Origin of the sequence: Bradyrhizobium sp. HKCCYLS2038, assembly GCF_051167655.1 — a bacterium.
GTDB lineage: Bacteria > Pseudomonadota > Alphaproteobacteria > Rhizobiales > Xanthobacteraceae > Bradyrhizobium.
Genome location: NZ_JBNPTM010000007.1, coordinates 111961 through 169033, shown reverse-complemented (window position 1 = coordinate 169033; position 57073 = coordinate 111961). Strand labels below are relative to the sequence as shown.

Sequence of the window (57073 nt, the reverse complement as noted above, 5' to 3'; positions counted from 1 at the left end):
CGAAGCGCTGCTCGATCTGGAAGTGGCCGGGTGAGGCGGGATCGTTGCCCTGGATCTCCTCGGCGGCCGCACCGAATGGTGCGAGCAGAAAAGCGGCACTGGCGGCCGCATAGCCCCATCGTGTTGCCCGGCGTGCCTGCGTATGATCGGTCGACAGCATCGTCCCCGCTCTCCCCTCCCATGATGAGCTAACGAGTCGACGCGGCGAAAACATGCGACGGGACCGGCTGAAAGGTGACGCAATCGGGAAACACGTAGTTACGTTTTGCCTCATTCGCGGCTCGGCGTGCGATGCGGCGGCAATAGGGATGTTTTGGCAAGCCGAACGGGAGATTTTGACCGAGAAGAATATGGCAACGAAGGCGCGAGTGAATCTCATCACGACGATGAATGTGGCGCGTTGCAAACACATTGAGGCCACGGAGCGATGAAAGACATCGACCACACCATGCGTTCTCGATTACCGGGCTCTCCGGAGATCGGAGGCCAATTGACCTACACGGAAGAGCACCGACGTCGCGCGAGCACCGGCTCAGCAAGGCCGCTGGTGATGATCGCCGTCGTGATGTCCGCTTCGTTGCTGTTTGCCGGACCCACCTTCGCGCGGGACAGGCTGCTACGCGAGGATCTGGAAGCCTGGTGGAGCCAGTTGCAGGCCAAAATGAGCCCGGCCAAGAAGCCTTGTATCGGTGCAACGGGGAGTGGATGCAGCCGCCGCGAAATGGTCCGGACTCGCAAAAGCGACGACGAGGCGATGGCCGGACGTGCGACGTTGTATCGCAGGGGGATGCGCCAGGTCCATATCAGCAAGCAGGGGCGTGCTGCTGTCACCGCGCGGGCCGAAGCGCGCGAAAGCGTCGACTCCGATGCCGATAGGGCCTCCCGTCACGACCGTCCAGGGAAATACTTCCTGCATGGACCCAGGTTCTGATCCCGAAAACCGGGTCGGTAATTTCCCGCTCACGTGCTTCTTGCACTTGCGAAAATGCGGAACGTCGCTTAGTTCCACGGAACACATGCCCGCGTCGCTGGCGAAACCGGCGGCGTCCGCAGACGTTTTTACCGCACCCTTCATCGCCGCCCCATCGGACGGCGGAGACAAAGGATCAATTCGATGAATTGGAAACTGATGATGACGGCAGCCGCCGTCGGAATGGCTGCGATCGTCGGCACGTCGACGATGGCCGCGAGTGCGCCGGCCGGCTCGAAGCTGCTGACTTCGATCGATCCCGACAAGGACGGCACCGCCGACATGAACGAAATTCGCACTGCGGCCGCTGCGCTGTTCGACAAGCTCGACCGCGACCGCGACGGCACGCTCGACGCCAAGGAGCTGCGCGGCCGGGTCTCGGCCAAGGATCTCAAGGCCGCCGATCCGGACAATGACGGCACGCTGACCAAGGTCGAGTACCTCGCCCTCGTGGCCGGCCGCTTCAAGGCGGCTGATCCGGACAATGACGGCACGCTCGATTCGAAAGAGCTGAAGTCGGTCGCCAAGCTGCTGAAGTAAGGCACGGTCCGGATCGGACCGCTGCGCGAGACGATGAGGGCCTGCGACGGGACACCGCCGCAGGCCCTCTTTCTGTCTGCGGCTCGGCTGGGCTTTTTGGCGTCCCGGGCCCAGGCTGTGCCTCACAACCCCGGACGCGACATCTCCACCGCCAGGCGCACCAGGTCCGGCAGGCTGCGTGCCCCGAGTTTCTGCCGCAGCCGGTAAGTCAGATTGATCACGGTCTTGTAGCTGATCCCGAGCTGATCGGCGATCGCCTGATAGGATTTCGCCTCGGCGAGCAATGCGAGCGCCTGCCGTTCGCGCGGCGTCAGCGAGGTCGATCCGCTTCCGTCGGGGTCGTTGCGCAGCATCGCGATACGCGTCGCGAGCTGTGGATCGAGATAGGTGCCGCCCGACCGCACCTGCTCCAGCGCTATCGGTAGTTCGTCTGGCGGAGCATCTTTCAGCAGGTAGCCGCTCGCGCCGGCTTCGATCGCGGAGCGCACCACGCGCGGGTCCGCGAGCATGCTGAACACCAGGATGCGGGCGCGGGGATCATGCGAGCGCATTCGCCCGATCAGCGCAATGCCACCGAAATCATCGCCCTGCAGACGAAGGTCGACGATTGCCGCATCGGGACGTTCACGGACATAGACGTCGTAGGCGCTCTCGGCGTCGTGCGCCTCCGACAGCCGGGCGATCCCCGCCGTGTTGAGGAGCCAGCGGCAGGCCGTGATCACGACCGGGTGGTCATCCACGAGCAGAACGCGATACATCCGATCCAGGTCTCGCTCTCTCGAGCCAATGCTGCACTGGCGACCACGATGCGGACGGCTGCTATGTGCGCCAAGGTGCTTCGTGTTCCCACCGCTGCTGTTCTGTTGCAAACCAGGACCGAGTGCAACAATGTGACTGCAACGGGAATGAAAATTGGCCAAATGATCGCCAATTTCCGGATTCGGGAAAATTGTCCCTAGATCGCGAAGAATATTCCCCATTGCGACAGTATTGGCCGCTGTTTACGAATGTTACCGTTCGTAAGTCGTGTGAATTGACCGGTTTTGGCGGGGTGGGCTCAGGGGCGTGGGCTCGTGCCGGAAGCGGTCGACAAGAAACTGGGGGACGTCTTGACCAGACTCCGGGCGCTGAAGAGCGCGCTTCTCGCAACGTGCGCGTTGCTACCTACGGCTGCATTTGCGCAGCAGACTTTGCAGACCATCGAAGTGGTCGGCGTCTCGCCCGTGCAGGGCAGCGAGATGGCGAAGGACAAGATTCCTTCCAATGTCGAGACCATCGGCGCGCGCGAGCTCGATCACTCCCGGGCACCGACGCTGCTCGACGGAATCCTGCAGTCGGTGCCGGGTGTCTCCCTCGGCGACCAGACCGGCAACGCGTTCCAGCGCGACGTCAACTATCGCGGCCAGACCGCCTCGCCGGTGCTCGGCACGCCGCAGGGCATCGCCGTCTACCAGAACGGCACCCGCATCAACGAGGCGTTCGGTGACGTCGTCAACTGGGACCTGATCCCGGAGATGGCGATCGCGCGCATGACCCTGATGCCGAACAATCCGCTGTTCGGCCTCAATGCCACCGGCGGCGCGCTGTCGATCGAGATGAAGAACGGCTTCACCTATCAGGGCGGCGAGGCGCAGTTCATGGGCGGCTCGTTCGGCCGCCTGCAGTCCGGCGCGCAGTATGGCTGGAATAACGGCACGTACTCGGCCTATGTCGCGGCGGAAGGCGCCTATGACCGCGGCTGGCGCGACTTCTCGGGCTCCTCGCAGGTCCGGCGCATGTATGCCGATTTCGGCGCGCGCGGCGACACCGCCGAATTCCATCTGTCCTTCACCGGCGCGGACAACAAGCTCGGCTCGGTGGCGGCGACGCCGATCGAGATGCTGAACAACCGCTGGTCCAGCGTCTTCACTTGGCCGCAGTCGCTGCATCTGCAGATGCAGATGGTGCAGGCGAGCCTGAAGTGGACGCCGAGCGACGCCTGGACCGTGCAGGCCAACAGCTACTATCGCAACTACCGAACGTCACGAATCGACGGCAATAACACCGAAGTTCAGGACAATGGCGGCGTGTTCGGCCTCGACGACGGCACGGGCACCGTGTGGGACATCAACCGTGCCGGGCCGGTCGCCAACACACTGGCCCCGGATACCGTGCTCGGCGAGATCGACCGCAACCAGGTCAAGAGCCAGAGCTACGGCGGCTCGCTGCAGGCGACCTCGACGACGCAGCTGTTCGGCCACGACAATCACTTCGTTGTTGGCGCCAGCCTCGATCACGGCAACACCAATTTCTCGGCGACGTCGGAGCTCGGCACCGTCGACCAGAACCTGTTCGTCACCGGCCTCGGCGTCTTCATCGACCAGCCCCAGGCGGACATCTCGCCGGTTAACCTGAATGCCAAGAACACCTATCTCGGCATCTATGCGACCAACACATTCGACATCACCTCGCAGCTGGCGTTGACGGCTGGCGGCCGCTTCAACTGGGCGCAGATCAACCTGCGCGACCAGAGCGGTTTTGCGCCGCTGCTGAACAGCGACAACAACTTCCAGCGCTTCAATCCCGTCGTCGGCCTGACCTACAAGATCACGCCGAACATGACGGCGTATGCCGGCTACTCCGAAGCCAACCGCGCGCCGACCCCGCTCGAGCTCGGCTGCTCCGATCCCAACAACCCCTGCCTGATCGACAACTTCCTGATCGCCGATCCGCCGCTGAAGCAGGTGGTGTCGCGCACCGTCGAGGGCGGCCTGCGCGGCGAGCTGTCCGGCGGACGCTCGGCCTTGGCCGCCGACCTGCCGGCCTATCGCAAGGCGCCGGTCAAGGCTCCCATCATGGACGATGGGTGGCGGCTGCGCTGGGGCATCAGCCTGTTCCGCACCGAGAATTCGGACGACATCATCCAGGTCGTCGATCCGATCAACCCGGTGCGCGGCTACTTCACGAACGCCGGCACCACCCTGCGCCAGGGCGTCGAGGCCAAGCTCGATCTCACCTGGAACCGGTGGACCGCCTATGCCAACTACACTTTCATCGACGCCACCTTCCGCAGCGCGTTCACCGTCAACGATCCGGTCAATGGTCCCGTGGGCGTGGTCTCCGGCAACCACATTCCGGGCATCCCGGCGCACCGCCTGAAGCTCGGCGCCGAATATGCCGTGACCGACGCATGGAGGGTTGGGGCTAGCGTGAACTATGTCGGCAGTCAGTATCTGCTGCACGACGAGACCAATGTCTATCCGAAGGTCCCAGCGTACTGGGTCGTCAACCTGAATACGTCCTATCAGGTGACCAAGAACGTCGAGGTGTTCGGCCTGATCCAAAACCTGTTCAACCAGCGCTACTACTCGGCTGGTACCGTGTTCGACCCCGCCGGCTTCAACACCGCGGGCGGAGGAACGGCGTTCGCGTTGAACGACCCGCGCAGCATGGTGCCGGGCATGCCGCTCGCCGCCTATGCAGGCATCCGCGCGAAGTTCTGAGCTTCGCACGGACCGCGGCAAGCCATAGGCGCGTCAGCGCCGCGCCACGGCAGCCCCCCACCGTGGCAAGAAGGCCGGGAGAGATCCCGGCCTTTTCGTTTGTCCTGTGGCCTGTCACGCCAGTCGTGTCGCCCGGGGGGCGGTCTGCGCGCGCGTCCGCCGCTGTGCTCTCGCGCAAAGTTTGGCTGGTTGCATCAGATACGCAAGCGTATTGTTAGTAGTAGTTAGTTGGGAGCGTCAGGACTAATTCTGTTGTTAGTTGGAATTTGTCCCTGATGGCTTGAGAAACGTTCGCCTTGCTGGTTCCGGTCAATATTTCGATACAATTCGCACCAACGATAAAGCACGTGTAGTGCGTATTTTGGGGCGTCAGGTGAAATCAAATAGCAGAATGCGCAGCGAGGCCGCTGCCGCGAGTTTTGTGTTGCTGTCGACGTGGATGGTCGCCGGCGAGGCAAGAGCCGAATGTACGATCCCCGGGGTGACGGTCACCTGCAGTGGAAGCATCACCTCCGCCGTCACTGTGTATGACGCGGCCGCGGCATTTGCGCCGACGAATGGCAGCAATGCCTACACGCCGGCCAGCTACAATCCGAAGCCGCCGACCACCGTCATCACGCTCGATTCCACGGCCGTCCGCAATCTCACCACCAACACCCAGTCCGATCTGGCCGACCGCGGCATGATCGCGGCCAATTTCTCCAACGCCGAGGATCCGGCGGTCAACAACGTCGTCATCAACAATGCCGGCTGGCTCAGCCTCACCACCAGCCAGCTCAGCGCCAATCGGATGCACGTCATCGTTGCGGACAGCCAAGTCAACAGATTTACGGTCAACAACACCGGCACCCTTGCGGTGACGCAGAACTTCTTCGGAACGTTCGATTCGACCAAGCTGAGCCTCTCGAGCAGTGCGACGCCGGCGAGCCGCTACAACGGCACCAATCTCGTGATCATCTCGGCGCTGTATTCCGACGACAACACCAACAGCTTCGTGGTGAACAACCGCGCCGGCGGCACGATCTCGGCGACGGGGAATTTTGCGGCGGCCTATTACGGCCGCGCCGACACCACGATCACCAACTCCGGCACCATCGGCAACACCAGCTGGACGTCGGCAAGCCGCTTCTATGACGGCCACTGGGCGATCGCGGCGTTCGCCGGGGCCGAGTTCGACACCATCCCCGGCAGCAATCCGGATTCGCCGCTCTACAAGTTCGATTCCAATGGCAATGTGACGGTGACCGAGACCAAGGCGCTGACGCTGACCAACAATGCCAGCGGCGTCATCAAGGGCGACATCCTAGCGCTCGACACCAATCCGCTGACGACAGCCGCGGGCCTCGCCAGCGGCGCGACTTTTCCGCTGACGGGCAGCGGCTCGAACTCCGGTCCCCGCGACAGCATCATCGCCAATGCCGGCCTGATCCAGGGCAACCTCTATCTCGGCTCCGGCGAGCACGACATCAGCAACAGCGGCACGATCTCGGGCTCGATCTCGGTCGACCAGAGCGCCTCGCGCGGCTCGTTCGCCAAGGCAACGGCCGGCACCCTGCCGGGAACGTATAGCAGCTCAGGTACGGGCACCGATGCCAACGGTGCAGCCTGTCCGACCGCCGGCACCAACACCACCGACCCGCTGTGCGCCGCGAGCACCAACCAGGCCGCGACGTTCTTCGGGGCACGCACCTTCAATCTCGCCAACACCGGCACGCTCGGCGGCGACATCACCATCAACGACCAGGACGGCGCCACCAACACCATCCTGCTCAAGGGTACCGGCTTCAGCGGCAATGTCGTCGCGCTGAACGGGCTCGGTGCCAACGCGTTGACGCTCGATGGCGTGACCAATCTCGCCAGCATCGTCAATTTCGGCACGCTCGATTTGATGAAGTCGCAGGTCACCGTCGGCGCTGGCGGCGTTCAACTGGTCGACGGCGCGGTGCTGCGGACGACGATCTTCGGCCCGGGCGGCACCGCGGCGGCGCCGTCGAGCAACATCGGCAACATCACGGGCAACGTGACCTTTGCGGGTGCCGGATCCGTTGCGCCGACGCTGCAGGGCATCGTCCGCAATGGCGACGTCTACCGGGTGGCGACCTCGGTGTCGGCCACGCCGCTCACGGTCGATTTCTCCAGCGCACTGGTCGGCTTCACGGCGGATACCTCGACCAGATCGCTCTTGCTGAATTCGTCCGTGCGGTCGCCGACGACGATCGCAGGCATCTCGCCGAGCGCGCTCGCGACGCTGAACGGCCTGCTCGGCTACACCGGCAGCAACGCGCAGGTGCAGGCCCTGGGCGGCGCCGTGCAGAGCCTCGGCACCGACGGGGAGGTGCGCAACGCCGGCGACCAATTGCGCCCGTTCGTGAACGGTGCGCAGGTCCAGGTGCCGCTCAGCACCGCCTCGTTGTTCCAGGCTCAGATCGACAACCGCCTGACGGCCGCGGCTGCGGGACCGTCTGCCAATTCCCGCGTCGCCTCGGCCTTCGCCTCGGAGAGCGATCCGCTGTCCTCGATGCTGATGGCCTATGGGGCCACCAAGGCGCGTCCGACGGTGAAGGCGCCCGCGATCGCGCCGGAGCCGGAGCGGACGGTCTGGGGTAGCCTGATCGGCACCAACGTGTCGCAGCACGACGTCGCAGGCGTCGCCGGCTATTCGGGCAACACCGGTGGCCTGGTCGCCGGCATCGATCAGCGCATCGACAGCGCATTCCGTGTTGGCGCCGCGTTCGGTTACGCCACCAGCAGCATGGACGATCGCACCGCCGCAGGCGATGCGGTCGGCATGCAGCACTATCAGGGCACGGTGTACGGCGCCTATGTCCAGCCGTCCTGGTACGTCAACGGCTCGGCCGGCATGGCGCTGGTCGACTACACCACCACCCGCCGGGTCAACTTCGCCGGCTTCACCGACACCGTCTCCGGCAGCCACAAGGGCTGGCTGACGCTGGTGCGCGGCGAGTTCGGTGCTCCGGTGAAGCTCGGCGAGGCCGTGCTGACGCCGTTTGCCGGCGTGACCTACGGCCGTCTCGATCAGCAGGCCTACAACGAGACCAGCGCCGCCGGCGCCGCGCTCGCGATCGCCAAGCAGACCACCAACTCGGTGCGCTCGAACCTCGGCTTCCGCTCGACCCTGCCGCTGCTGGTCACCTCGACCTACGGCTTCGGCCTGGAAACGCTGGCTGCGTGGCGACACGAGTTCGGCAACACGGCGCAGAACGTCACGGCAAGCTTCGCCGGAGGCGGCGCGCAGTTCTTCGCCGCCGGACCATCGCCCGAGCGCAACCTTGCCGAACTGGGTGCCGCGTTGAAGCTGGTGGCGTTCGGCGAGCGCCAGTCGATCTCGCTTGGCTACAACGCCGTCGTGGGCAGCCAGTATCTCGAGCAGTCGGCCGTACTGAAGGTGCGCGCGGAGTTTTGACGGGCTGCGTCGATTCGCTCCGTTTCGCACGAGGCACGAAGGCCGGGAGAGATCCCGGCTTTCTCATTGATCGCTCGGTCGCCGTCGATGTCGTCTGTTGCGACGTGTGGGCAAACGTCCCGTTGCCGTCGTGACCAAGGTCGTTGGTCAAATCAGGATTCTTCGGCGCGGTGCATTCCGGCGTCGCGAACTACGAACTTCCGCCACAGAACCCGCCGAGCTATGCGCATCTCTCGCATCGAGCAACGAGGTGTGGACATGCGCGGAAGATCGCCAATATCTCTGCTGATCATTTCATTGTCGAGCATCGGTCGTGCACCGATCCTCAGGCACCGGACGGCTGCGACGATCTCTATCGCAGCCCTCGCCGGCAGCCTCTGGATGCAAGGCCTGGCAGTGCCCAACGCCGTCGCGCGCGATCTCGATGGACGCTACGCAACCTCTCCGCTCAAGGGCTGGTTCGAGAAGCTGCGCTCGGGCAAGGGGCCGTGCTGCTCGGACGCGGATGGCACGGCGCTGTCGGACATCGATTGGGAGATGAAGGATGGCCGCTACCGCGTGCGCATCGAGGGCCTCTGGTGGGCCGTGCCGGAGGACGCCGTGGTGACCGAGCCGAATCGCGCCGGCCGGACCATGGTGTGGCCGGTGTACTATCGCGAGCTCAACACCGGCTTGCGCATCGATATCCGCTGCTTCATGCCGGGAAGCATGACGTAGATGGTGACGACGGGGAGTGTAGGGTGGGCAAAGGCGCGCCTGCGACACTCTTGCGGCAGATCGCGGATTCTGGCGCGCCGTGCCCACCATTCCCACCGCTTTCGCAGATGCATGGTGGGCACGCAACCGCCCTGGCGGGCGGCTGCTTTGCCCACCCTACGTTTTCTTGACTACTCCGCCGCCTGTGCGGGCTTCAGCGTCGGATAGTCGGTGTAGCCCTTGGCACCGCCGCCATAGAGCGTGGCGCGATCGAGCTCGTTGAGCGGGGCATTCGTCTTAAGCCGCTCGACCAGATCGGGGTTGGCGATGAACGGGCGGCCGAAGGCGATCAGGTCGGCGGCGCCGGCATCGAGCTGCTTGGTGGCGAGCGCAAGGTCGTAGCCGTTGTTGGCGATGTAGGCGCCCTTGAAGCGCTTGCGCAGCGAGGCGTAGTCGAACGGCGCGACGTCGCGCGGGCCGCCGGTGGCGCCCTCGATGACGTGGATGTAGGCGAGGTTCAGCGCATTGAGCTGGTCGACGATGTAGTCGAACAGCGGCTGCGGGTTGGAATCGCTGATGTCGTTGGCCGGCGTCACCGGCGACAGCCGGATGCCGGTCCTGTCGGCGCCGATCGCATCGGAGACCGCTTTTGCGACCTCGAGCATCAGCCGGGCGCGGTTCTCGATTCCGCCGCCATAGGCGTCGGTGCGCTTGTTGGCGCCGTCCTTGGCGAACTGGTCGAGCAGGTAGCCGTTGGCGCCGTGGATCTCGACGCCGTCAAAGCCGGCTTCGACCGCATTCAGCGTCGCCTGCCTGAATGCCGCGACGATCCCCGGGAGCTCTGAAAGCTCCAGCGCGCGGGGCGCGGACACGTCGGTGAAGGCGCCGCCGACGAAGGTCTTGGTCTTGGCGGCGATTGCCGAGGGCGCCACCGGCGCACCGCCATCGGGCTGCAGCGACACGTGGGAGATGCGGCCGACATGCCAGAGCTGGATGAAGATGCGGCCGCCCTTGGCGTGAACAGCGTCGGTTACCTTGCGCCAGCCGGCGATCTGCGCCTTGGAATAGATGCCGGGCGTGTCCTGGTAGCCCTGGCCCTGTTGCGACACCTGGCTGGCCTCCGAGATCAGGAGGCCCGCGCTGGCGCGCTGGGCATAGTACTCGGCCGTCAACGGCCCCGCGGCCAGGCCCTCGACGGCGCGGTTGCGCGTCAACGGCGCCATGACGACGCGGTTGGCCAGGGTGATCGGACCGAGCTGAGAGGGCTCGAACAGCTTGGAGGTGCTCATCGGCGCTTTCCAGTGAGAGGACAGGTGACATCCAATTGTGCATTGCCGCAGATGGCACAATGGCCCGAGCCATTCGAAAAACGCGGGCGTGTCAGGCGCAAACCCTGCGCGGTTGACCGACCACGTGGGGCTGACGAAAGTCTGCGCATGGCGCCTGCCAGCTTGTCGAATGAAGGCCGTGACGATATCGTGAGGTGCGCCACTCAGACGCTTGAAAAAATCGCGGACCGCAATGACGGCCGCAGGGGAGGGTGATCTATGAAGTCCGGCATCGGGATTGCGGCCGTTTGCGCCGTCGTCAGCACCACCATCATCAGCGGGTCGGCCCATGCCGATACCAGCGGCAAGAAGATCGCATTTTCGAACAACTATGCCGGCAATTCCTGGCGCCAGGCGATGCTCAAGAGCTACGAGATCGTCACCAAGAAGGCGGTCGCCGACAAGGCCGTCGCCGCGGCCGACATCTTCACCACCGCCGACAAGGAAGTGCCGACCCAGGCGGCGCAGATCCAGAACCTGATCCTGCAGGGCTATGACGCGATCGTCATCAACGCCTCGTCGCCGGACGCCTTGAACGGCGCCGTCAAGCAGGCCTGCGATGCCGGCATCATCGTGGTGTCGTTCGACGGCATCGTCACCGAGCCCTGCGCCTACCGCGTCGTCGTCGACTTCAAGGCGATGGGCAAGCAGGAAGTCGAGGAGATGGCCAAGTTCCAGCCGAAGGGCGGCAATCTGCTCGAGATCCGCGGCCTCGCCGGCACCTCGATCGACGATGCCATTCATGCCGGCATTCTGGAAGGCGTGAAGGCGCATCCGGAATTCAAGATCGTCGGCTCGGTCACCGGCGACTGGGACCAGACCACGGCGCAGAAGGCGGTCGCCACCGTGCTGCCGTCGCTGCCCGACATCGTCGGCGTGGTCGATCAAGGCGGTGACGGCTATGGCGCGGCGCAGGCGTTCGCCGCCGCCGGCAAGCCGCGTCCGACCATCATCATGGGCAACCGCCAGGACGAGCTGCAATGGTGGAAGGAGCAGAAGGCGAAGGACGGCTACAAGACGTGGTCCGCTTCGATCGCCCCTGGTGTCTCGACGCTGGCGTTCTGGGTCGCGCAGCAGGTGCTGGACGGCAACAAGTCGATTCCGCACGACCTGCTGGTGCCCTATCTCGCGTTCACGCAGGACAATTTCGAAGCCGAGCTGCCGAACATCCCGAAGGGCAGCGTGGCGAGCCACGAATACACCCAGGCCGAAGCGATCGCGGCGATCAAGGCCAACATGAAGTGACGGCTGATTGGGAGTGCGGTTCGAAGGCGCAGAGGCCGAATGACCGTCACGCGGCCTGAACTGATCAAGCTGAGCGGCGTCGAAAAATATTTCGGCGCCGTTCGGGCTCTTGGCGGCGTCGACCTCACGCTCGGGCAGGGTGAATGCCTCGGGCTCGTCGGCCACAACGGCGCGGGCAAGTCGACCTTGATGCACATCCTCGCCGGCACGGCCACGGCCGACCGCGGCCAGCTCGCGATCGCAGGCGCCGTGCCGGGGAGCTATTCGCCGGGGGCGGCCAAGCAACTGGGCGTTCGCTGCGTCTTCCAGGAGCTCTCGCTCTGTCCCAATTTGACGGTGGCCGAGAACACCCGCGTCTTTCATCCATCGCTCACCGGCTTGTCATGGCGGCGGAAGGCCGGCCGGCTGATCCTCGACAAACTCGACGCGATCTTTCCGGGACATGGCATCGCGGCGTCCGACCTGGTGCAGGACCTGCCGATCGGCCGCCGCCAGATGGTGGAGGTCGCGCGCGCCTTCACGGTGACCGACGAGCCGGTCCGCCTCGTGATCCTCGATGAGCCGACCTCCTCGCTCGACGCCCACACCGCCGGCCAGTTGCTCGGCTTCGTCCGCCGCGCGATCGGCGAGGGCATCAGCTGCATCTTCATCTCGCATTTGCTTGGCGAGGTGCTCGCGAACTGCGACCGCATCGTGGTGATGCGCGACGGCACGACCGTCGCCGATGCGCCTGCGACGGCGTTCGACCGCGATGGGCTGGTTGCGGCGATGGGCGACGTCGAGGTCCACGCCCGCGACGCCAGGGACGGCGAGGGACGCCGCCGTGGCCAATCGCCCCTGCGCGTGCGGGCCCGGCCCGCGCGCCAGAGCCGGACCGGTGAGCTGGTTGCGCATGAGGGCGAGATCATCGGCCTCGCCGGCCTCGCCGGGCATGGCCAGACCGCGCTGCTGCTGGCGATCTTCTCCGCTGCGACACGCGCGGCGGCCGGCATTGAGGTGACGGAGAGCGTCGCCCTCGTCGCCGGTGACCGTCAGGCCGACGGGATCTTTCCGCTGTGGTCGATCGCCGAGAACATCGGCGTAAGGTCGCTGCGGAGCCTGCGACGGGGCCTGCTGATCTCGGCGCGGCGCGAGCATGAGCTGGCCGCGCACTGGCGCGACAAGATCCGCATCCGCACGCCCGACATCCACAACAACATCCTCTCGCTGTCGGGCGGCAATCAGCAGAAGGCGTTGTTCGCCCGCGCGCTCGGCTCGGATGCGCGCATCGTGCTGATGGACGATCCGATGCGCGGCGTCGACGTCGGGACCAAGCTCGAAGTCTATGAGCTGATCCGCGCCGAGGCCGACAGCGGCCGCACGTTCCTGTGGTACACCACGGAATTCGACGAGTTGAAGCAATGCGACCACGTCTATGTCTTCCGCAACGATGCCATCGTTGCCGACCTCACCCGCGACGACCTGACCGAGCAGAAGGTCATCCAGTCCTCCTTCGCAGAAGCGGGCTGATGCCATGACCACATCGAGCGCGCCGGCGACGCGAGCGTTGCCCATGATCGGAACCGGCAACGTGCCGCGGCTGTTGCGGACCATGCTGCCGGCGCTGTCGCTCGCGCTCGTGCTGATCGGCATCGCCTGGCTCAACCCGCGCGCCATCAGCTATTTCGGGTTCACGCTGATGCTGAACCTCGCGGTGCCGATCGCGCTGGCGACGATCGCGCAGATGTTCGTCATCGCCGGCAACGACCTCGATCTGTCGATCGGCTCGTTCGTCGGCTTCGTCGGCTGCGTCACCGCGACCTGGCTGCGCGACGCGCCGCTGCTCGGGATCGTCACGCTGCTCGGATGCATCGCGCTCTATGCCGCGCTTGGCGCCTTGATCCATTTGCGCAACCTGCCGTCGATCGTCGTGACGCTCGGCATGAGCTTCGTCTGGCAGGGGCTCGCGATCCTGATGCTGCCGAAGCCCGGCGGCAAGGCGCCGGACTGGCTGCTGGAGATCATGCGTGTGAAGCCGCCGCTGGTGCCGTTTCCGATCGTCGCCGCGGTGGTGATCGCCGCGGTGGCCTATGTCGGGCTGATGCGCACGTCCTACGGCGCCATTCTGCGCGGCTCGGGCGGCAATGCGGTCGCGATCGGCCGCGCCGGCTGGTCGCTCCTGAAGGCGAAGATGACGCTGTTCGCCTGTGCCGGCCTGTTCGGCGTGCTGTCGGGCCTCGCCTTGATCGGCACCACGACCTCGGCCGACGCGAACATCGGCAATGGCTACACCATGCTGTCGATCGCCGGTGTCATCCTCGGCGGCGGCGAGTTCATCGGCGGCCGCGTCTCGCCGATCGGCGCCGTCATCGGTGCGCTGACCCTGGCGCTCGCCGCATCGCCGCTGCTGACCTTCATGCGCATTCCGCCGGACTGGCAGGTCGCCGCCAACGGCGCCATCCTGATCGTGGTGCTCGCCGCGCGCGTGCTGATCAGCCGCAAGGATGCCCAGCCATGAAGGATGCGCAGCCATGAAGGGCACGCTCGCCGGCGTTCTCGCCCGTCCGTGGATCTGGTCGTTCATCGGCGCGCTCGCGGTATGGCTCGCGGCCATCAGCTTCACCGGCGGCACCGGCGCCGGCGGCATGTTGACGGCCGCAATGTCGCTTGCCGTCTTCACCGTCGTGGTCGGCGTCGGCCAGATGTTCGTGATCACGCTGGGCCCCGGCAATGTCGACCTTTCGCTGCCGGCGAACATTGGGCTTGCCAGCGCCGTCGCGATGACGGTGATGGCCGGCGACGACCAGCGCATCGCGCTCGGCCTGATCGCCGCGCTCGCCTGCGGCGCTGCGATCGGCACGGCGAACTATCTGTTGATCTGGGCGCTGCGGATTCCGCCGATCATCGCGACGCTCTCGGCGAGCTTCGTCATCCAGTCGATCGACATCAGCTATGGCCGCGGGCTTCAGATCAAGCCGCCGCCGGGCTTTGCCGACTTCACCAATTTGCAGCTGCTCGGCATTCCGCTGCTGGCCGTGCTGACCGTGGTGTTCATGACCGGCGCCAACGTCGTGCTGCAACGGACGGTGTTCGGCCGCTCCGTGCTGGCGATCGGACAGAACATGCGCGCGGCGCGGCTGGCCGGCATCCCGGTCAACCGGGTGCGCTTCATCACCTACGTGCTGTCGGGCACGCTTGGCGGCATCAACGGCGCGCTGCTGGCCGGCTACTTCCGCGGCGCCAATGTCGACATCGGCAACGAATATCTGCTGGCCTCGATCGCGGTCGTCGTCATCGGCGGCACCTCGGTGGCCGGCGGCAAGGCCAACATTCCCGGGCTGCTCGGCGCGGCACTTTTCCTGGTGTTGCTGCTGACCATGCTCAACACCTTCGGCGTCAGCGCCGGCGTGCGCCTGGTGCTGACGGGCCTGATTATCGTTGCGGTCATCACCGCTGCCAGCGGGACGAAGCCGGAGCGCTGAGTTTCGTCTGGCGAGGGCTGAACTGTCTTATCTGCGCATCGAATATGATGCTACGTGGCCTTCACTACGAACGATGTGCCGGTTAGTTACTCCGTCATGCCCGGGCTTGTCCCGGGCATCCACGTCGTTCTCAGTGTGCTGAACGACGTGGATGGCCGGGACAAGCCCGGCCATGACGACGTAGGGATGGACGATCGCACCACTCCGAGGATCAAATGCGATAGCACTACCTCAACGGGCGGCCTGCGGCGAGTTCGTCGCGCCGGAGGGACGCCGCTGCAGAACGCGAACGTGGATCAGGCGACGCCCAGGAAGTCCCGCTTGCCGATTTCGACGCCGTTGTGGCGGAGAATGCCGTGGGCGATGGCGGCGTGGAAATAGAAGTTGGGAAACGAGACGCGATTGACGAACTCCTGCCCCTTCAGGGTCAGGGTGGTGTTCGGTCCGCTCGGAAAGGTGACGTCGCGGCTGTCGGCGCCTTCGAACTGCGCCGGTGTGAACGTCTTCAGATAGTCGACCGTCTTGGCGAGCCGCTGGCGGAGCTCGGCAAAGCTCGTCTCGGTGTCGGGCGTGCTCGGGACATCGCTGTGCGACAGCCGCGCGCAGCCCTTTGCGGCGAAGTCGCAGGCGAGCTGGATCTGTCTGGAGAGCGGCAGCATGTCAGGATAGAGGCGCGCGCCGAGCAGGACCTCGGGGGCGATCTTCTTCGCCTCGCAATGGGCTTCCGCCTTGCTGAGCAGACCGGAGAGGCTGCCCAGGATCTGGATGTAGGCCGGCACGGTCGAATCGTAAAAGGACATGTGATGCTCTCGTGGGGTAAGGAGACGTCGCGGCGAAGTGCGCGTCCTTCGAGATGGGGCGTCGTCGAGGACAATGCAACTGCATCTTTCTCCGATTTGTAACCGAAACAGCCGTTCGTGGTGGTCCCCCGCATTTTCCCGCCACGAACCATCTCGGGGCCGAAACTTCATGGCCTCCTGGTCCTCAAGGCGATGCAAGAGGATCGCCTGAACGCGTCGCAAGAGCGACGCTCCTTCCATGAGGTTCAACTGCCGTTCTGGCGCTGCACACTGAACCATGAACATGCTGATCGCGTGTTCATGAAGCTGGTGGGACGGTGGGGCCGTCCGATAACTTCGAACAATCCGAGATGGCCTGGGCTCGACGGAGGACGAAATGGATTTCCTGCTACAAATTGCGGGTGCAGCGGCAATGTTGGCGATCTTCTACATGTACGAATATTGGTATGTGAGTTTGCTCGTCCTCTTCGTGGGTTTGGTCGGCATGATTACAAGCTGGCGCAAGGGTGGGACGCGTAGCAGAACAAGATAGGCTCCGCGGCACTCTCAGGACGAGACGTGCAACGGCCAGACGTATGTCTGGAGGACATTGCCGAGAATGATCGTCCCGTTATAGATGCAATGGGCCGCGATGCAGACGCCGAGTCCGGCATGCCGTAACCGCAGGACGGTCAGGATGACGGCCAAGGGCAGCACGAACAGGGGTGCGAGAAGGCCGTTGACGACATGCACGGCCAGGAAAAATGCGGCTGAGATCGTGCCGGCTTTCCAGTGCGGCATGACAGCGCCCAGGCGATCCCAGAGGTGTCCCCGGTAGAAGATTTCTTCGGCCGCCGGCCCGATGATCACGATAGGGACTGCAATGACCAGCCAGTAGAGTGGAGACGTGTCGCGCAGAGCATCCTTCGCCATCTGCGGGGTGGTCGCGGCCCAGATCAGCGAGCCGAACAGTCCGAGCGGCAGGCAGAGCAGGACGAGCAGCGATATGGGCCGCCGTATTCCGCTCGTCAGGTCGGGAATGAGCTGCCGAAGTGTCTCCTTCAGATTGTCCCGGGCCAGGAACAGGCACATCGCGCTCGCCATCACGATCGACAGCAGCGTGATCGCATCCTGAGCATGGCCACTGAGGGCTTCCGGTGGGCGCGAAGGAGGGTGGCTTATCGCGCGGGCGAACCCGACGACGAAGCCGATGGACATTCCACCTGCCATCACGGCGATTACTCGCCGCAAGCAGTCGCGAACCACGGCCCATTGGCTCTGAACCGGGAGCGGGAGATCGATGGCTTGTTCGCTCACGAAGGCTCTACAAAAGGTCCGAACGAGAGACCGCCATGACGCAGACGCTCTGACGCCGGCATGGGTGCCGCGCGCAATCGCAGTTCGCAAAGGCGCTGCAGCAGGTTGGAACCTTAATGTTACAGGCTGTCGCAGTCAACGGGGTCTGAGGTGGACCTTCGGCTGTAACTCCACGTGTATGATACCCCGAAGCGGGTCGGGTCGCCGAGAAGAGCCATCAAGTGTTCTACATCGCGCTCGATTGTTCTCATCCCTGAGCGGGAGAAGAAAGTCTCACCGCCACCACGGCTGTCATGCTCCGCGCAGGCGGAGCATCCAGTACTCCGCAGCGGAGGTAATTGAACCGAAGTGTCGCGGCGTACTGGATCGTCCGCTTTCGCTGACGATGACAGCCGGGTTACAAGATCAATCTGCGGGGCGTTGGGAACGGTCGTCTAGTTCTCTGAATATCTCAGACCAGACCGTTGTCGCTCCGTGCGTCGGGTTCGAGCGCGGAGGTCGCGTCACCAGCCATCACGGGCCGTACAGGCTGTGGAGAAATTGCTCCTTCTCGCCGGGTGCATAGCCCTGGGACGCGCCGAAATAGGGTTCGTTGAAGCCGCCATTCGGCGTGGGTTGATACGGCAACGACGGCCGCGATGCTGCGTAGGCAGAGCCCCAAGCGGGCGCTACTCCTAGCGGCCGCTGATGATGTTGGACGAGTGCGTGCCGCTGATGGGAATGCCGCGCTGGCGCGGCGTCCGCAGCGGCGCACAGGCCGATTAGAAGGCTCAAGGCCAGAATCGAACTGGCCGGGATCGAGCGCATGGATGCGTCTCCAGGATGGACCGAACTCTGAACCTGCCCGCTGTCTAGTTGAGCGCTCGGATGCGACGCACCAAGGCATCGCCGGTTCACGGCTGGTCACATCTCCGGCATTGCCGGCGCGGCCCGGCTCGATCGGATCACCCGTCTCGCCGGTCCGGCCGTTGGGTCTCAATACTCCTGGCGATGCCGCCGATGCCGCTGCTGCGGCACATCCTGCTGCGGCTCGAACCGGAGTCGCCGGTTGATGTCGCAATACAGGTTCCAGCGGCCGGACTGCGACGCCAAGCATTGTTCGCGGGTCTGATAGGAGCAATCCCCGGAGAAGCCGAGCTGTCCGCCATAGATGCACCAGGGATAATCATACGACACTGGCGTGATGGGACCTGCGACTGCGGGGGAGGCCGCGCCGGCGGTCAGAGCCGCTCCGGACGCCAGCGCCGTCAATACGGCTAGGATCGTGCGCATGATAATCATTCCTCTCTAGAAGCCTCCCAGGCTCCCGCATCGTTGCCGGGTTTGGCCTGACATGGCAAGCGGTCGTCAGGATAGAGACGGCCGAACTGGCTTTAGGTTTCGAACGACGTGCTCATCGGTAGACGCGGCAGTTTACCGCGCGGCCGTCGCTGCCGCCGGCGCGGCCTGCGCGCGCGGCGTGCCGCGCATGCGCGCCAGCAGCTCGGCCGTGGGCCAAGAATCGGCGGACGCGAAGTCGCTCTCCAGGGCCCCGAAGGCGGCAATGAGCGCCGGCGGCACGCGGTAGTCTTTTTCGGCGCGGGCGAAGGCGGCCGGATGCGCTTCGATGGGCTGCCGCCCGTTCTGCATCCGCTACACCGCCGCCATGCGGCCGGCGAACTCGGTGAACGGCTGGCCGAACACGGTCGCGGTAACGATACCCTGGTCGTAGGTGAGTTAGGGCGACGTCAGGCCGAGGCGCCGGCAAGCCCGGCAGTCGTGCGAGTAGCGCTCTTGGTCACTTGCCGAAAACACGACCGCCACCCGCAGACCAATCTGTGGGGGCGTTTTCCGTCAGAGCGATCATGATGTCGTCGCGCCGAAAGCCGGCCGCCTCTGCTCGATCCGCAAGGGCTGCGAACAACAGCGCTTTTTGTGTCGTCGTGCGCCCGACCAGGAACAGGACCTCGACGATCGAAGCGTCGGGGGAGCGCTGCACGTCCGGATAGGTCGGGTCGATAATCATATCGTCCTTCGCATATCTGGATATCAGGTGAAAAAGATCCTTCTCAGGAACGGCGCAAGTCTCCACCAGGCTGCAATGGACCGCTTTGGAGAGCGCGCGGGCCCGTTCATTCGAGAGATGCTCTGGTATGGCGATGCGGGCGAGTGGCATGAGGTGCTCTCCGGGTGTGAAAAGGTGCAGCAACGATATTCGTGCGGGACGATCGGATATAGTATGCAGTTGTCCGGTTATTCTTGCCGAATGGTTGGGAATAGACATGACCTTGGAGAGCGACATCGCCGTCTTCGTGCGGACCATTGAACTCGGTACCTTTGCTGCGACAGCTGCCGAGTTGCGCATGACGTCGTCAGGCGTGTCCCGCATCATCACGAGGTTGGAGGGGCGCATGGGGGCGAGGCTGCTGCATCGCTCGACCAGACGATTGCTCCTGACGCAGGAGGGCGAGAGATTTCTTCAGCATGCGCGTCCGATCGTGGCCGCGCTGGAGCAGGCGCGGTCGGCAGTCGCACATGCACGTGGAAAACCGTGCGGGACTGTCCGCATCAACGTAGGCACTGCGTATGCCAAACATGGGCTGGCGCCGATGCTGCCGAAACTGCTGAAGCAATTCCCCGACGTTCGTATCGAGTTGAGCGTCGACGATCGACGGATCAACCCGATCGCAGAGCAGATCGACATTACGGTTCGTGTCGGTCCGCTGGACGACAGCAGTCTGCTCGCGGTGAAAATTGGTGAGGTGCGCCGGACGATCGCCGCCAGCCCCAAATATCTGCGGGTCCATGGTCGGCCCCGGCAGCCGTCCGATCTACTCAAGCACAACTGCTTGCTGCTCACGGGCTTCTCGCGGCTTGCCCAGTGGCCGATGCTCGACGCTGGCCGCAAGATCCTGGTCCCCGTAAAAGGCAGCGTCGTTTGCGACAGCGCGGAGGTGTTGCTGGATCTGGCCATAGCCGGAGTCGGCATTGTCCGCTTTGGCGACTTCCTGGGGCATGAGGCGCTCGCCAATGGAGCGTTGGTCCCGCTGCTTGCAGACTGCCATTTCGACGATCCGCAGCCCATCACCGCACTTGTGTTGCCGGAGCGGCGGTCTTTGCCGAGCGTTCGCGCCGTGCTCGATTTCATTGCGCAGGAATTGCCAATCCCGCGACGGAAGTCTGCTCTTCGCCGACCCGCGTGAGCTGGATCTGTCTTTCCTCCACCGGAGGCTGCATTCGGCGATTGCCGACCTCGTTGGTCAATCGTGCTCTACGATCGGCACACCTCCGATACTCGCCCGACTTCGACGATGTCTTGCGCCGATGCTCGTGAGGGCGACGACATCTAGCGCGTTGCCGTGGCTCCAGCCGGAGCGGCCGCGCGCGGTGTGCCGCGCATGCGCGCGAGCAGTTCGGCGGTCGGCCAGGAATCCGCCGGCAGCCCCAGCTTGAGCTGCATCGCCTTGACCGCAGTCCGGCTCTGCTGTCCCAGTACGCCGTCGACCTTGCCGACGTCGAAGCCGGCCTTCACCAGGAGCTGCTGCAGCTCCTTGATCTCGTTGAACGGCAGCTGCGCGACCGGGCCACTGGCCTTGCGCATCGGTGCGGCGCCGGCGATCCGGCTGGCGAGATAGCCGGCCGTGGTCGAATAGATCAGCGAGTTGTTCCACTCGGTGTAGGCGGCAAAATTGGCATAGGCCAGGAATGCCGGGCCGTTGCGGCCCATCGGCAGCAGCACCGAACCCTCCAGCGCATCACCGGGCAGCGGCCGGCCGTCGGCATAGGTCACGCCGAGGCCGGACCATTTGCTGCGCGCAGCCTTCACGGTGAGATCGGCCTGCTCCCAGGGGAAGCTCTGCGGCACGCGGATCTCCTCCAGCCACGGTTCGCCGCGGCGCCATTTCAGTCCCGTGGCGATGTAGTTCGCGGTCGAGCCGATCACGTCGGACGCGCTGCGCAAGAGGTCGCGGCGGCCGTCGCCGTCATAGTCGACGGCATAGGTGACGTAGTGCGTCGGCAGGAATTGCGTCTGGCCGAGCTCGCCGGCCCAGGAGCCGATCATCTCCTCCGGGGAGAGATCACCGCGATCGATGACCTTGAGCGCGGCGACGGTCTCGTTCTGGAAGCGCTCGCTGCGGCGGCAGTCATAGGCCAGCGACACCAGCGACGGCAGCACCGGGAGATTGCCCATGTTGGAGCCGAAGTCGCTCTCCAGGCCCCAGAAGGCGGCGATGACCGCCGGCGGCACGCCGTACTCCTTCTCCGCCCGGGCGAAGGCCGCCGCATGCGCCCTGATGTGCTGCTGGCCGTTCTGCATCCGGTACGCCGCCGCCATGCGGCCGGCGAACTCGGTGAACAGCTGGCCGAACACGCGCTGGCCGCGGTCACGGTTGACGATGCCCTGGTCGTAGGTGAGGTAGGGCGAGGCGGCGGCGATTGCGCGCTGCGACACGCCTTCCGAGATCGCGCGCTGCTTCAGCTCGGCGAGAAAACGGTCGAAGCTCTGGCCGTTATGACAGGCGGCAGCGCGCGCGGAGGGCTGCGGCTTCGGCCGCGGCGCGGCTTGCTCCGGCATCATCTGTGCCGATGCGCTGACAACCAGCATGAACGAGGTTGCGAGCGCGCTGAAGGTGACGCGCAAGGCAGTCGAAGAGCTTCGCATCCGGTCTCACCGATGGCTGGCTAATGGCTTGTCGGACCATCGATATCCGATGATGGGGCAGGGAGGGAAGGGGGCGAAGCGAGGCGCGAATAGGCCCTTCGCTACTCCCCCAATTCGTGCCTCGCTACTCGCCCGTCCTCACGCCAGCGCCGCCTGGGCTTCGCTCTGGATGCGCTTGAGATGCGCGGCGTCGCGGAAGCTCTCGGCGTAGAGCTTGTTGACGTCCTCGGTGCCGGAGGGACGCGCCGCGAACCAGCCGAACTCGGTCTCAACCTTGATGCCGCCGAACGACTGGCCGTTGCCCGGTGCCTTGGTATGGACCACCCGGACCGGATCGCCGGCGAGCTCCTTGAGGTTCAGCTTCTCCGGCGTCAGCGCCTTCAGTGCCGCCTTCTGCGGCGGCGAGGCCGGCACGTCGATGCGCTCATAGACGGGGGCGCCGAGCTCCGACGTCAGCTCCTTGTAGAGCTCGCTCGGATCGCGGCCGCGTTTGGCCATGATCTCGGCGGCGAGCAGGCCGAGGATGAGGCCGTCCTTGTCGGTGGTCCATACCGTGCCGTCGCGCTTGAGGAACGAGGCGCCGGCGCTCTCCTCGCCGGCGAAGCCGAAGCTGCCGGAGCTCAGGCCCTCGACGAACCATTTGAAGCCGACCGGCGTCTCGACCAGCTTGCGGCCGAGCTTGTTGGCGACGCGGTCGATTAGCGAGCTCGACACGATGGTCTTGCCGATGGCGGCATCGCTGCGCCAGTCCGGTCGGTGCGCGAACAAATAGGAGATCGCGGTCGCCAGATAATGGTTGGGATTCATCAGCCCGCCCGTACGGGTCACGATGCCATGGCGGTCGGCGTCTGTGTCGTTGGCAAACGCAACGTCGAAGCGCTCGCGCATGCCGATCAGGCTCGCCATCGCATAGGGCGACGAGCAGTCCATGCGGATCTTGCCGTCCCAGTCCGCGGTCATGAAGCGGAAGGTGGGGTCGACGACGTCGTTGACGATGGTGGCGTTGAGGCCATAGCGCTCGATGATCGGCGCCCAATAGGCGATCGCCGCGCCGCCGAGCGGATCGATGCCGATCTTGATGCCGGCTGATTTCACCGCGTCGAGATCGACGGTGTTGGCGAGGTCGGCGACGTAGGGCGTGATGTAGTCGTAGGCGTGCACCGAGCCGCGCTGCTTGGCCTTGACGTAGCTGATCCGCGAGACGCCATCGAGATCGTTGGCGAGATAGATGTTGGCCTGGCGTTCGATCTCGCCGGTCGCGTCGGTGTCGGCGGGGCCGCCATGCGGCGGATTGTATTTGTAGCCGCCATCGTCGGGCGGATTGTGTGACGGCGTGATCACGACGCCATCGGCGAGATGCGACGTGCGGCCCTTGTTGTAGGAGATGATAGCGTGGGAGATCACCGGCGTCGGCGTGTAGCCGCCGTCCTGGTCGACCATCACCTCGACGCCATTGGCGCCGAACACTTCGAGCGCGCTGGCGAGCGCTGGCTCGGCCAGCGCATGGGTGTCGATGCCCACGAACAGCGGCCCGTCGAGGCCCTGCTGGCGCCGGTAGTCGCACAGCGCCTGCGTGGTGGCGAGAATGTGGTTCTCGTTGAAGCCGGTCTTCAGCGACGAGCCGCGATGGCCCGAGGTGCCGAACGCGACACGCTGGGTCGGCTCGTGCGGGTCGGGCTTCAGCGCGTAATAGGCCGTGATCAGCCGCGGAATGTTGGCGAGCGCAGCATTGGCGATCGGCTTGCCGGCTGCGGGGTCTGTCTTGGCCATGGAGCATCCTTCGCAAGTTCGAAAAACCTCGGCGGCAGCGGTTCGTTCCGCGCGGTTTGTCGCGGCAATGATGACGTCCGCCGTGCCGAGGGCATGCTGCGCAGCATGGCCGTGGTGCGCGATCCGATCAACGGGGAAAATCGCGCCGCTGATTGTGCCCGAATTCAGTCGGTCAGCTCGTAGATCAGATGTCCGGGGCCGACCAGCCTGGCGGTGAAATTCGCGGTGCGGCCTAAGAGCGCCGCGAAACGGCCGGAGGCGAGCTTGAACGAGACCTTGCCGGTGGCTTCCGAGATGCTCGGAGCTCCGTTGGTCATCACCACCGAGCCGGTGCCTTCGGTCAGCACGGCCACCGCGTAGCCGTCGGTCGCACGATGGATACCGGCGCCGTACAGATATGTTCCCTTCTGGTTTTCCCAGTCCGAGGCGACGTTGGCGGTGTAGGTCGCGCCCTTCATCAGCCCGTCGGTGCCGATGCAGGAATATTGGAAGCTGACCAACATATGACCGGGGCGGTCGCCGATCGGCTCGAGGCCCATGGTGCCGACGATCGTGCAGTCGTAGCGGGCGAGCGTGTCGGCGCCGGCCGTGCCGAGGCCAAGGCCCAGGACAACGCATATGACAACACATACGGCGGATGCCGTGCGACAGAGATACATTGGTTCGCCCCCGCGGATTGGTGTGCCCCGCCGACACTACCATAAATCGCAATCCAAACAGTCGCTCGTTTCCAGCGATTGTCTGGGCCGACCAAGCGCTGAGCACGCGAAGGATCGGCCAGACCTGCCGCTTTGTGTGGGCGACATTAACCACGCCGCGCTGTGGCCATGGCCGGGGACCGCCACTTAAGCCTGAGTTTAACGCATGACAGGAGAAATGGGAGGCCAGCACAACACACGCGCGTGTCGCGCGCGGGAGAGTGGTCGGAGAGCGGAAAGTGAGAGCGCTTATCATCGGCGCGTTGGCCGTCGCGTCAGCCTGCCTTGCAGGCTGCAGCCATCCGGCAACGCCGCAATTGGCAACGCCCTGTGTGGATCTGAGCGGCCAGGCCTGCGTGGACAATCCGGCCGTCGATCAGCCGCCGCCAGCAGTGGAGCGTCCGGCCAAGGCAAAGCATAGATCCGCCGCCGTCGCGCGCGCGGCCCTGCACCGCAAACAGGCGCGCGCCGCCAAGCGGCGGGCGGCACTGCATGCCGCCGCCAAACCGACCGAGGCGCCGAGCGCCAAACCGGTCGCCAAACCGGTCGCCAAGCCGGTCGAGAAGTCCGCCGCGGGGCCCGCACCAGCGTCGAAGCAGGAGCCGGCCACGCCGGCATCCCCAAAGATCCCGTCGCCCACGGTGGAAGCTCCGGCAAATCCGGCCACGGTGCAGAGCGAGGTCACGGTCGCCGCGGTCACCGTTGCGGCCGAACTGGCCGAGCGGATGACGGCGCTGCGTGTCCCCGAGGCGCCGGCCGACACCCATCTCGTCGCCGTGCTGCTCGCGCGGCCCGCGGTGCGCAGCCTCGCCGATCTTACTGGCAAGGTGATCGCCATCGACGAGCGCTACGCCAAATCGAATGCCAAGATCACGACCGCGATGAACGCGGCGGGGGCGTCCGAGGTGCTGCTGCTGGAAGGGCAGGCGACCGCCATCACCCGGCTCAGCAATGGCGAAGTGAGCGCCGCCGTCGTGGCGCTGGCATCGCCGGAAGCCGCGGAAGCGTTTCCGAAGATCGCGGGTTTCCGCGTGTTCTCGGTGATGCTGAAGCCTTGAGCCGCAGCATCCCGATTCAAGTCGCGGCAGGGCTGCTCGCCGGACGCGGCAGCGCCGCGCCCTTGGCGGCGGTGATGCCCTTGGGGAAGCCGCTGCGATCGGTGTAGAGCCGCTTGCGGCCGCGCTTCGGATCGTGCTGCGCGGCCACGTCCTGGGCCGCCAGATAGTCCAGCACGGTGATGCCGCCGACCATCACCAGCGCCGCCATCACGGTGCCGGCGCGCGGATTGCTCGGCCTGACCTCGCCGAGCAGCGTCACCATGTCCAGCCCGTCGCCCGCGACGCGGCTCCACAGCCCGGCCCTCTTCTCCACCGACAGCGTCATGACCCCGGCGAGCAGCTCGCGCACGCCATAGGCGCGCACCAGCCCCTCGCGGCCCTCCATGCCGAGCGCATGGGTCACGCGATGCGGCGCCAGCAGCTCGAGCGTGCCGAGCGCGATGGAGAACCAGCCCAGCCCGCGGGCCAGGCGATCCGCAGATGTGAGCGAGCTCGGGCCGGTCGAGATGATCTTGGGGTCGCCCTTGGACCGGACGAGATTCGAAAAATGAAACATGCTGTACGATCCCTTATGGCTTGAGCACGACCTTGACGCAGCTGTCCTGCTTGTCGCGGAAGGCGCGGTACATCTCGGGGCCCTGCGCCAGCGGCACGGTGTGGGTGATGACGAAGGACGGATCGATCTGGCCGTCCTCGATGCGCCGCTTGAGCTCATCGGTCCAGCGGTTGACGTGGGTCTGGCCGGTCCTGATCGTCAGCCCCTTGTTCATCAGCGCGCCCATCGGCACCATGTCGGACAGGCCCGAGTAGACGCCGGGGATCGAGACGATGCCGCCCGGCCGGCAGACATAGATGATCTCGCGCAGCACGTGCGGCCGGTCGTTCTCGAGCATGAACATCTGCTTGGCGCGGTCGAGCACGCTGTCGGGCTGGGCCATGCTGATGTGGCTCTCGAAGCCGACGCAGTCGATGCACTTCTCCGGACCCTTGTTGTCGGTCAGCTCGTTGAGCCTTTCGACCACGCTCTCCTTGTCGAAATTGATGGTGATGGCGCCGCCGGCCTCGGCCATGGCCAGCCGCTCTGGGATGCGGTCGATCGCGATCACCTGTTTGGCGCCGAGCAGGATGGCGCTGCGGATCGCCATCTGCCCGACCGGGCCGCAGCCCCACACCGCAACCGTATCGTCCGGCTCGATGTCGCACTGCGCGGCGCCCTGCCATCCCGTCGGGAAGATGTCGCTGAGGAACAGCGCCTGCTCGTCGGTCATGCCGTCGGGCACCTTGATGTGGGTGGCGTCGGCATAGGGCACGCGCAGATATTCAGCCTGGCCGCCCGGATAGCCGCCGGTCAGATGGGTGTAGCCGAACAGGCCCGCGGTGGTATGGCCGAACACCTTCTCGGCGAGATGCTTGTTGCGGTTGGTGGTCTCACAGACCGAGAAGTTGCCGCGCTTGCACTGCTCGCATTCGCCGCAGATGATGGTGAAGGGAACGACGATGCGATCGCCCTTCTTGAGCTTGCCGTTGACGCCGGAGCCGACTTCGACGACTTCGCCCATGGTCTCGTGGCCCATGATGTCGCCGGGCATCATCGCCGGGATGTAGTTGTGGAACAGATGCAGGTCCGAGCCGCAGATCGCGCAGCTCGTCACCTTGATGATCGCGTCCCTCGCATGCTCGATCTCGGGATCGCTCACCGTGTCGCAGCGGATGTCCTCTTTTCCGTGCCAGACCAGCGCCTTCATGAAGTCCTCCGGGCAGAATGTCCCGGAGGCAAGTCGGCAGTCGTCTGATGGTTGCTAGCGGGCCGGCGTTTTTGGCCGCGCGCGGGATCACTGCGGCGGCACGGGCTGCGCTAGCCGGCCTTCCCGGATGCCGCGCCATTGGACTTGGCGACGGCCTTCTTCGCCGGAGGCTTCTTTGATGCCTTCACAGGTGTCTTGGCCGGCTTTGCCGCTGGCGCCTTGCCCGGCGCAGCGCCGGCCTTGTCGGCCTTCTTCTCAGGAGTCTTCGGCAGCTCCGCCGCGGCGGCCTGCCGCATCGCGCGGGCGTAGCTGTCGGCGACGTTGTCGGCAGAGATCAGCAGGCGGCGCGCCGCGGCATTGGCCTGCTCGACCACTTCGCGGGCGAGCATCTTGAACCGATCCTTGGCATCCTTGTCCTTGGCCTTCATCGCAAGGCCATTGAAGCGGTCCTTCCGCTTCTTCGCCGCCGCCAGAATGCTCTTGTTCTGCTGCTTGGCCAGTTGCCGGATCACGGCATCAAGATCGGCATCCGCCATCGTCGTCCCCAAACTCCCCGAGAATCAGCGCCGCCGGCGCCATGAAGCGGCCGGACTATGCAATTGGCGCTGCCGCTTTGCAATCGGGGCCCGGATCGCACCTGCGGACCGGAGAATTGCCGGCGTGACGAAAACGTCCTGTCCCGGCGCCAGCAAAAATCCGAAAAACAGTAAATTGTGTGTCGTGATCCGCACGCACGTCGTGGTTCGCCGGAGCAGCCGCAGGTAAAGTCGTGATCGTCCCGGCCACCGGGGCCCTCGATGCGGCCACTTCCGAGAGGGTGATCCGGAGTTCCAATCCCGCTTCGTGGCACCATGATACACGCAGAGCGCGCCTGCAGCGGCGATTTGCTGCTGCGGCGGTATCATGGCGCGGACACCATGACTAAGCGTAGACTAACAGCGTCGGCGAAGCGGCGTGAACCCGTCGTAACCGAATTTCGGCAGTCGCGTCAGCTTGAATGAAAGGGATCATCCGCAACCTCGTGTGCAAATCAGAACTCATCTGTTGGAGCAGGAAGTGCGGTCCGGACGTCGATACCTTGATCTCATGTCGCGATTTCGCCGCGACGAGCGTGGTAATATCGCCATCATCTTCACGCTGGCCTTGCTGCCGATCGTCACCTTCGTCGGTTCCGCCATCGACTACTCGATGGCGGTGCGCGCCAAGGCCAAGCTGTCCGCATCGATCGACTCCGCGCTGCTGGCGGCCACCGGGTACACCGCGATGCGCGGTAGTACTGAGGACGCCAAGACGGCGGCAACCGACATGTTCAACGGCCAGATGTCGGCGCATCATCTGGCCTCGGCCTCGCTGAACATCGAGATCAGCGACAGCGTCAGTGCGCGAACCGTGACCGGCAGCGCGACGGCCGCCGTCAAGACCTCGTTCATGTCCATGTTCGGCTATCCAAACATCACGGTATCCGCCTCATCGTCGGCGTCGGCGTCGTTCCCGACCTATATGGACTTCTATGTTCTGCTCGACAACTCGCCGTCGCAGGGCCTCGGCGCAACGACGGCTGACATGACCACGCTGCAGAACGCGACCTCCGACAAATGCGCCTTCGCCTGCCACGACACCTACACGTCGAGCTCCAAGAAGACGCTGCAGACCAACAGCTACTATGACAAGGCCAAGAAGCTCGGCGTGACTATGCGGATCGACGTGGTCCGGTCGGCGACCCAGTCGCTGACGGACACCGCGAACACCAGCCAGATCGTCAGCAACCAGTACCGCATGGCGGTCTACAGCATGGGCAGCGACTGCGGCTCGCTCGGTCTGACGACCGTCGCCAGCCTGTCGTCGAGCATGTCCTCGGTCAAATCCTCGGTCAGCTCGCTCGACCTGATGACGATCCCCTACAGCGGCTACAACAACGACATGTGCACCGATTTCGACGGCACCATGTCGGCCATGAACGGCGTCATCCCGACGCAGGGCGACGGCTCGTCGTCGAAGCCGCAGAAGTGGCTGTTCTTCGTTTCCGACGGTGTCGCCGACTATTCCTACCCGACGACGTGCAGCAAGACGACGGTCTCCGGTGGCCGCTGCCAGGAGCCGCTGAACACGGCGACCTGCGACACGTTGAAGGCGCGCGGCGTCAAGATCGCGGTGCTCTACACCACCTACCTCGCGATCACCAACAACAGCTGGTACACGACCTACATCGCGCCATGGCGGTCCTCCATCGGAGACATCATGAAGTCTTGCGCCAGCCCGGGCTACTACTACGAGGCCGATTCGAGCGGCAGCATCGGCTCGGCGTTGACCGCGCTGTTCCAGCAGGCCATCGCTTCGGCGCATCTGACAAAGTAGAGCGAAGCTCTAATCCGGCAGAGCAGCCAGTTGCTGCAGCGTCGTGCCGTCATTGAGCACCGCGAGCGTCTCGCGGCGGGACAGGAAGCCGCGTGCCTGCGCGAACGTGCCGGCCTCGGCGATCCGCGCTCTCGCGGTCGCAAGCTCGACATCGATATCGCCCGGCTCGCGCCGTCTCCGCGTCGGCAACGCTGCGAGGTGCTGGCGGCGAAGCTCGTGGTTCTGCCGCAGCTCGGCCAGCGCCGATTTGCGGTCGGGCGGCTGCGCGTCGGCAAGCGCGCGGGCCCGGACCAGGACCGGCGGTGGGGCGACGTCCTCTGGCGTCGTAAACACGTGCGCGCCGCGCCCGCGGGCAGCCGTGAGCAGCCCGATCGGGATGGCCAGCACCAGTCCGGCGATCACCGGCGACATCCACGCCAGCAACGGCAGCGAGACGGCGGTGGCGCTGGCCGCCATGACGACTCCGCAGAGGGTCGGCAACGCGAATTTGCGGACGATCTCCTGCCGGCTGACGCCGCCATCGCTGCGCCGCTGCACCTGCCAGCCGGCATCGCGGCCGAGCAGGATCTCGATCACGGCCAACGACTGGAAGATCATCATCGACGGTGCGATCAGCGCCGACAGCAGCGTTTCGGTCAGCACCGCTGCGCATAACCTGAATCCGCCACCGAAGCCGCGCCGCCTAGCCGACGCGACCAAGGCCGCGAGGCAGGCCAGCAGCTTCGGCACCATCAGCAAGCCGATGGTGGCGCCGAACACCTGGGCCGCGAGCACCGGATCCTGAGCCGGCCAGGACGGAAACAGCGCGAAACCTTTTGGAAAATATTCCGGCCGGACGAAGTTGGCCTGCAGCGAGATCAGGATGCCGAGCACCAGGAAGGCGAGCCACAGCGGCGCGGTGACATAGGCGCCGATGCCGATCAACAAATGCAGCCGCGACACCCAGTGCAGGCCGCGCGCCGGCAGCACCGCGAGATGCTGCAGATTGCCCTGGCACCAGCGGCGGTCGCGCGCGGCATAGTCGATCAGCGACGGCGGCACCTCCTCGTAGCTGCCGCCGAGGTTCACGGTCATGTAGATGCCCCAGCCGGCGCGGCGCATCAGCGCGGCTTCGATGAAGTCGTGGCTGAGGATGTGGCCGCCGAACGGTTTTCGCCCGGATAGCTCGGGCAGGGCGGCGTCCTGGGCGAAGGCCGCGACGCGAATGATCGCGTTGTGGCCCCAATAATTGCCTTCGGCGCCGTACCACCAGGCATTGCCGGCCGCGATGATCGGTCCGTATAGCCGCCCGGCAAACTGCTGCAGCCTTGCGAACAGGCTGCCGCCATTTACGATCACCGGAAGCGTCTGGATCAGCGCGGCCTGCGGCGCCTGCTCCATGGCATGGGCCAGTCGCACCACCGTCGCGCCGCTCATCAGGCTGTCGGCATCGAGGATGATCATGTGCGCGTAGCCCGCGCCGAAGCGCCGGACCCATTCGGCGATGTTGCCGGACTTGCGCGCGACATTGTCGGCGCGGTGCCGGTAGTACACCCGGCTGGTGTTGCAGGCCTGGCGCAGCGCCAGAAAGGCCGCTTCCTCGCCGATCCAGATATCGGGATCGGTGGTGTCGCTGAGCAGGAACCAGTCGAACTGCTCGCCCTGGCCGGTCTCCGCGATCGACTCGATCATCGCCCGCAGCCGCACCATCACCGCGTCCGGATCCTCATTGTAGGTCGGCAGCAGCATGGCCGTGCGGGTCGACAGCGCCGGCAGCGGACCGTCGACATCGATCGGAATAGTCTCCCGCGGCCGCAGCAGCATCACGCCGAACCCCGCCAGCGCGGTGACGAAGGCGAACGAGATCCAGGCGAGCAGGATCGAGAACAGCGCGAGCACCATGCCTTCCAGCACGGTCACGCCGCCGACCTCGACGACCTCGTACATCTTGATGGCGCCGGCCAGCGTCAGCACGGCCGTGCCGGTCAGAATGAGGCCGCGGCGAAGTGCGATCGTCGCACCGCTACGGACCGCGCCGCTGCGAGACGCGGGTTGGGACAGTGGCGAGGGCACCATCTCGCGCGGGGCTTCCGCCGGGAGGAAGGTCGAGGCGACTCCGTCCTGCGGCTCGCGCTTCAGTCTGGCGCTCACGGCGTCCATCGATAGATCCATGTCTCCGAGACCAGCTTGTCGCTTGCGAACAATTCGGCTCGCAGTTCAACAGACGTGTCCTTGGCGGCGCATTGAAAGCTCAGCCGCCATCCGCCGGTTTCGGGATTGGGCTGAGCGACCACGTTGCTGACATCAGTCTTCTCGGCGTTGACCACGGCCTTGACCGTCGCCGGATCGAGTCCCTTGAGAGCGTCACCCGCGAGCTCGAGCACGAACAATCGTCCTTCGCCCATCGCGGCCACACCGGTGCGGGTGAAGCGCGCCAAGGCGTGCGGCTTCGGCATGTCCGGGCCCCAATGCAGGCGATAGGTCATGTTGTGCTCGCCCTTGGCGGCGAGCGGCGTCTTCGGCCGCCAGAAGGCTGCGATGTTGTCGTGGATCTCTTCCCGGGTGGGGATCTCGAACAGCACCACGGCGCCTTCGCCCCAGTCGCCGATCGGCTCGATCCACAGGCTGGGACGCCGCTCGAAATGCGACTCCAGATCCTGATAGGCGACGAATTGCCGCTCGCGCTGCATCAGGCCGAAGCCGCGCGGGTTGAGATCGTTGAAGACGCTGACCTGCAGGTCGCGCGGATTGCTGAGCGGGCGCCAGATCTGCTCCCCCTTGCCGTTGAACATCGCAAGCCCGTCGGAATCGTGAACCGCGGGCCTGAAGTCGTCGTTGTCGCTGCGGTCGTTCGGGCCGAACAGGAACATGCTGGTCATCGGCGCCAGCCCGCCATGGCCGATCTCGACGCGCGGATACAGCGACGCCTCGACGTCGAACACGGTGGTCTCGCCGGGGCGGATGGTGAAGCGGTACGAGCCGGCCGCGCTCTTGCTGTCGAGCAGCGCATGCACGACCATCGCGGTGGCGCCGGCGACCGGCTTCTCCAGCCAGAACGCCTTGAAGACCGGAAACTCCTCGCCCTTGGCTTCGCCGGTGTCGATCGACAGCCCGCGCGCCGACAGCCCGTAGATCTCGCCCTTGGACACCGCGCGAAAATAGCTCGCGCCGAGGAAGACGCAGACCTCGTCAAAATAGTCGGGGCGGTTCATAGGCGTATGGATACGAAAACCGGCGAAGCCGAGATCGGCGGCCGGAAAGGCCGGCACCTGCGGGCCGAACGCGAAGTCTTCGGGACGATAGGGCACCGGCTTGGCCTGGCCGTCCGCGACCTCGTAGATGTCGACACGATCCTTGTAGATGAAGCCGCGATGAAAGAACTGCGCCTGGAATGGCAGCTTCTCGTCGCGCCACAGCGCATGCTCCGGCAGGAACCGGATCGAGCGGTAGGCATCGTAGTTGAGCTTGGCCAGCGCATCCGGCAGCTTGTCGTCCGGCGCTGCATACGGCTTGGCCGCGAGCGCGCGCGCGAGATCGCGCACCGTGGCCGCGCTGAACGGCTGCGCCGCCGGCGCGGCCGATGCGCTCCGCACCAAGGACGCCGCGACCGGGATCGCAGCCGCAGATTGAATGAACTGACGGCGATTCAACTTATTCTCGCTTTGCTGAATGGAACTGCGAAGCAACCATTCAGGCGCCCAGCGGTTCCATCGGAAGTAAGGGCCGCCGCGGCTTTGCAGTTCCGTGACTCGTGAATGCGCCCGACGATCCCCCTCCGATGCGTGCGGATCATGTCGGCGCCTTTCTGAACGCAACGTGAGCGACGGTCGTGCGTGATGAAGATAGGAGCGAGCAGTCGATATCCGACCGACTCCTGCTGACCATGCAGCGGCTTGCACCAGGCGTAGCGGTTCCGGAGCCATCGGCCTGTGCAGATTGTCGCAGGCGTGAGCGCTGCCCCAAGACGATGCTTGATCCATCGCAACGAGAAGTCGGGCGAGATATCTACGACTGATGTGGCTGCCGCAACCAATCTGAATCGGAGAGGGAGGTGGTTGATGACCCGCCACGACGTCGAAATCGGCGCGGCTCGCCCGTCAGCTCCATGATCACACGAGTGAACGCCGGCGGCAAACAGCTCCCGACACCCGCTCCGTGGTGCCGCACATAATCAGGCGTGGGATGGATTCAAATGCTTCGCTTTCGCGCGCTGGATGCTCCGACGCCATTTCTCTTTTTCACCGGCAAGGGCGGCGTGGGCAAGACCTCGCTCGCCTGTGCGACCGCCCTGGCTCTCGCGGATCGCGGCCTGCGTGTCCTACTAGTCAGTACCGATCCTGCGTCGAATCTCGACGAGATGCTGGAAGTTGAGCTCACCGACAGCCCGGTGCCGGTGCCGACCGCGCCGGGTCTATCTGCGATGAACATCGACCCTGAGGCCGCAGCTGAGAGCTATCGGGCGCGCGTGCTTGAACAGCTCGAGCCCACGGTGACTGATCAGGAGCGGTCGACTATACGCGAGCAGCTTTCGGGCGCTTGCACCACCGAGATTGCCGCGTTCGACGAGTTCGTCGGATTGCTGGACGGCGACAGGGCGGGCTACGACCACATCATCTTCGATACCGCCCCCACCGGCCACACCTTGCGGCTTCTCAGCCTGCCGAAGGCATGGACCGGCTTCCTGAAGGATAACGACCGGGGCGCGTCCTGCCTCGGCCCACATTCCGGCCTCAAGATGCAGGAGGATCGCTTTCGACAAGCGCTGCAGGCGCTCGGCGATCCCAGGCGGACAACTGTGGTCCTGGTCACCCGCGCCGACCGCAGCGCGATCCGGGAGGCGGCGAGAACGTCGCGTGAGCTCGACGCCCTCAATCTCTCCAACCAGATCCTGGCGGTAAACGGACGCTTTCACGCGAGCGACCCTGGCGATGCGGTCGCGGTTGCGCTCGAGCGGGATCAGGACGAGGCTCTCGCCGCGATGCCGGAGTCGCTGCGGAAGCTGCCGCGAGACGAAATCCCGTTGTTGGGATTCGATATCGTGGGTCTTGCGGCGCTCCGGGCGGTGTTGTCGTTGTCTAATCCACGGCCGTCGACCGGTGACCAAATCGTTCTGCCAGTCGACCTGCAGGGTCTCGACCGCCTGGTCGATGACATTGCTCACGGCAACAGCGGTCTCATCATGGTCATGGGCAAGGGCGGGGTGGGAAAGACGACGGTTGCTGCCGCTATCGCTGTCGGCCTTGCGAAACGCGGCCATCCCGTGCACCTGAGCACCACCGATCCGGCGGCCCACGTCGCGGATGTCGTCGACGGCGCGATCCCCGGGCTGACAGTGGACCGGATCGATCCGCAGCGTGAGACCGAGCGCTATATTGCGAAAATCATGGCGAGCCGTGGCCGCAGCCTGGACGAGCAAAGCAAGGCGCTGCTGCTGGAGGATCTGGCTTCACCCTGCACGGAGGAAGTCGCCGTCTTCCATGCGTTCTCGCATGTGGTTGCGGAGGCCCGGAGCGCGTTCGTGGTGCTCGATACGGCGCCAACTGGTCATAGCCTGCTTCTGCTCGATGCCACCGGGGCGTATCATCGCCAGATGACGAGCCAATTGGCGCCGAGCGGCCCCGGCCGTCTGATTACGCCGCTGATGCGGCTGCAAGACTCCGGCTACACGCGGGTGATCCTGGTGACGCTGCCGGAAACGACGCCCGTCTCTGAAGCGGCAGCTCTCCAGGAGGACTTGCGGCGCGCTGATATCGAGCCGTTCGGCTGGGTTATCAACAAATGCCTGGTCGCGTCCGGAACGCGCGATCCGCTGCTCCAGGCGCGGATTGCGCGGGAGCGGACGCAGATCGCTCGTGTCCAGGCGGGACTGTCCAAGCGCGCCTTCATCATGGGTTGGCGAAGCAGGCCTCCGGTCGGCATAGAGGAGCTTGAGGCGTTATCGACATCGCGTCCGTAATCGCGTTCGGCGTGAGCGCGACCCGGTCTCTCCCGTAACCGGATCACGTCCCTCGTAGCCCGTCGCAGCAAATCGCGCGGTGAGGGGAGCGAGACTGTTGCAGTCGTCGCGACGAGCGCCTTCCATGGTGGGAATATCGCTCTGCCCGTCGGGCAAATCGGCCGGGCGGTTCTGGTCGATTTTCGGGGCGCGCGGCCGCTCGCAGCCTGTCGAGCGGTCAATCGGACGTGTGCCAATGGACTGATTTGGCCAGCCATTTCAGAGGGATCACTGCTGTCCAGTCCGATCAGCAAAAATATTGTTGTTTCCATTTTTCAGAATTCGATGTTCACTCCGTCCGTCCCGCCTCGATCTGAGGGGCGTATCGCGGTCGTCACGAGCGTGGGGGTGGGATGCGATGGGCGTGCCGGGCTGCAGCGCGAGCGATCGTGCGGACGAACAGCTCGGTGCGCACGGTCAAGCCGTGTGGTCCTGATCTCCCGGTGCTGAGATCAAGTTCGCGCCGACGATGGCGCTGATGACAGGGTCAAGTCAGCCGGTCCCTGGGGAGAGCACGGAGTAAGCCGTAAAGCCATTGCGCAGGGAAGGCCGGGATGTCCCAGCCGAACCTGTGGTTCCTGCCCCGTGCATTTCTTTCGCACGGGGGCCATGGGGGCGGCGAGCTCCCGGTCTTCCCTGCGCCCTCTGTGTTGAAGGGGGCGGACGATCAGCAAAGCTCGGGCGCGATGCGCGCCGCGAGAGGGTGATCTCATGTCTCTCCACGTCATTGCGAGCGCAAGCGAAGCAATCCAGGGCTCCGCACACGACTCTGGATTGCTTCGCTTCGCTCGCAATGACGTGGAGAGAGTTGTGCCACAAACTCGGTGTCATTCCGGGGCGCGCGATAGCGCGAGCCCGGAATCCATTGGGCCGCTCGCAATGTCGATGAATGGATTCCGGGCTCGCGCTGCGCGCGCCCCGGAATGACGGAGGAGAGAGCTTTGGCCTCACAACTCCCGTGCATTGCTGAACGCGAACGAGCTGACGCGCCGCGTCGTCTCGTCCAGGATCAGCGTGCGTGTGATCGGCGGTTCGGCGCGCTGGGCGCAGTTTTCGCGTTCGCAGAGCCGGCAGTTGACGCCGATCGGGGTGCCCTCGGTTTTCTCCAGGTCCATGCCGGCGGCATAGACGAGGCGCGCAGCGTGGCGGATCTCGCAACCGAGGCCGATGGCGAAGCGCGGCTGCGGCAGCGGGTGCGGCGCCACCGGCCGGCGCACCATCTGGGCGATGGAAAAATAGCGCGAGCCGTCGGGCAGCTCGATGATCTGTTTCAGCAGGCGGTCCGGCGTGTCGAAGGTGGAGTGCACGTTCCACAGCGGACAGGTGCCGCCGAACTTGGAGAACGGGAACGTGCCCGAGGAGAATCGCTTGGAGACGTTGCCGGCATTGTCGACGCGCAGCATGAAGAACGGAATGCCGCGCGCGTTCGGCCGCGACAGGGTGGTGAGGCGGTGGCAGACCTGCTCAAAGCCGGTGCTGAAGCGCTGCGCCAGCACGTTGATGTCGTAGCTCAGCGCCTCTGCGGCGGCGAGGAACGGCGCGTAGGGCATCATTACGGAGGCCGCGTAGTAGCTCGCCAGCGTCATGCGATAGAGCCGGCGCGAGGTGTCGTCGAGCGCGCCGGCGCGGCCGATGATGATCTCGAACTGCGACAGGCATTCCGCCATGCCGAGCTGGACGGCGAGCTGGAAGGTGCGGCCGGGGCCGTCGATCAGCTCGGAGATCAGCAACTGGCGCCGATGGCGATCATAACGCCGCAACGTCTCGCGCATCACGTCGACCGGCATCACCCGTGTCTGCACCGAATGCTTTTCGCGCAAGCGCGCGGCGAGCGCCGCGTAGAGCCCTTCGGCCGGCACGTCGAGCGCGTCGCGCAGGGCTTCCGCCTGCTGCTCGAGCTCGGGGAAGTAGTTGCGGTTGGCCTCGATCAGGTCGCGCACCCGCTCGATCGGGTTGGCCTCGAAATGGCCGCCGGCATTGCGGTCCGCCATCTGCGCCGCCACCAGGGTCTCGCCGCGCCGCGCTTCGGCATAGGCGGCATACAACCGCTGCAGCGCGTGAGTGACGCCGGGGCAGAGTTCGGCGAGGTCGCGCAGCTCCTGCTTGGGCAGCTCGATCTGGCGGAACAGCGGATCGGAGAAGATCTCGTTGAGCTCGGCAAAGAAGCGGTCCTCGTCGGCCGTGGCGAGGTCGCGCAGATCGAGGTCATAGACCTCGGCCAGCCGCAGCAGGATCTGGGCCGAGACCGGGCGCTGGTTGCGCTCGATCAGGTTGACGTAGCTTGGCGAGATGCCGAGGCCCTCGGCGAGCTGGGTCTGCGACAGGCCCAGTTGCTGGCGGATGCGGCGGAAGCGCGGGCCGACGAACAGCTTCTTTCCGGATTCACCGGGCATGACGACCCTCTCGGCCTGCGGATTTGTGACATTTTTTACAAAATGACATTTATGACAAGTGATGATGTTACATGACATCACCATTCGAAAACAAGGCCTCTATACGAAGCTGCCGGTTTCGCGTTTATCTCTGGTCACGCAAATCGCAATGCACTGTCAAAGTTGTGACGGTTGAAGGAGGGTCTCATGACCAGCAATTTCTGGGTGATCGGCGGCGAGTTCGGCTCGATGAACTTCCACAAGCTGGTGGAAGGTTCGGCCCAGGTGAAGGGTCCGTTCAAGTCGCGCAAGGAAGCCGAGGATTGCTGGCGCGAGGTCTCCGAGGAGAACCGCCACAAGGCCGGCGTCCGCTTCTCGATCGTCGAGGAGCCGCAGCGCGCGCCGGCGGCCTGATCGCCGCCTGGGAATGCATTGCCGGGTATTTGAATAAGCTCGAGGAAGAGCCCAAGGACGGGGCGGTCTCAGCCGGGTCACACCGGAGGAGGCCGCCCACGTCCGTTATGGCGTTGCCTGCTCGATACGGGTGGTTACGGCAGCGTGCGTATAACCCATTGAAGATGAAAGAGGTTTGCGGAATACTGGGTTACTGCTAGGTTAACGCGGTGGAAACCTGGCAGAACCAGGGCCAAAACGTGAAAGCGTCAGCGATGTCCGAGGCCCCCGACAGCGTCTCCGAAACTCGTCCCGTGCGGCTGCGCGAAGCGCTGCGCCAGGCCCGGATCGAGGCCGCAGACCGAACGGGCGTCGTGGTCGATCTGCGCGACGCCGAAGTGGCCCGGCTCGAGATTCTCAATGACGCGCTGGATGCGCTGTTCAACGAGATCCCCGGCCAGATCGACCTGTTCGATCGCGGCATCAGCCAGGGCGAGACGCCGCGGCTGTGGATCGACGTCGTCGCGCATGTCGTGATGGGGCGCGACAAGCGGCAGTACCGCTTCGTCCAGGACACCCGCAACGGCCGCATCGTGCTCGCCGAGTCGCACGACATCAGTGCGATCGTGAAGGCCGTGACCGACTATGTCGCCCGCCGCATGGTCGAGCGCGAGCGCGCCTTCAGCGTGACGCACATGCAGGCGCTTCCGGCCGACGACAAGCCGCGGCAGCGCAGCCGCGTGTGGCCGTTCGTGCTCGGCTTCGTGCTCGGCGCGCTGTCGCTGTTTGCCGTAGCGGTCTACGAGAGCCTGAAGCCGATCACGTTCTGAAGCATGATCCGGAAAAGTGGGCACCGGTTTTCCGAAAGGATCATGCGCAAACAAGAGGCGGTCAGAGCAGGCGGATCTGGCGGATCTCGCGCACGCGCATGGCGTCGTTGACGGAGCGCACCGTCATGTCGCAGCGCCAGTGGTTGCCGTCGCGGGTGACGGCGAAGATGTTGTAGGCGGCGGCCGGATAATGGCCGTGCGCGAGCGAAGAGGCGGAGGGCACCCCGACGACGGGAATCTGGCGATCGGGACCGTCGATCCAGATGGTCGAATGCACGTGGTCATGGCCGTGCAGGACCAGCTCGACGCCATGGCGGCCGAGCAGGGCGATGAGATCCTTGGCGTCGGTGAGCCGCTTCATGCGATTGGCCGAGCGCAGCGGATGATGCACCAGCAGCACGCGAAACAGCTGCTCGCGGGCGAGCGTCTCGAGCAATTGCTCCAGCGCTGCGAGTTGCGCGCTGCCAATCCGGCCGGTCGCCATGAACGGCGCCGAGGGCACCGCCGAGGACAGGCTGATCAGCGCCAGCGGCCCGCGCCGGCGCAGCGAGGGGAACGTGGCGGGACTGGCGGCGTCGCCGCCGAAATAGTCGGCAAAGCTCTCGGCGAAGCGCAGCCGGGTCGAGCGCACATAGGCGTCGTGATTGCCGGGGATCGCGGTGACCTTGTCGGGCGGCCCGACCGTACTGAGCCAGGCCTGGGCCAGCGGGAATTCCGACTTCAGCGCGAAATTCACCAGATCACCGGTCACGGCGATCTGGTCCGGCATCTGCGCCTGCAGATCGGAGATCAGCAGATCGAGGATGTCGCGGCGATGATATTTGTAGCGGTTGCGCGTCCAGTTGAGATAGCCCAGCGCCCGCTTGCCGGCGAGCTCGGACAGCCGCGGCCGATGCAGCGGGGCGAGGTGCGGGTCGGACAGATGGGCGAGCGTGAACGCGGCCATCACGCCTCGCGATGCCCATGGCGGATGAAGGCGCGCCCTGATGTCATGTCATGCTATCCCCACGCTGCTCGGCTCTCATGGCAAGCCCGGCGGACAAGCGCAAGAACATCTGGGACGGCGGAATTGATGACGACAGACCTCAGCAGGTTGCGGATCCGGTTCGAACCGGTGCTCCGGCGCGGCTTCCATTTGTACTGGCGCTTCGCCCGCGGCATGACGCTGGGCGTCCGCGGCGTGGTGCTGGATGCCGACAACCGCGTGTTCCTGGTCCGGCATGGCTACGTCTCCGGCTGGCACCTGCCGGGCGGCGGCGTCGAGGTCGGCGAGACCTTCCTGCAGGCGCTGACGCGGGAGCTGTTCGAGGAGGGGCGGATCGCGCTCTCCGGCGAGCCGGAGCTGCACGGCATCTTCCTCAACAGCCACGTGTCGCCGCGCGACCACGTCGCCGTGTTCGTTATCAAGGGGTTTACGCAGGACCGGCCGCCGGAGCCGAACCACGAGATCGTCGAGACCGGGTTTTTTGCCCGCGATGCGCTGCCGGAGGGAACCACGCTCGGCACGCTGTCGCGCCTGCGCGAGGTGCTAGACGGCGTTAAGATCATTCCCACCTGGCGCCCGGAAACGCGCGTGTCCACCGGATCATTATGAATTTTTGCACCCAAAGGCGGCAGTCTCCCGCCCCTGGGGAGATGGATCAATGAGTTCACCATCGATGCGGGTCGCCGTGCTGGTGCCCTGCTACAATGAGGAGGCGGCGGTGGCCGCCGTTATCAGGGACTTCAAGCAGGCGCTGCCGGCGGCGACTGTTTATGTCTACGACAACAATTCGAAGGATCGCACCATCGAGGTCGCGCGCGCCGCCGGCGCCGAGGTGCGCAGCGAGCGGCGGCAGGGCAAGGGTCATGTCGTCCGGCGCATGTTCGCCGACATCGATGCCGACATCTACGTGCTGGTCGATGGCGATGCGACCTATGACGCACCGAGCGCGCCTGGAATGATCGAGCGGCTCGTGGCCGAGCGGCTCGACATGGTGGTGGGCCTGCGGGTCGACCAGGAGCAGGCCGCCTATCGCATGGGCCATCGCACCGGCAACTGGATGCTGACGAGCTTTTTGGCCGAGGTATTTGGCCAGGCGTTCAAGGACATCCTCTCCGGCTACCGCGTATTCTCGCGCCGCTTCGTCAAATCCTTCCCCGTCCTCTCCGACGGCTTCGAGATCGAGACCGAGCTCACGGTGCATGCGCTGGAACTGGCGCTGCCGGTGGCCGAGGTCGCGACGCCGTATTATGCGCGGCCCGAAGGCTCGGTCTCCAAGCTCAACACCTGGCGCGACGGATTTCGCATTCTCGGCACGATCCTGAAACTGTACCGCTCGGAGAAGCCGCTGCGGTTCTTCACGGCGATCGGCATCTTCCTCGCGCTGGTCGCGATCGGCTTCGCCATTCCGATCTTCGTCACCTACATCGAGACCGGGCTGGTGCCGCGGCTGCCGACCGCGGTGCTGTCGATGGGCCTGATGATCATGGCGCTGCTGTCGGCCTCCTCGGGCCTGGTGCTCGATACCGTGACGCGGGGCCGGCGCGAGATGAAGCTGCTGGCCTATCTGTCGCAATCACCGGTGGGAGGCTGATGCTGGGATTGCGAGGGGGCGATTGCGGGACCGAAGCTTGTGTCCGCCGGCCATTCCGGCCATGGTTCAGGCTGGTCACGATTATCAAACGAGAACACCGCCTCCCATGCCCATTCTGAACAGCATCGCCGCGCTCACCGACGACATGGCCGCCTGGCGCCACGATCTCCACGAGCATCCGGAGCTGATGTACGAGGTGCACCGCACCGCCGGCATCGTGGCCGACCGCTTGCGCGAGTTCGGCTGTGACGAGGTGGTGACGGGCATCGGACGTACCGGCGTGGTCGGCGTCATTCGTGGTCGCCAGACGAACTCCGGCCGCGTCATCGGCCTGCGCGCCGACATGGATGCGCTGCCGATCGAGGAGGCCTCGGGCGTGCCCTATGCCTCGAAGACGCCGGGGCTGATGCATGCCTGCGGCCATGACGGCCATACCGCGATGCTGCTCGGCGCCGCCAAGCATCTCGCCGACACCCGCAATTTCGACGGCACCGCGATCGTGATCTTTCAGCCGGCCGAGGAGGGCGGCGCCGGCGGCAAGGCGATGGTCGACGATGGACTGATGACGCGCTGGGGCATCCAGGAGGTCTATGGCCTGCACAACGCGCCGGGTGTGCCCGAGGGCGTTTTCGCGCTGCGGCCGGGCCCGATGCTCGCCTCGTCCGACCAGCTCGAGATCACCGTGCACGGCAAGGGCGGCCATGCCGGCGCCGGCGTGCACAAGGCGGTCGACAGCGTTCTGATCGCCGCGCACATCATCACCGCGCTGCAGTCGATCGTGTCGCGCAATGTCGATCCGATCAAATCGGCGGTGATCTCGATCTGCATGGTCGAGGCCGGCAAGGCGATGAACGTCATCCCGGAGACGGTCGAGCTAAAGGGCACCGTGCGCACGCTCGATGCCGAGGTGCAGGACCTGGTCGAGCGCCGCATCGCCGAGGTGGCCGACGGCATCGCGCGGACCTATGGCGGCACGGCGACGACGAAGTACACGCGGCTCTATCCGATCACGATGAACCATGCGCGCGAGACCGGCGTCGCCGCCGATGTCGCCCGCGACGTGGTCGGCGCCGAGCGCGTCGTCGACAACGCGCCGCCGCTGATGGGCGCGGAAGATTTCGCCTTCATGCTGCAGGCCCGCCCGGGCGCCTTCGTTTTCCTGGGCATGGGCGACGGCAAGGACTGCCATCACCCGGCCTATCGCTTTAACGACAACATTCTCGGCCACGGCGCGTCCTATTGGGTGCGGCTGGTCGAGAAGACGATGCCGGCGGCCTAGCTCCGTCCGGAACTCCGCGTCCGGTCCATTTTCGCCGCCATGACGACGCAATTGGCCGGCGCGGCGCTGCCGAACGGCCATGGACCACGCCGCTCCCAAATGCTATCTCGCCACCTCACATGAGTGACCTTTCCATTACGATCTCAGCCGAGAAGCCGGGCGATGCCCAGGCGATCGAGCGGCTGCATGAGCGCACCTTCGGGCCCGGCCGTTTCGTGCTGAGCGCCTACCGGCTGCGCGAGCACGTCGATCATCTGCTGCCGCTGTCGTTCACGGCGCATATAGGCACGTTGCTGGTGGGCTCGGTGCGGCAGCTGCCGATCTGCGTCGGCGACACCAAGGCGCTGATGCTCGGGCCGCTGACCGTCGAGCCGCCGTTCCGCAAGCACGGCATTGGCCGCATGCTGATGGAGCGCTCGATCGCCGATGCGCGGACGCAAGGGCACCGCTTCATCCTGCTGGTCGGCGATGCCGCCTACTACACCCGCGTCGGCTTCAAGCCGGTGCCGAAGGGCAGGGCGATCATGCCGGGCCCGGTCGACTACAATCGCCTGCTGGTGAACGAACTGGTCGAGGGCGCGTTCGAAGGCGTCGAGGGCGCGATCCGGCCGGATTGGGACTACGCGCGCTGACGTCTCCGTCATTGCGAGCGAAGCGAAGCAATCCGGAGTCCCAGCGGAGCTCTGGATTGCTTCGTCGCTTCGCTCCTCGCAATGACGAAGGAGGGGGGGCGCAGGTCGATCGTCTCTGCGCCCGCCGAGCTCCGAATCAAAACTTCAGATTGGCGAAGATCCGCACGCCGATGCCGGGCAGCAGCACCTCGTCCTTGGTGTAGGACACGGAGTTGCGGATCTTCTCGTTGAGCAGATTGTTGCCGACCAGCCCGACCAGCATCTCGCGCGCGCCGAACATGTTGGGATCGAGCTTGGTGCGGTAGCTGACCTCTGCCTTGAGGAGATTGTACCCCGGGGTCGGCGTCTCCGCGATGGGCGCGATGTCGTTCTGCGCGAAGGCGTGCAGCAGGTTGATGCGGGTCAGCCAGTTGGCGTCGCGCCAGAACAGGCCGCCGCCGACGCGCATCGGTGGAATGCGCGGCACGTTGGTGCCGTCGGGGAAGGTGGCGCGGACGACATCGAACTGGTTCTCGATACCCCAGATGCCGCTGCCGAGCGCAGCGACATCGTACTGGCTCTGGAACTCGAAGCCGCGGAACAGTGCGTTGCGCTGCGAATAGACCGCCTGGTTCAGCTCAGTCCCGGTGGTGCCGCAGGACGCGAAATCCCCATCGCACAGCACGCCGGTCAGCCGGCGATAGATGAAATTGCTGAACTGCGTGTAGAAGGCGGTTGCCTCGAAGCGGAACGGGCCGGTGGCCTTGCGCAAGCCCACCTCGACCGTCTTGGCCGTCTCGAGCGTTAGGTTCGGGTTGCCGATGTCGAAGGTTGCCGTCGCGTCATGGCCACCGCGCGAGAACAGCTCGGCCGGCTTCGGGGCGCGCTCGACATATTGCGCGGTCACGCTCGCTACGAGATCGCCGGGCAGATTCTGCAACAGTCCGACGCTCGCGCTCTTCGGCGTGTACGATGGATTGCGCGCGATGTTGGCCTGCGGCGTGCCGTTCGGGAGATAGTCGGCCGGGAAGTTCGGCGTCGAGCCGTCGAGCGAGACGTGCTCGATGCGGCCCGCGATTTGCGCCTTGGTCGACGGCGAGAAGGCGAGCTCGTTGAAGACATAGCCGGCGATGCGGTTGTTGGTGTTGGGGCCGAACAGGCCGTTGAACACCGAGCCGGGATTGTCAGGACTCGGCGCGTTCAGCTCCTGATGGCCCGCCTGCACGCCATAGGCGGTCGTCAGCGTTGCGAAACGCAGATTGACCGGCATCATCTGCATTTCGACGCGCGCTTCCTGCTCGCGGTTGGTGAAGGTCTGCCGCACGCCGTCGGTAGTTGGATCGGCAGGATCGGCAAGGCCGATCTCGTTGTGGCGGTAGTCGGTCGCGCCGGCCCAGAACCTGATGGTGTCGATCGCCGCGGAGTCCGGTCGATACTCACCCTTTGCGGTGATCTTGGTCTGGTGCGCGTCGATCCGGGTCCGGCTGTCGGCGCCGTCGATGCCGGGGATGTGGTAGAGCGCATCGGTCTGCGTGATCGCAGCCCCGATGAAGCCGCCAGAGAAGAAGTAGCTGCCGCCGAGCGAGACGCCGTCGTTCTGCACGGCCGAGTTCGGCTGCCGGCCGTTCACCGATCGCGTCTGATCGAACAGATAGGGATAGCCGGGGATCGAATAGTCGCCGGTCTTGCGGCCATAGGCGTCGGCGTGAACGGCAAAGTTGCCGCCGCCGGCATCGAGCAGCACGCCGCCCTCGACGCCGCGATCGACCGAGCTGAAGGACGTCCGCGTCTCCGCGGTGACGCAAGGCGCCGCGCCTGCGGCCGGCGCGCTCGCGGGCAGGCCATAGGTCTGGAACGGCGCGGTCGAGCAGGTCGGCAATGCGCTTGGAATGCGGTTGTTGGTGGCGCTGACGACGCCGCCGATCGAGGTCGACCCATAGCGCAGCGCCGCCGGGCCTCGCACGACCTCGACCTGGTCGCTGGTGAGCGGATCGATCGGGACGAAATGGTCCTCGCCAAGGTCCGAGGCGCCGCCGCCGCCGATGCCGTTCTCGACGATGCCGACGCGATTGACGTCGAGGCCGCGGATGATCGGCCGGCTCGACGCGCCCGGCGCGAAGCTCGATCCGGTGATGCCGGGCTTCGAATTCAGGAGGTCGCCGAGGGTGGCCGCGCCGGAGCGACGAATCTCCTCGTTCGGCACGACCGTGACGGTCGCGAACTGATCCGTCACGACGGGCAGCACGCCCTGCTGCGGAGCTGGCGGTGCCGCCTGGGCCTCGCGCACAGGCGCTGGCGCGCGGGGCCCGCCTCGGGCGGTGCGGGCCGTGGGATTGGGGCGCGGCACGACCGGCTTGCGGGCCCGGATCGGGCTCGGCGCTGTCACGTTGACCTCGGGCAGCTCGGTCACCGGCTTCGGATCATCGGCGCGCGCCGACGTTCCAATCATGCACAACAAGGCTGCGGCGCTGCAGCCCGACATCAAAGCTCTCGCGAACATCATTCAATTCCTGATCCAGATCAGGCGTCCCACGCGCTTCCTTGCGGGCGGGATGCGCCTGCCGTCGCTTTGCGACGGACCAAGCTTGCAAGCTGACGCCGTGCGCGTGAGCGCAACGGTCGCAGCGTGGAGTGGTCGAGATCAGGCGATCGGAGGAGCACGCGGCTGGAACGCGGGCGCGATGAGCGCGGCCGTGACGTAGGCCGTGAGCGCATCGGGTAGACGGGATGCGACCGTTTGAGGTGGAGTGAGAACCGGTGGCGGCGACAGCAGGATCGCCTGCGCCATCGCCATCACGGCACAGATGGCGCAGCCGTCGGGCGATGGTTGCTGATCGCGGTCCTGGTCGGCCGGAGTGGGGGCCGTATGGCGCTCGGCGACGGCGACACCGCCGCCCTGAGCCTGCCCGGCGATCCAATGAACATGGCCGAACGCGAGCGCGAACTGCAACAGCAGCGCGATCAGCGCCAGCCGCGAGCCCTGCTTGATGTTCGCGCGAAACCAGCTCATGGCCAGCTCTGGCTCATGTCGATTAGCCACCCCGTTCGGCTGAGAGGCTCAGCCGGTGTTACATTGTAACATCGCAAGCCGGCTGTGCAGCTGTCAATCGGTGCGCTGCAACGACCCGCGGAAAGCGGCTTGCTGTGCCCTTCGTGCCACGTCGCGCGAGCCCGCGTCCCTCGAAGTCAGCGCCCCTCGCGCACCCAGGTCGCAGCGAGCGCGCCGAGCAGCAGCAGCAGGCCGATCACACCGGCGAACATCGGCAGCACACCGACGCCCTTGACCACGCTGGCATCGCGCATACGCACGCCCATCCAGCCATCGCCGCTGAACAGCGTCGACGACTTGACCGGGACGATGCGCGGCATGTCGAGGCCGGATCCGTCGGCGATGCGGCGGGCGTCGCCGCCGGTGGCCTGCGCCAGCGGCTTTAGGGTTTCCGTGGTCGAGGTGACCTCGGAGAATTCCTTCGGATTGGTCGGGCCGACATTGATCAGCGCCTTCAAGGTGCCGTCGGTGGCTTGCCACAGTCCGAGCTCGCTGGCTGGCAAGGTCGCGCGCCATTCGCCGGGGTCGCCCTGGGCAAGGGTGAGCTCGCGCGTCTGGCCCGACGGCGAAGTCACGGTCACCGGCGGCACGGTGTCGCCCATGGTCTGTCTGATAACGGCAAGGTCCTTGCCCTGGATCTGCAGCCGCAGCGCTTCCTCGTCCAAATCAGGCTGCTGCATCAGCCAATGCGACATGCGCCGGAGCAGATCGAGATGCGGGCCGCCGCCTTCGTAGCCACGCGCCCACAGCCAGATGTGATCGGACAGCAGCAGCGCGACGCGGCCGGCGCCGAAGCGCGACAGCAGCAGCAGCGGCTTGCCGTCGGCGCCGGTCATCACCGGCGGGCTGACGGCGTTGCGGGTTTCGACGGTGCGGAAGAAGCGGCTCCAGTGCGGCGGCTCCGATGCCGAGCCTTCGAGCCCGCGCGTGACCGGATGGCGTTTACCGGCGTCGGACAGGTGCGCATAGAACGGCTTCTCGGTGACGCCGACGGGCTCGGCGGGCAGCACGGAGTCGAGCGGCGTGCGCCAGATGCTGGTGTTCGACGCGTAGTCCGGTCCGGCCGAGACGAGCACCGCGCCGCCATTCCTGACGTAGCGCGCGATGTTGTCGAAATAGGCGATCGGCAACACGCCCTGGCGGGCGTAGCGATCGAAGATGATCAGCTGGAATTCGTTGATCTTCTGCTGGAACAGTTCGCGGGTCGGAAACGCGATCAGCGACAGCTCGTTGATCGGCGTGCCGTCCTGCTTCTCCGGCGGCCGCAGGATGGTGAAGTGGACGAGATCGATGCTGGCGTCCGACTTCAACAGGTTGCGCCAGGTGCGCTCGCCGGAATGCGGCTCGCCCGATACCAGTAGCACGCGCAGCTTGTCGCGCACGCCGTCGATCGAGACCACGGCGCGGTTGTTGACCAAGGTCAGCTCGTTGTCGAGCGGCGAGGCCTCGATCTCGACGATGTTCTGGCCTTCGTGCTTGATGTCGACGTCGATCTTGGCGGTCTGGCCGCTGGCCAGGCTGCGCTCGCTGATGACCTCGCCGTCGCGGCGGATCACGATCTTGGCGCTGACGCCGCTGATGCCCTGGTCGTCGAGCCGGTAATTGATCGTCTGCGGCTGGCCGACGATGCCGAAACGGGGCGCCGCGGTGATCGCGACGCGCCGGTCGATCTCGGCCTTCTGCCCGGTGATCAAGGCCTGCAGCGGCGCCTGGAAGCCGAGCGCGGCCATGTTGCCGGGGATGTCGTGCACGCGGCCATCGGTGATCAGGAAGGCGCCGGCGACGCGGTCGACCGGCACGTCCGAAAGCGCCGAGGTCAGGGCGCTGAACAGATGCGTGCCATCGGTCTCGCCGTCGGCCTGGCCGGCATCGACCACGCGCACCTCGAGTCCCTTGATCTTCCTCAGGCTGTTGACCAGCGCCTCTTGGGCTGCCTGGGTCTGTTTGTTGCGGTCGCCGAAATTCTGGCTCGGGCTCTTGTCGACGACGACGGCGGCGACCGAGGTCAGCGGCTCGCGGTCCTCGCGGGTGAATTGCGGGTTGGCGAGCGCCAGCGCGATGAGAGCTAGCGCCGTGACGCGGATCCAGGCCGAACGGGAACGGCCGAGCAGCAGCAGCGCGGCGATGACGGCGATCGCGGCGATCGCGAGCCACAGCACGATCGTCGGGACCAGAGGCGTGAACGCGATTCCGTAGTTCATGAGCCGGACCCGCAGTTGTCGTCATGCCCGGCCTTGTGCCGGGCATCCACGTCGTCCGGCATTCGTTGATGCACGTGGATGGCCGGGTCAAGCCCGGCCATGACGACCGTTGTTGTTGCGATATCGAGACCAACAATTCGCATCATCACTGCCCGAGCCGTTCGATCAGGGCCGGCGCGTGGACCTGGTCGGCCTTGTAGTTGCCGGTCAGTGTGTACATCACGATGTTGACGCCGGCGCGGAAGGCGAATTCGCGCTGGCGCGGCTCGCCCGGCACCATCGGCAGCATGGCCTGGCCGTCGGGGCGGATCGCCCAGGCGCCGGCGAGATCGTTGGACGTGATGATGATCGGCGACACGCCGTCGCCGCCGCGCGCGGGACGCGAGGCGCTGTCCTCGTCCTCGTCCTTCGGCAGCGCCTCGACCCAGGTCTGGCCGGCGGTGAAGCGGCCGGGGAAGTCGCGCAGCAGATAGAACGTCTTGGTCAGCACGTGCTCGCGCGGCACCGGCTCGAGCTCGGGCACGTCGAGCGACGACAGCAGGTCGCGCAGCGACTGCATGGCCGGCGTTTGCTGGGCGCCATTGTCGCCCGGCGGCGCCTCGACCGCGTCGCGGGTGTCGAAGATCACCGTGCCGCCCTGCTTCATATAGGCGTCGATCTTGTTGATCGCGTCCTGCGGCGGCTTCGGCGCGCCGGGCACGATCGGCCAGTAGATCAGCGGAAAGAACGCTAGCTCGTCATGCGCCGGATCGATGCCGACGGGATCGCCGGCTTCGAGCGCGGTGCGCTGTGCGAGAAACAAGGTCAACCCGGTCAGCCCGGCCTTGACGATGGAATCGACGTCGGCATTGCCGGTGACGACATAAGCGAGCCGCGTCTGCTGCACGGCGCGCATGGCGAAATCGTCGCTTGTCGCATCGGCGTGGGCGCTCGTCGGCATGGTGACGGACAGCAGGGCGGCGGTCGCAAGCACCGCGAACGCGAGCGCTGCAGCAGCTGGGCGCCGCCGCCGGATCAGCGAGGCCAGCACGCCGCCGAGCAGCGCCACGATGACGGCATCGATCAGGAACAGCAGCAGCGCGGTCGACAGCAGGATGCCCCGGAGATCACGCGGCTCTGCCGTGCTGTAGCTGGCCCGCTTGGCCCGCAATGCGGACGTGTCGAGCTGCAGAATGCGGTCGGCGGGGCTGAGCGTGTTCACTGCGGTGGGTCCCTCGGCAGGGCCGTAGAAGCCGGGTGGATGATCCAGGGAAGCCCTGTCGTTGAAGTCGGCCGGCAGCGGCTTGGCCGTCGAAGGCGGCGGTCCGAAGGCGCCGAAGCCATCGAGAATGTGCAGCGGCGCCAAGGTCGCCTTGGCGGTCTCGCCGGCAGGACCCGGTCCCGGCGTCGAGGTGTAGCCGGACATGTCGACGATGCGGCGGAGCATCTCGACCATCGCGCCGGACATCGGCAGATCCGACCAGCGCATGTCGGCGCTGACATGGAACAGCGCGATCAGGCCCTTGCCGCGATGCTCGCCGGTCACCAGCGGCGTGCCGTCCTCGAGCGAGGCCCAGCTCTTGGTCGCGAGCACCGCATCGGGTTCGGCGAGCACCTGGCGATTGACGGTGACGTCCTTCGGCACGCCGATGCCGGCGAACGGGCCGTCGGCGGCGAAGGTGGCGAGATGCTGCGGCTTCTCCCAGGTCAGGCTGCCGCCGAGCGTGCGGCCGCCGCGGCGCAGCTTCACCGGCACGAGGTCGTCGTCGCCCTGCGCGAGGCGCGGCCCGGCAAAGCGCACCAGCACGCCGCCATTCTCGATCCAGCCGTTGAGGCGGTCGCGCAATTCCGGCGACAGCGTCCCGACATCGGCCATCACGATCATCGGCACCTTCTGATCGAGGAACTGCGTGATGACCTGCTGCGGGGCGCCGCGGTCGCCGAGCCGGAGATCGGCGAAGGGCGAGAGGGCGCGCGTGAGATAGAAGGTCGGCGCGAGCAGCGGCTGCGCAGTGTCGCTGGTAGCGCCCGAAACGATGCCGACGGCGCGGCGGCGCCAGCGCTTGTCGAGCAGTTGCACGGCGCCGGCCGAGCGCTCGCCTGCGATCTCCAGCCGCGTGATGTCGTTGCGCAGCTCGACCGGCAGGTCGAAGCTCGCCTCGGCGTCATGCGCACCGGCGGCGAAGCTGAACGGCGCCTCGCCGAGCGGCGAGCCCTTGGCGTCGAGCGCGCGCACGATGCCGCCGGGCACCGAGAGATCGGCGCGCAGCACCTTCACCGTCATCTTGGCGGCGGCATTCTCGGCGCCGGCAAGCGCCAATGGCGACGTCGTGCCGCCCTCGAACACGGTCAGGCTGCGCTCGCCGATGGTTTTGGCAAGCCCAGAGACGAACTCGCTGCCGCGGCCGGGATCGACGCCGTCGGAGAACCAAAGGATTTCCGCATCGCCGGTCGCCTTCAGGAAACGGTCGAGCTGCGGCAGCGCGTCGGCGCGCTCGGTGGTGTAGGCCTTGGGCGCGATCTGGCGCAGCGCGACGCGCGCCGCGCCGGCGGGCATCAAGGTGAGGTCGCGCGTCGGCTCCGACAGCGGCACCAGCGCCACGCCGCGGCGGTCGGCGTCGGCATTCGCAATGATCTCGTCGGCGGCCTTGATGCGCGTCTCCCAGCTCGCGGCCGCGCTCCAGCTGTCGTCGAGCAGCATCACCAGCGGCGCCTTGCTGCCTGCGGCTTCGGTGCGCGGATTCCAGATAGGCCCGGCCGCAGCGAAGATCACCAGCGCCGCTGCGATCAGCCGCAACAGGGTCAGCCACCACGGCGAACGCGACGGCGTTTCCTCGCGGGGTGTGATGTCGAACAGCAGGCGAGTCGGCGGAAACTCGATGCGCCGCGGCCGCGGCGGCATCACCCGCAGCAGCCACCACAGCACCGGCAGGCTGAGCAGGCCGGCCAGCAGCAACGGTTCGGCAAAGGACAGCGGCAGACCCATCATGCGCGCGATCCTCCAACGCCTGCCCCGACCTTCACGCTGCCGCGTGCACCGATCTTGCTGGTCGTCATGCCAGCATGGAGAAACAGCAGCAGCTCGGCCGCCGAACGGCTGGTCGTGTGCGTCGTGAACAACCAGTCGAGCCTGCCGGTCTCGGCGCGGATCTGGTCGCGATGCAGGGCGACGCGCGCGACGTAGTCCTGCGCCCAGCTCTCGGCGCGTCCCGCGGTGATCACCTCGCCGCCTTCGGGCTCGACGAACTCGACGCGGCCGGAATAGGGGAAGGTCTCCTCGGCCGGATCGACCACCTGCACCATGGTGCCGTGCGCGCCCGATGCGGAGAGGCCGGCGAGCATGGTGCTGATCTCGGAGATCGGCGACCAGAAGTCGGACAGCACGACGATCTCGGCGAGCGCCGACGGCACGAAGGAGGGCGGCAGGCTCGGCCTGGCCGCCTCGTCATGCAGCATCGCCTGCGCGATGCGGTCGATGACGGTGCGGCTCGCCGTCGGATTGAGCAGGCCGGGAATGCCGACGCGCTCGCCGCCGGCGACCAGCAGCTCGGCCAATGCAAAGGTGACGATCAGCGCGCGCTCGAGCTTGCTGTCGCGCGCGCCCTTCGACGCGAAGGCCATCGACGGCGAACGGTCCGGCCAGATCCACACCGTGTGTGCGGCTTCCCACTCCTGCTCGCGAACGTAGAGATGATCGTCGCGCGCGGAGCGGCGCCAGTCGACGCGCTGCGACGGCTCGCCGGAGACGAAGCGGCGATATTGCCAGAAGCTTTCGCCGGAGCCGGCGCGACGGCGGCCGTGCAGGCCGTGGATCACGTTGGCGGCGATCTGGCGGGCTTCCAGCACGAGGCGCGGCAACGAGGAGGCAAGCGTCCGGCTTTCGCCATCGGCACGCCGTATCGCGAGGATCTCCTTGTCGGCGTGCCCTGATGCTGTCGCCATCAACCGATCCGGCTCTTCAGTTGCCGGATGACGTCCGGAATCGTGCGGCCCTCGGCGCGGGCAGGGAAGGTCAGCGCCATGCGGTGCTTGAGCACAGGCTCGGCGAGATCGAGCACGTCGTCGATCGACGGCGCGAGGCGGCCGTCGAGCAGCGCGCGGGCGCGCACCGCGAGCATCAGCGACTGGCTGGCGCGCGGACCCGGACCCCAGGCGATCAGCTTGCCGGCATCGCCGGCCTCCGGGCCCGGACGTGCCGAGCGCACCAGCGACAGGATCGCCTCGACCACGGAATCGCCGACCGGCAGCCGCCGCACCAGCCGCTGCGCGGCGATCAGCGCGTCAGCGGTCATCGCGCCCTTGGCGACGCTCTCCTCGGCGCCTGTGGTCTCGAACAGGATGCGGCGCTCGGCGTCTCGATCGGGGTAATCGACGTCGATCTCCATCAGGAAGCGGTCGAGTTGCGCCTCGGGCAACGGATAGGTTCCTTCCTGCTCCAGCGGGTTCTGGGTCGCGAGCACGTGGAAGGGCTTGGGAAGATCGTGGCGCGCGCCTGCAACGGTGATGTGCTGTTCCTGCATGGCTTGCAGCAGCGCCGACTGCGTGCGCGGGCTGGCGCGGTTGATCTCGTCGGCCATCAGGAGCTGCGCGAACACGGGGCCGGCGATGAAGCGGAACGAGCGCTTGCCGACCGTGCTTTCGTCGAGCACCTCGGCGCCGAGAATGTCCGACGGCATCAGGTCGGGCGTGAACTGCACGCGCTTGGCGTCGAGGCCGAGCGTGACGCCGAGCGTTTCGACCAGCTTGGTCTTGGCGAGACCGGGGACGCCGATCAGCAGCGCGTGGCCGCCCGACAGGATCGTTACCAGCGTGTTTTCCACCACGCGGTCCTGGCCGAAGATGACGCCGGAGATCGCCTCCTTGGCCGCGCGGATCTGACCGGAGACCTGTTCGGCCGATCGGACGATCGCATCCTCGAGCTTCTCGGCACTCTCAGCCATTCCCGTCGCTCCTTCTGCCCCGCATCGTCGGCATTCCTGCCGACGTTCCGCTCCAGTTTGCCCGGACGCGGATGCCAATCTATGCGAAGGCGCTGTATTCGTTGAGTTAAACTATCCCCATATTATCGGCATTCCGGGGTATTGACGGCATCACGTTATGGCGACCTTACATCCAGTGCACTGCCGCCAGGAACTTTTGCACAGACGAGCGCGATCAATCCTGCACCAATCGTGCCAAGGTGCACGCAAACTCAAGGCAAACCATGGCGAAGCAAGGGCAGACAACCGACCACGGACTCGAGCGGCTGACATCCGCCGCAGCGCAGGCCGACGCATCCGGCAAAGGCCTGCCGCCGGTGCATCTGTGGAATCCGCCATTCTGCGGCGATCTCGACATGCGAATCGCTGCCGATGGTAGCTGGTACTACATGGGCACGCCAATCGGCCGGCCTGCGCTGGTGCGGCTGTTCTCCACCATTCTCAAGCGCGAGGATGACCGATATTTCCTGGTCACGCCGGTCGAGAAGGTCGGCATCCGCGTCGATGATGCGCCGTTCATGGCGGTAGAAATGCGGAAACAGCGCGATGCGGGCGGCATGGCGCTGCATTTCCGCACCAATGTCGACGATTGGGTCGCCTGCGACGCGGAGCACCGGCTGCGCTTCGAGCCGGGCGAAAGCGGCGGCCTCACGCCCTATCTGCACGTCCGCGCCGATCTCTGGGCCAAGGTGACGCGGGCGCTCTATTATGAGCTGGTTGACATGGGTGAGGAGCGGATGATCGATGGTGAGGTCATGTTCGGGGTGGAATCATCAGGTGCATTCTTCCCCATGGCCAATGCAGAAGAGGTGAGGGCGGCGCTTTGAACGAGCCCAGGGTGGCGACGAATGTGATGGCCGCAGTAGGCTCGGCCGAGTTCTTTGCGCGCGGCCGCGAGCGGCTGCGTTTCGATGTTCCGCCGGCGCTGCTCGATCCGGACGTGATTCCGACCAGCGGCGATTCCGGCACCGACCGCATGCTCGAGATCATCGCCCGCGAGCAGCCGATCCGCCCCGCGGCGGTGCTGATACCGGTGGTCGATCACCCCGAGCCGACGGTGCTGCTGACTCAGCGCTCGCCGAACCTCTCCAGCCACGCCGGACAGATCGCGTTCCCGGGCGGCAAGATCGACGTCACCGACGCCACGCCGCTCGATGCCGCCTTGCGCGAGGCCGAGGAGGAGGTCGGGCTCGATCGCAGCTTCGTCGATCCGATCGGCTATCTCGACGTCTACGGCACCGCCTTCGGCTTCCGCATCCTGCCCACGGTGGCGCGGGTGCGGCCGGGATTTTCGCTTCGGATCAACGAAGGCGAGGTCGATGATGCCTTCGAGGTGCCGCTGGCCTTCCTGATGGACCCGGCCAATCACCAGCTGCATTCCAAGGAGTTTCGCGGCATGGAGCGCTCGTATTACGCGATGCCGTTCGCCGAGCGATACATCTGGGGTGCGACAGCCGGAATCCTCCGGGTGCTCTACGAGCGGATCTACCTGCCATGATCCGGCCTGTGTTGACGGAAATCGGAATCTTCCTCATTCCTTTTGCCCTCTATGTGCTGTTCTTGATCGCGACCCGGTCCGGGCTGCTCGTGCCAGCCTCATGGCCGCTGCATCTGGTCGCAAAGCTGACGGTGGCCGCGCTGGTGTTGGTGATTGCAAGTCTGGTCATGCTCGCGGAATTCTCCGGCGCACCGCCGCGTTCCACCTACGTGCCCGCTCACATCGAGAACGGCAGGCTCGTCCCCGGAGTCGAGAAATGACCGACGCGCGGGTGCTGAGTGCGCCCTGGCTCTCGTCCGGCCCGGCGGCGCGGGTGCTCGCGCTGCTCAATTGCGACGGCGAGGAAGCGCGGGTGGTGGGAGGCGCCGTGCGCAACGCGCTGCTCGGCATCGACATCGGCGACATCGACATCGCCACCACGGCGCTGCCGACCGAGGTGATCCGGCGCGCCAAGACGGCGTCGATCAAGAGCGTGCCGACCGGCATCGATCATGGCACCGTAACGCTGGTGCTCGACGGCCATCCGTTCGAGGTCACGACCTTGCGCCTGGACACCGAGACATTCGGCCGCAAGGCCAAGGTCGAGTTCGGCCGGGACTGGGTCGGCGACGCGCACCGGCGCGATTTCACCATCAATGCGCTGTCGGTCGGCCCGGACGGGCGCATTCACGATCATGTCGGCGGGCTCGACGACATCGCCGCGCGTCGCGTGCGCTTCATCGGCGATCCCGCGCAGCGCATCGCCGAGGACTATCTGCGCATCCTGCGCTTCTTCCGCATTCACGCCGCCTTCGGCCACGGTGATCCCGATCGCGACGGCTATCTCGCCTGCATCGCCGGCCGCGCCGGGCTTGCGACATTGTCGGCCGAGCGCGTGCGGATGGAGATGCTGAAGCTCGTCGTCACCGCTGGCGCGGTCGGCGCGCTCACCGCGATGGCCGAGGGCGGGTTGCTGACGACGCTGCTCGGCGGCGTCGCCTATCTCGGCCCGTTCGCGGCGATGATCGAGATCGAGCGCGAGCTGGCGCTGCCGGCGAGCCCGGTCCGCCGTCTCGCCGCGCTCGCGGTTGCTGTCACCGAAGACGCGCGCCGCCTCGGCGTCAGGCTGAAGCTCTCCAATGCCGAGACCAAGGCGCTCGACGGCATGGGCCACCGCTGGTGGCGCTTTGCCTCGGCCGATGAAGCGCGCGTGCGGCGGCTGTTGTATCGTCTCGGCGAGACGGTCTATCGCGATCGCCTGCTGCTCGGCTGGGCGCGCGCGGGCAATGATCGCGACGATCCGCGCTGGCGCGAGCGCGCGCTGTTGCCGCAGCGCTTCACGCCGCCGAAATTGCCGCTGAAGGCCGCCGATTTCATCGCCCGCGGGGTTGCCGAAGGACCGCTCCTCGGTCATGTGCTCACCCTCGCAGAGGATGCCTGGTTGGCGGCGGACTTCCCGCTCGACGAGGCCTCGCTGAACGCGATCGCCGATCAGGCGGCGGCGCGTGTCAACCGCGACGGACGTTCATGAATTTTCTGGCAGGCTTTGCCGACATCTCGTTCCTGCAACTCCTGCTCGTCGCCGCCGTCGCTTTGTTTGCTTCCATCATCGGTGGTCTCGCCGGCTACGGCACCGGCGCCCTGATGCCGCTTGTGCTGGTGCCGATGGTCGGCGCCGAGCCGGTGGTACCGATCATCGCGATCTCGGCGATCCTCACCAATCTCAGCCGCGTCGCCGCCTACTTCCAGCAAGCCGATCGCACAAGGGCCGGCATCGTCATCATCGCGGCCGCGCTGACGACGGCGCTCGGCGCCTACGGCTACACGCGGCTGACAAATGCCG

48 protein-coding genes and 1 pseudogene (2 of these 49 running past the window's edge) are annotated in these 57073 nt (G+C 65.8%); 25 read left to right on the top strand and 24 right to left on the bottom strand.

What is annotated here, in order from left to right; translation table 11 throughout:
• Positions 1–160: the 5' end (the start) of a hypothetical protein gene (locus tag ACQR1I_RS28365; protein WP_434868615.1), read on the bottom strand. 740 nt of this gene lie to the left of the window's left edge; 160 of the gene's 900 nt are visible here — the first part of the coding sequence; its start codon is at positions 158–160; its stop codon lies off the left edge, out of view.
• 267 nt (positions 161–427) lie between these two features.
• Between ACQR1I_RS28365 and ACQR1I_RS28360 the strand changes: the two genes are divergently transcribed.
• Together ACQR1I_RS28360 and ACQR1I_RS28355 are read left to right on the top strand one after the other, a co-directional pair.
• The gene (locus ACQR1I_RS28360) at positions 428–931 is read left to right on the top strand and encodes a hypothetical protein (RefSeq protein ID WP_434868614.1); all 504 of its coding nucleotides are present in this window, start codon (positions 428–430) and stop codon (positions 929–931) included.
• 222 nt (positions 932–1153) lie between these two features.
• Complete coding sequence (locus ACQR1I_RS28355) at positions 1154–1510, top strand: EF-hand domain-containing protein (RefSeq protein ID WP_434868793.1); 357 nt, start codon at positions 1154–1156, stop codon at positions 1508–1510.
• Between the two features lie 122 nt (positions 1511–1632).
• On the opposite strand, the gene ACQR1I_RS28350 is transcribed toward ACQR1I_RS28355, so the two are convergent.
• On the bottom strand, positions 1633–2490 hold the full coding sequence (locus tag ACQR1I_RS28350; protein ID WP_434868613.1) for a response regulator transcription factor: 858 nt from the start codon (positions 2488–2490) through the stop codon (positions 1633–1635).
• Between the two features lie 129 nt (positions 2491–2619).
• Between ACQR1I_RS28350 and ACQR1I_RS28345 the strand changes: the two genes are divergently transcribed.
• From ACQR1I_RS28345 to ACQR1I_RS28335, 3 genes are all read left to right on the top strand, one after another.
• Positions 2620–4992 (top strand): TonB-dependent receptor, encoded by a 2373-nt coding sequence (locus tag ACQR1I_RS28345; protein ID WP_434868612.1) that lies wholly within the window; start codon positions 2620–2622, stop codon positions 4990–4992.
• A gap of 421 nt (positions 4993–5413) precedes the next feature.
• Positions 5414–8416 (top strand): autotransporter domain-containing protein, encoded by a 3003-nt coding sequence (locus ACQR1I_RS28340; protein WP_434868792.1) that lies wholly within the window; start codon positions 5414–5416, stop codon positions 8414–8416.
• Positions 8417–8797: 381 nt separating this feature from the next.
• Complete coding sequence (locus ACQR1I_RS28335; protein WP_434868611.1) at positions 8798–9133, top strand: hypothetical protein; 336 nt, start codon at positions 8798–8800, stop codon at positions 9131–9133.
• A gap of 170 nt (positions 9134–9303) precedes the next feature.
• Here the strand turns inward: ACQR1I_RS28335 and ACQR1I_RS28330 are convergent, their stop codons facing one another.
• On the bottom strand, positions 9304–10401 hold the full coding sequence (locus tag ACQR1I_RS28330) for an alkene reductase (protein WP_434868610.1): 1098 nt from the start codon (positions 10399–10401) through the stop codon (positions 9304–9306).
• A 258-nt stretch (positions 10402–10659) separates the two neighbouring features.
• On the opposite strand from ACQR1I_RS28330, the gene ACQR1I_RS28325 reads away from it, so the two are divergent.
• Genes ACQR1I_RS28325 through ACQR1I_RS28310 form a run of 4 tightly spaced genes read left to right on the top strand, consistent with a single transcriptional unit; the run spans position 10660 to position 15146 of the window.
• Complete coding sequence (locus ACQR1I_RS28325; protein ID WP_434868609.1) at positions 10660–11685, top strand: substrate-binding domain-containing protein; 1026 nt, start codon at positions 10660–10662, stop codon at positions 11683–11685.
• A 39-nt stretch (positions 11686–11724) separates the two neighbouring features.
• Positions 11725–13194 carry a sugar ABC transporter ATP-binding protein gene (locus ACQR1I_RS28320; protein WP_434868608.1) on the top strand — a complete coding sequence of 490 codons (1470 nt, stop codon included), beginning with the start codon at positions 11725–11727 and terminating at the stop codon, positions 13192–13194.
• A gap of 43 nt (positions 13195–13237) precedes the next feature.
• Entirely contained in the window at positions 13238–14182 is a 945-nt protein-coding gene (locus tag ACQR1I_RS28315; protein ID WP_434868607.1) for an ABC transporter permease, read from the top strand.
• A gap of 13 nt (positions 14183–14195) precedes the next feature.
• On the top strand, positions 14196–15146 hold the full coding sequence (locus tag ACQR1I_RS28310; protein ID WP_434868606.1) for an ABC transporter permease: 951 nt from the start codon (positions 14196–14198) through the stop codon (positions 15144–15146).
• A gap of 296 nt (positions 15147–15442) precedes the next feature.
• Here ACQR1I_RS28310 and ACQR1I_RS28305 read toward each other — a convergent pair whose 3' ends face one another.
• A complete protein-coding gene (locus ACQR1I_RS28305) occupies positions 15443–15946 on the bottom strand; it encodes a DUF1993 domain-containing protein (RefSeq protein WP_434868605.1) in 504 nt (167 codons plus the stop codon).
• 376 nt (positions 15947–16322) lie between these two features.
• Between ACQR1I_RS28305 and ACQR1I_RS28300 the strand changes: the two genes are divergently transcribed.
• Positions 16323–16478, top strand: coding sequence for a hypothetical protein (locus ACQR1I_RS28300; RefSeq protein ID WP_434868604.1), 156 nt, complete (start codon positions 16323–16325; stop codon positions 16476–16478).
• Positions 16479–16492: 14 nt separating this feature from the next.
• Here the strand turns inward: ACQR1I_RS28300 and ACQR1I_RS28295 are convergent, their stop codons facing one another.
• The 4 genes and pseudogenes from ACQR1I_RS28295 to ACQR1I_RS28280 form a co-directional block, all read right to left on the bottom strand.
• A complete protein-coding gene (locus ACQR1I_RS28295; RefSeq protein ID WP_434868603.1) occupies positions 16493–17143 on the bottom strand; it encodes a CPBP family intramembrane glutamic endopeptidase in 651 nt (216 codons plus the stop codon).
• A gap of 1074 nt (positions 17144–18217) precedes the next feature.
• Positions 18218–18514, bottom strand: coding sequence for a DUF3551 domain-containing protein (locus ACQR1I_RS28290; RefSeq protein ID WP_434868602.1), 297 nt, complete (start codon positions 18512–18514; stop codon positions 18218–18220).
• Positions 18515–18748: 234 nt separating this feature from the next.
• Positions 18749–18958 (bottom strand): annotated as a pseudogene (locus ACQR1I_RS28285) (lytic murein transglycosylase); the annotation flags it as partial.
• A 61-nt stretch (positions 18959–19019) separates the two neighbouring features.
• Positions 19020–19397 carry a tautomerase family protein gene (locus tag ACQR1I_RS28280; protein ID WP_434868601.1) on the bottom strand — a complete coding sequence of 126 codons (378 nt, stop codon included), beginning with the start codon at positions 19395–19397 and terminating at the stop codon, positions 19020–19022.
• Between the two features lie 106 nt (positions 19398–19503).
• Between ACQR1I_RS28280 and ACQR1I_RS28275 the strand changes: the two genes are divergently transcribed.
• Positions 19504–20424: a LysR family transcriptional regulator gene (locus ACQR1I_RS28275; RefSeq protein ID WP_434868600.1), complete on the top strand. Its 921-nt coding sequence runs from the start codon at positions 19504–19506 to the stop codon at positions 20422–20424.
• Positions 20425–20567: 143 nt separating this feature from the next.
• Here ACQR1I_RS28275 and ACQR1I_RS28270 read toward each other — a convergent pair whose 3' ends face one another.
• The 3 genes from ACQR1I_RS28270 to ACQR1I_RS28260 all read right to left on the bottom strand — a co-directional run bounded on the left by ACQR1I_RS28270 (position 20568) and on the right by ACQR1I_RS28260 (position 24313).
• Positions 20568–21800 carry a lytic murein transglycosylase gene (locus ACQR1I_RS28270; protein ID WP_434868791.1) on the bottom strand — a complete coding sequence of 411 codons (1233 nt, stop codon included), beginning with the start codon at positions 21798–21800 and terminating at the stop codon, positions 20568–20570.
• 222 nt (positions 21801–22022) lie between these two features.
• Positions 22023–23654, bottom strand: a complete 1632-nt coding sequence (pgm, locus tag ACQR1I_RS28265; protein ID WP_434888855.1) for a phosphoglucomutase (alpha-D-glucose-1,6-bisphosphate-dependent) — start codon at positions 23652–23654, stop codon at positions 22023–22025.
• A gap of 164 nt (positions 23655–23818) precedes the next feature.
• Positions 23819–24313 (bottom strand): hypothetical protein, encoded by a 495-nt coding sequence (locus ACQR1I_RS28260; protein WP_434868598.1) that lies wholly within the window; start codon positions 24311–24313, stop codon positions 23819–23821.
• A 278-nt stretch (positions 24314–24591) separates the two neighbouring features.
• Here ACQR1I_RS28260 and ACQR1I_RS28255 point away from each other — a divergent pair, with 278 nt between their 5' ends.
• Positions 24592–25410: a hypothetical protein gene (locus tag ACQR1I_RS28255; protein WP_434868597.1), complete on the top strand. Its 819-nt coding sequence runs from the start codon at positions 24592–24594 to the stop codon at positions 25408–25410.
• Between the two features lie 16 nt (positions 25411–25426).
• Here ACQR1I_RS28255 and ACQR1I_RS28250 read toward each other — a convergent pair whose 3' ends face one another.
• From ACQR1I_RS28250 to ACQR1I_RS28240, 3 genes are all read right to left on the bottom strand, one after another.
• Entirely contained in the window at positions 25427–25966 is a 540-nt protein-coding gene (locus tag ACQR1I_RS28250) for a hypothetical protein (RefSeq protein ID WP_434868596.1), read from the bottom strand.
• 13 nt (positions 25967–25979) lie between these two features.
• On the bottom strand, positions 25980–27155 hold the full coding sequence (locus ACQR1I_RS28245; protein ID WP_434868595.1) for a zinc-dependent alcohol dehydrogenase: 1176 nt from the start codon (positions 27153–27155) through the stop codon (positions 25980–25982).
• Positions 27156–27265: 110 nt separating this feature from the next.
• Entirely contained in the window at positions 27266–27691 is a 426-nt protein-coding gene (locus tag ACQR1I_RS28240) for a hypothetical protein (RefSeq protein WP_434868594.1), read from the bottom strand.
• 550 nt (positions 27692–28241) lie between these two features.
• On the opposite strand from ACQR1I_RS28240, the gene ACQR1I_RS28235 reads away from it, so the two are divergent.
• Complete coding sequence (locus tag ACQR1I_RS28235; RefSeq protein WP_434868593.1) at positions 28242–29510, top strand: TadE/TadG family type IV pilus assembly protein; 1269 nt, start codon at positions 28242–28244, stop codon at positions 29508–29510.
• Positions 29511–29519: 9 nt separating this feature from the next.
• Here ACQR1I_RS28235 and mdoH read toward each other — a convergent pair whose 3' ends face one another.
• Both mdoH and ACQR1I_RS28225 read right to left on the bottom strand, forming a co-directional pair.
• On the bottom strand, positions 29520–31649 hold the full coding sequence (mdoH, locus tag ACQR1I_RS28230; protein WP_434868592.1) for a glucans biosynthesis glucosyltransferase MdoH: 2130 nt from the start codon (positions 31647–31649) through the stop codon (positions 29520–29522).
• On the bottom strand, positions 31637–33139 hold the full coding sequence (locus ACQR1I_RS28225; RefSeq protein ID WP_434868591.1) for a glucan biosynthesis protein G: 1503 nt from the start codon (positions 33137–33139) through the stop codon (positions 31637–31639). Before ACQR1I_RS28225 ends, mdoH begins: the two co-directional genes overlap by 13 nt.
• Positions 33140–33681: 542 nt before the next feature.
• Between ACQR1I_RS28225 and arsA the strand changes: the two genes are divergently transcribed.
• Complete coding sequence (gene arsA / locus ACQR1I_RS28220) at positions 33682–35445, top strand: arsenical pump-driving ATPase (protein WP_434868590.1); 1764 nt, start codon at positions 33682–33684, stop codon at positions 35443–35445.
• Positions 35446–36431: 986 nt separating this feature from the next.
• On the opposite strand, the gene ACQR1I_RS28215 is transcribed toward arsA, so the two are convergent.
• On the bottom strand, positions 36432–37877 hold the full coding sequence (locus tag ACQR1I_RS28215) for a helix-turn-helix domain-containing protein (protein WP_434868589.1): 1446 nt from the start codon (positions 37875–37877) through the stop codon (positions 36432–36434).
• Positions 37878–38063: 186 nt separating this feature from the next.
• Here ACQR1I_RS28215 and ACQR1I_RS28210 point away from each other — a divergent pair, with 186 nt between their 5' ends.
• Both ACQR1I_RS28210 and ACQR1I_RS28205 read left to right on the top strand, forming a co-directional pair.
• Positions 38064–38270: a DUF4170 domain-containing protein gene (locus ACQR1I_RS28210; RefSeq protein ID WP_006612464.1), complete on the top strand. Its 207-nt coding sequence runs from the start codon at positions 38064–38066 to the stop codon at positions 38268–38270.
• A 254-nt stretch (positions 38271–38524) separates the two neighbouring features.
• Positions 38525–39079 (top strand): hypothetical protein, encoded by a 555-nt coding sequence (locus ACQR1I_RS28205; RefSeq protein WP_434868588.1) that lies wholly within the window; start codon positions 38525–38527, stop codon positions 39077–39079.
• Between the two features lie 61 nt (positions 39080–39140).
• On the opposite strand, the gene ACQR1I_RS28200 is transcribed toward ACQR1I_RS28205, so the two are convergent.
• The gene (locus tag ACQR1I_RS28200) at positions 39141–40025 is read right to left on the bottom strand and encodes a metallophosphoesterase family protein (RefSeq protein ID WP_434868587.1); all 885 of its coding nucleotides are present in this window, start codon (positions 40023–40025) and stop codon (positions 39141–39143) included.
• A 126-nt stretch (positions 40026–40151) separates the two neighbouring features.
• On the opposite strand from ACQR1I_RS28200, the gene ACQR1I_RS28195 reads away from it, so the two are divergent.
• From ACQR1I_RS28195 to ACQR1I_RS28180, 4 genes are all read left to right on the top strand, one after another.
• A complete protein-coding gene (locus tag ACQR1I_RS28195; RefSeq protein ID WP_434868586.1) occupies positions 40152–40673 on the top strand; it encodes an NUDIX domain-containing protein in 522 nt (173 codons plus the stop codon).
• 49 nt (positions 40674–40722) lie between these two features.
• Positions 40723–41655: a glycosyltransferase family 2 protein gene (locus tag ACQR1I_RS28190; protein WP_434868585.1), complete on the top strand. Its 933-nt coding sequence runs from the start codon at positions 40723–40725 to the stop codon at positions 41653–41655.
• A gap of 106 nt (positions 41656–41761) precedes the next feature.
• The gene (locus ACQR1I_RS28185; protein ID WP_434868584.1) at positions 41762–42934 is read left to right on the top strand and encodes a M20 aminoacylase family protein; all 1173 of its coding nucleotides are present in this window, start codon (positions 41762–41764) and stop codon (positions 42932–42934) included.
• 119 nt (positions 42935–43053) lie between these two features.
• Complete coding sequence (locus ACQR1I_RS28180) at positions 43054–43566, top strand: GNAT family N-acetyltransferase (RefSeq protein ID WP_434868583.1); 513 nt, start codon at positions 43054–43056, stop codon at positions 43564–43566.
• A gap of 136 nt (positions 43567–43702) precedes the next feature.
• Here the strand turns inward: ACQR1I_RS28180 and ACQR1I_RS28175 are convergent, their stop codons facing one another.
• The 6 genes from ACQR1I_RS28175 to ACQR1I_RS28150 all read right to left on the bottom strand — a co-directional run bounded on the left by ACQR1I_RS28175 (position 43703) and on the right by ACQR1I_RS28150 (position 53714).
• A complete protein-coding gene (locus ACQR1I_RS28175; protein WP_434868582.1) occupies positions 43703–46027 on the bottom strand; it encodes a TonB-dependent receptor in 2325 nt (774 codons plus the stop codon).
• Between the two features lie 159 nt (positions 46028–46186).
• Positions 46187–46555 carry a DUF2946 family protein gene (locus ACQR1I_RS28170; RefSeq protein ID WP_434868581.1) on the bottom strand — a complete coding sequence of 123 codons (369 nt, stop codon included), beginning with the start codon at positions 46553–46555 and terminating at the stop codon, positions 46187–46189.
• A 176-nt stretch (positions 46556–46731) separates the two neighbouring features.
• Positions 46732–48795, bottom strand: a complete 2064-nt coding sequence (locus tag ACQR1I_RS28165; RefSeq protein ID WP_434868580.1) for a hypothetical protein — start codon at positions 48793–48795, stop codon at positions 46732–46734.
• A 145-nt stretch (positions 48796–48940) separates the two neighbouring features.
• Positions 48941–51763 (bottom strand): DUF4159 domain-containing protein, encoded by a 2823-nt coding sequence (locus ACQR1I_RS28160; protein WP_434868579.1) that lies wholly within the window; start codon positions 51761–51763, stop codon positions 48941–48943.
• Positions 51760–52716: a DUF58 domain-containing protein gene (locus tag ACQR1I_RS28155; RefSeq protein ID WP_434868578.1), complete on the bottom strand. Its 957-nt coding sequence runs from the start codon at positions 52714–52716 to the stop codon at positions 51760–51762. The genes ACQR1I_RS28160 and ACQR1I_RS28155 overlap by 4 nt, the downstream gene beginning before the upstream one ends.
• On the bottom strand, positions 52716–53714 hold the full coding sequence (locus ACQR1I_RS28150) for an AAA family ATPase (protein ID WP_434868577.1): 999 nt from the start codon (positions 53712–53714) through the stop codon (positions 52716–52718). The genes ACQR1I_RS28155 and ACQR1I_RS28150 overlap by 1 nt, the downstream gene beginning before the upstream one ends.
• A 263-nt stretch (positions 53715–53977) precedes the next feature.
• Between ACQR1I_RS28150 and ACQR1I_RS28145 the strand changes: the two genes are divergently transcribed.
• The 5 genes in view from ACQR1I_RS28145 to ACQR1I_RS28125 are tightly spaced (at most 26 nt apart) and all read left to right on the top strand, a layout consistent with a single transcriptional unit that may run on beyond the window.
• Positions 53978–54580 carry a DUF1285 domain-containing protein gene (locus ACQR1I_RS28145; RefSeq protein ID WP_434868576.1) on the top strand — a complete coding sequence of 201 codons (603 nt, stop codon included), beginning with the start codon at positions 53978–53980 and terminating at the stop codon, positions 54578–54580.
• 26 nt (positions 54581–54606) lie between these two features.
• The gene (locus ACQR1I_RS28140; RefSeq protein WP_434868790.1) at positions 54607–55251 is read left to right on the top strand and encodes a CoA pyrophosphatase; all 645 of its coding nucleotides are present in this window, start codon (positions 54607–54609) and stop codon (positions 55249–55251) included.
• On the top strand, positions 55248–55511 hold the full coding sequence (locus ACQR1I_RS28135) for a DUF6111 family protein (protein ID WP_434868575.1): 264 nt from the start codon (positions 55248–55250) through the stop codon (positions 55509–55511). The genes ACQR1I_RS28140 and ACQR1I_RS28135 overlap by 4 nt, the downstream gene beginning before the upstream one ends.
• A complete protein-coding gene (locus ACQR1I_RS28130; protein ID WP_434868574.1) occupies positions 55508–56761 on the top strand; it encodes a CCA tRNA nucleotidyltransferase in 1254 nt (417 codons plus the stop codon). The genes ACQR1I_RS28135 and ACQR1I_RS28130 overlap by 4 nt, the downstream gene beginning before the upstream one ends.
• Positions 56758–57073, top strand: partial view of a TSUP family transporter gene (locus tag ACQR1I_RS28125; RefSeq protein ID WP_434868573.1) — the beginning only. 461 nt of this gene lie beyond the right edge of the window; only the first 316 of its 777 coding nucleotides appear in the window; its start codon is at positions 56758–56760; the stop codon falls past the right edge of the window. Before ACQR1I_RS28130 ends, ACQR1I_RS28125 begins: the two co-directional genes overlap by 4 nt.

Bases quoted from the DNA above. Each gene is read 5' to 3' on its own strand.
- ACQR1I_RS28360 (WP_434868614.1), top strand. From the start codon at position 428: ATGAAAGACATCGACCACACCATGCGTTCTCGATTACCGGGCTCTCCG.
- ACQR1I_RS28355 (WP_434868793.1), top strand. From the start codon at position 1,154: ATGGCTGCGATCGTCGGCACGTCGACGATGGCCGCGAGTGCGCCGGCC.
- ACQR1I_RS28350 (WP_434868613.1), bottom strand. From the start codon at position 2,490: ATGGGGAATATTCTTCGCGATCTAGGGACAATTTTCCCGAATCCGGAA.
- ACQR1I_RS28335 (WP_434868611.1), top strand. From the start codon at position 8,798: ATGCAAGGCCTGGCAGTGCCCAACGCCGTCGCGCGCGATCTCGATGGA.
- ACQR1I_RS28330 (WP_434868610.1), bottom strand. From the start codon at position 10,401: ATGAGCACCTCCAAGCTGTTCGAGCCCTCTCAGCTCGGTCCGATCACC.
- ACQR1I_RS28325 (WP_434868609.1), top strand. From the start codon at position 10,660: ATGAAGTCCGGCATCGGGATTGCGGCCGTTTGCGCCGTCGTCAGCACC.
- ACQR1I_RS28320 (WP_434868608.1), top strand. From the start codon at position 11,725: ATGACCGTCACGCGGCCTGAACTGATCAAGCTGAGCGGCGTCGAAAAA.
- ACQR1I_RS28315 (WP_434868607.1), top strand. From the start codon at position 13,238: ATGATCGGAACCGGCAACGTGCCGCGGCTGTTGCGGACCATGCTGCCG.
- ACQR1I_RS28310 (WP_434868606.1), top strand. From the start codon at position 14,196: ATGAAGGGCACGCTCGCCGGCGTTCTCGCCCGTCCGTGGATCTGGTCG.
- ACQR1I_RS28305 (WP_434868605.1), bottom strand. From the start codon at position 15,946: ATGTCCTTTTACGATTCGACCGTGCCGGCCTACATCCAGATCCTGGGC.
- ACQR1I_RS28300 (WP_434868604.1), top strand. From the start codon at position 16,323: ATGGATTTCCTGCTACAAATTGCGGGTGCAGCGGCAATGTTGGCGATC.
- ACQR1I_RS28295 (WP_434868603.1), bottom strand. From the start codon at position 17,143: ATGTCCATCGGCTTCGTCGTCGGGTTCGCCCGCGCGATAAGCCACCCT.
- ACQR1I_RS28290 (WP_434868602.1), bottom strand. From the start codon at position 18,514: ATGCGCACGATCCTAGCCGTATTGACGGCGCTGGCGTCCGGAGCGGCT.
- ACQR1I_RS28280 (WP_434868601.1), bottom strand. From the start codon at position 19,397: ATGCCACTCGCCCGCATCGCCATACCAGAGCATCTCTCGAATGAACGG.
- ACQR1I_RS28275 (WP_434868600.1), top strand. From the start codon at position 19,504: ATGACCTTGGAGAGCGACATCGCCGTCTTCGTGCGGACCATTGAACTC.
- ACQR1I_RS28270 (WP_434868791.1), bottom strand. From the start codon at position 21,800: ATGATGCCGGAGCAAGCCGCGCCGCGGCCGAAGCCGCAGCCCTCCGCG.
- pgm (WP_434888855.1), bottom strand. From the start codon at position 23,654: ATGGCCAAGACAGACCCCGCAGCCGGCAAGCCGATCGCCAATGCTGCG.
- ACQR1I_RS28260 (WP_434868598.1), bottom strand. From the start codon at position 24,313: ATGTATCTCTGTCGCACGGCATCCGCCGTATGTGTTGTCATATGCGTT.
- ACQR1I_RS28250 (WP_434868596.1), bottom strand. From the start codon at position 25,966: ATGTTTCATTTTTCGAATCTCGTCCGGTCCAAGGGCGACCCCAAGATC.
- ACQR1I_RS28245 (WP_434868595.1), bottom strand. From the start codon at position 27,155: ATGAAGGCGCTGGTCTGGCACGGAAAAGAGGACATCCGCTGCGACACG.
- ACQR1I_RS28240 (WP_434868594.1), bottom strand. From the start codon at position 27,691: ATGGCGGATGCCGATCTTGATGCCGTGATCCGGCAACTGGCCAAGCAG.
- ACQR1I_RS28235 (WP_434868593.1), top strand. From the start codon at position 28,242: ATGTCGCGATTTCGCCGCGACGAGCGTGGTAATATCGCCATCATCTTC.
- mdoH (WP_434868592.1), bottom strand. From the start codon at position 31,649: ATGGACGCCGTGAGCGCCAGACTGAAGCGCGAGCCGCAGGACGGAGTC.
- arsA (WP_434868590.1), top strand. From the start codon at position 33,682: ATGCTTCGCTTTCGCGCGCTGGATGCTCCGACGCCATTTCTCTTTTTC.
- ACQR1I_RS28215 (WP_434868589.1), bottom strand. From the start codon at position 37,877: ATGCCCGGTGAATCCGGAAAGAAGCTGTTCGTCGGCCCGCGCTTCCGC.
- ACQR1I_RS28210 (WP_006612464.1), top strand. From the start codon at position 38,064: ATGACCAGCAATTTCTGGGTGATCGGCGGCGAGTTCGGCTCGATGAAC.
- ACQR1I_RS28205 (WP_434868588.1), top strand. From the start codon at position 38,525: ATGTCCGAGGCCCCCGACAGCGTCTCCGAAACTCGTCCCGTGCGGCTG.
- ACQR1I_RS28200 (WP_434868587.1), bottom strand. From the start codon at position 40,025: ATGGCCGCGTTCACGCTCGCCCATCTGTCCGACCCGCACCTCGCCCCG.
- ACQR1I_RS28195 (WP_434868586.1), top strand. From the start codon at position 40,152: ATGACGACAGACCTCAGCAGGTTGCGGATCCGGTTCGAACCGGTGCTC.
- ACQR1I_RS28190 (WP_434868585.1), top strand. From the start codon at position 40,723: ATGAGTTCACCATCGATGCGGGTCGCCGTGCTGGTGCCCTGCTACAAT.
- ACQR1I_RS28185 (WP_434868584.1), top strand. From the start codon at position 41,762: ATGCCCATTCTGAACAGCATCGCCGCGCTCACCGACGACATGGCCGCC.
- ACQR1I_RS28180 (WP_434868583.1), top strand. From the start codon at position 43,054: ATGAGTGACCTTTCCATTACGATCTCAGCCGAGAAGCCGGGCGATGCC.
- ACQR1I_RS28175 (WP_434868582.1), bottom strand. From the start codon at position 46,027: ATGTCGGGCTGCAGCGCCGCAGCCTTGTTGTGCATGATTGGAACGTCG.
- ACQR1I_RS28170 (WP_434868581.1), bottom strand. From the start codon at position 46,555: ATGAGCTGGTTTCGCGCGAACATCAAGCAGGGCTCGCGGCTGGCGCTG.
- ACQR1I_RS28165 (WP_434868580.1), bottom strand. From the start codon at position 48,795: ATGAACTACGGAATCGCGTTCACGCCTCTGGTCCCGACGATCGTGCTG.
- ACQR1I_RS28160 (WP_434868579.1), bottom strand. From the start codon at position 51,763: ATGATGGGTCTGCCGCTGTCCTTTGCCGAACCGTTGCTGCTGGCCGGC.
- ACQR1I_RS28155 (WP_434868578.1), bottom strand. From the start codon at position 52,716: ATGGCGACAGCATCAGGGCACGCCGACAAGGAGATCCTCGCGATACGG.
- ACQR1I_RS28150 (WP_434868577.1), bottom strand. From the start codon at position 53,714: ATGGCTGAGAGTGCCGAGAAGCTCGAGGATGCGATCGTCCGATCGGCC.
- ACQR1I_RS28145 (WP_434868576.1), top strand. From the start codon at position 53,978: ATGGCGAAGCAAGGGCAGACAACCGACCACGGACTCGAGCGGCTGACA.
- ACQR1I_RS28140 (WP_434868790.1), top strand. From the start codon at position 54,607: ATGGCCGCAGTAGGCTCGGCCGAGTTCTTTGCGCGCGGCCGCGAGCGG.
- ACQR1I_RS28135 (WP_434868575.1), top strand. From the start codon at position 55,248: ATGATCCGGCCTGTGTTGACGGAAATCGGAATCTTCCTCATTCCTTTT.
- ACQR1I_RS28130 (WP_434868574.1), top strand. From the start codon at position 55,508: ATGACCGACGCGCGGGTGCTGAGTGCGCCCTGGCTCTCGTCCGGCCCG.